At 69.5% G+C, this 40,452-nt stretch carries 37 protein-coding genes (1 of these 37 running past the window's edge); 15 read left to right on the top strand and 22 right to left on the bottom strand.

Annotated elements, in window-relative coordinates:
• The 4 genes from ACZ6O0_RS15040 to ACZ6O0_RS15025 form a co-directional block, all read right to left on the bottom strand.
• Positions 1 to 389 (bottom strand): VOC family protein (locus tag ACZ6O0_RS15040; protein ID WP_465765443.1); only part of this gene is annotated, 389 nt, incomplete at its 3' end.
• Positions 386 to 1,321 (bottom strand): non-homologous end joining protein Ku, encoded by a 936-nt coding sequence (gene ku, locus ACZ6O0_RS15035; protein ID WP_465765442.1) that lies wholly within the window; start codon positions 1,319 to 1,321, stop codon positions 386 to 388. The genes ku and ACZ6O0_RS15040, both read right to left, overlap by 4 nt.
• Before the next feature lie 10 nt (positions 1,322 to 1,331).
• A complete protein-coding gene (locus ACZ6O0_RS15030) occupies positions 1,332 to 1,859 on the bottom strand; it encodes a DUF6912 family protein (RefSeq protein ID WP_465765441.1) in 528 nt (175 codons plus the stop codon).
• A complete protein-coding gene (locus ACZ6O0_RS15025; protein WP_465765440.1) occupies positions 1,856 to 3,322 on the bottom strand; it encodes a WS/DGAT/MGAT family O-acyltransferase in 1,467 nt (488 codons plus the stop codon). Before ACZ6O0_RS15025 ends, ACZ6O0_RS15030 begins: the two co-directional genes overlap by 4 nt.
• 172 nt (positions 3,323 to 3,494) lie before the next feature.
• Here ACZ6O0_RS15025 and ACZ6O0_RS15020 point away from each other — a divergent pair, with 172 nt between their 5' ends.
• Genes ACZ6O0_RS15020 through ACZ6O0_RS15010 form a run of 3 tightly spaced genes read left to right on the top strand, consistent with a single transcriptional unit; the run spans position 3,495 to position 6,066 of the window.
• Entirely contained in the window at positions 3,495 to 3,983 is a 489-nt protein-coding gene (locus tag ACZ6O0_RS15020) for a cupredoxin domain-containing protein (RefSeq protein WP_465765439.1), read from the top strand.
• 2 nt (positions 3,984 to 3,985) lie between these two features.
• Positions 3,986 to 5,311 (top strand): hypothetical protein, encoded by a 1,326-nt coding sequence (locus ACZ6O0_RS15015; RefSeq protein WP_465765438.1) that lies wholly within the window; start codon positions 3,986 to 3,988, stop codon positions 5,309 to 5,311.
• Entirely contained in the window at positions 5,311 to 6,066 is a 756-nt protein-coding gene (locus ACZ6O0_RS15010; protein WP_465765597.1) for a nucleotidyltransferase domain-containing protein, read from the top strand. The genes ACZ6O0_RS15015 and ACZ6O0_RS15010 overlap by 1 nt, the downstream gene beginning before the upstream one ends.
• Here the strand turns inward: ACZ6O0_RS15010 and ACZ6O0_RS15005 are convergent.
• From ACZ6O0_RS15005 to ACZ6O0_RS14985, 5 genes are all read right to left on the bottom strand, one after another.
• A complete protein-coding gene (locus ACZ6O0_RS15005; RefSeq protein WP_465765437.1) occupies positions 6,014 to 7,243 on the bottom strand; it encodes a glycosyltransferase 87 family protein in 1,230 nt (409 codons plus the stop codon). The two genes, ACZ6O0_RS15010 and ACZ6O0_RS15005, sit on opposite strands and share 53 nt — an antisense overlap.
• Positions 7,240 to 7,911 carry an HAD family hydrolase gene (locus ACZ6O0_RS15000; protein ID WP_465765436.1) on the bottom strand — a complete coding sequence of 224 codons (672 nt, stop codon included), beginning with the start codon at positions 7,909 to 7,911 and terminating at the stop codon, positions 7,240 to 7,242. Before ACZ6O0_RS15000 ends, ACZ6O0_RS15005 begins: the two co-directional genes overlap by 4 nt.
• Before the next feature lie 99 nt (positions 7,912 to 8,010).
• Complete coding sequence (locus ACZ6O0_RS14995) at positions 8,011 to 8,799, bottom strand: DUF4097 family beta strand repeat-containing protein (protein WP_465765435.1); 789 nt, start codon at positions 8,797 to 8,799, stop codon at positions 8,011 to 8,013.
• A 106-nt stretch (positions 8,800 to 8,905) separates the two neighbouring features.
• Complete coding sequence (locus tag ACZ6O0_RS14990) at positions 8,906 to 10,171, bottom strand: AAA family ATPase (protein ID WP_465765434.1); 1,266 nt, start codon at positions 10,169 to 10,171, stop codon at positions 8,906 to 8,908.
• Positions 10,171 to 10,830 (bottom strand): SAF domain-containing protein, encoded by a 660-nt coding sequence (locus ACZ6O0_RS14985; RefSeq protein ID WP_465765433.1) that lies wholly within the window; start codon positions 10,828 to 10,830, stop codon positions 10,171 to 10,173. Before ACZ6O0_RS14985 ends, ACZ6O0_RS14990 begins: the two co-directional genes overlap by 1 nt.
• Positions 10,831 to 11,009: 179 nt before the next feature.
• Here ACZ6O0_RS14985 and ACZ6O0_RS14980 point away from each other — a divergent pair, with 179 nt between their 5' ends.
• Positions 11,010 to 11,258: a helix-turn-helix domain-containing protein gene (locus ACZ6O0_RS14980; protein WP_465765432.1), complete on the top strand. Its 249-nt coding sequence runs from the start codon at positions 11,010 to 11,012 to the stop codon at positions 11,256 to 11,258.
• Positions 11,259 to 11,316: 58 nt separating this feature from the next.
• Here ACZ6O0_RS14980 and ACZ6O0_RS14975 read toward each other — a convergent pair whose 3' ends face one another.
• Positions 11,317 to 11,862 carry a hypothetical protein gene (locus ACZ6O0_RS14975; protein ID WP_465765431.1) on the bottom strand — a complete coding sequence of 182 codons (546 nt, stop codon included), beginning with the start codon at positions 11,860 to 11,862 and terminating at the stop codon, positions 11,317 to 11,319.
• A gap of 158 nt (positions 11,863 to 12,020) precedes the next feature.
• Here ACZ6O0_RS14975 and ACZ6O0_RS14970 point away from each other — a divergent pair, with 158 nt between their 5' ends.
• The 5 genes from ACZ6O0_RS14970 (at position 12,021) to ACZ6O0_RS14950 (ending at position 17,895) form a co-directional block, all read left to right on the top strand.
• A complete protein-coding gene (locus ACZ6O0_RS14970; RefSeq protein ID WP_465765430.1) occupies positions 12,021 to 13,496 on the top strand; it encodes a LysM peptidoglycan-binding domain-containing protein in 1,476 nt (491 codons plus the stop codon).
• Position 13,497: 1 nt separating this feature from the next.
• Positions 13,498 to 14,814, top strand: a complete 1,317-nt coding sequence (locus tag ACZ6O0_RS14965; RefSeq protein ID WP_465765429.1) for an Rv3235 family protein — start codon at positions 13,498 to 13,500, stop codon at positions 14,812 to 14,814.
• 266 nt (positions 14,815 to 15,080) lie between these two features.
• The gene (locus ACZ6O0_RS14960) at positions 15,081 to 16,004 is read left to right on the top strand and encodes a VanW family protein (protein ID WP_465765428.1); all 924 of its coding nucleotides are present in this window, start codon (positions 15,081 to 15,083) and stop codon (positions 16,002 to 16,004) included.
• A gap of 124 nt (positions 16,005 to 16,128) precedes the next feature.
• Positions 16,129 to 16,836, top strand: coding sequence for a helix-turn-helix domain-containing protein (locus tag ACZ6O0_RS14955; protein ID WP_465765427.1), 708 nt, complete (start codon positions 16,129 to 16,131; stop codon positions 16,834 to 16,836).
• Positions 16,837 to 16,866: 30 nt separating this feature from the next.
• Positions 16,867 to 17,895 carry an aminoglycoside phosphotransferase family protein gene (locus ACZ6O0_RS14950; RefSeq protein ID WP_465765426.1) on the top strand — a complete coding sequence of 343 codons (1,029 nt, stop codon included), beginning with the start codon at positions 16,867 to 16,869 and terminating at the stop codon, positions 17,893 to 17,895.
• On the opposite strand, the gene ACZ6O0_RS14945 is transcribed toward ACZ6O0_RS14950, so the two are convergent.
• From ACZ6O0_RS14945 to ACZ6O0_RS14900, 10 genes are all read right to left on the bottom strand, one after another.
• A complete protein-coding gene (locus tag ACZ6O0_RS14945) occupies positions 17,876 to 19,801 on the bottom strand; it encodes a hypothetical protein (protein WP_465765425.1) in 1,926 nt (641 codons plus the stop codon). The two genes, ACZ6O0_RS14950 and ACZ6O0_RS14945, sit on opposite strands and share 20 nt — an antisense overlap.
• Positions 19,798 to 20,856, bottom strand: a complete 1,059-nt coding sequence (locus ACZ6O0_RS14940) for a glycoside hydrolase family 130 protein (protein WP_465765424.1) — start codon at positions 20,854 to 20,856, stop codon at positions 19,798 to 19,800. Before ACZ6O0_RS14940 ends, ACZ6O0_RS14945 begins: the two co-directional genes overlap by 4 nt.
• Before the next feature lie 20 nt (positions 20,857 to 20,876).
• Positions 20,877 to 21,695, bottom strand: a complete 819-nt coding sequence (locus ACZ6O0_RS14935; RefSeq protein WP_465765423.1) for a carbohydrate ABC transporter permease — start codon at positions 21,693 to 21,695, stop codon at positions 20,877 to 20,879.
• Positions 21,695 to 22,588 (bottom strand): carbohydrate ABC transporter permease, encoded by an 894-nt coding sequence (locus ACZ6O0_RS14930; RefSeq protein WP_465765422.1) that lies wholly within the window; start codon positions 22,586 to 22,588, stop codon positions 21,695 to 21,697. Before ACZ6O0_RS14930 ends, ACZ6O0_RS14935 begins: the two co-directional genes overlap by 1 nt.
• Positions 22,585 to 23,874 (bottom strand): extracellular solute-binding protein, encoded by a 1,290-nt coding sequence (locus ACZ6O0_RS14925; RefSeq protein WP_465765421.1) that lies wholly within the window; start codon positions 23,872 to 23,874, stop codon positions 22,585 to 22,587. Before ACZ6O0_RS14925 ends, ACZ6O0_RS14930 begins: the two co-directional genes overlap by 4 nt.
• Positions 23,875 to 23,892: 18 nt before the next feature.
• Positions 23,893 to 24,918, bottom strand: a complete 1,026-nt coding sequence (locus ACZ6O0_RS14920; protein WP_465765420.1) for a LacI family DNA-binding transcriptional regulator — start codon at positions 24,916 to 24,918, stop codon at positions 23,893 to 23,895.
• A gap of 74 nt (positions 24,919 to 24,992) precedes the next feature.
• A complete protein-coding gene (locus ACZ6O0_RS14915) occupies positions 24,993 to 28,043 on the bottom strand; it encodes an ATP-binding protein (RefSeq protein WP_465765419.1) in 3,051 nt (1,016 codons plus the stop codon).
• A gap of 33 nt (positions 28,044 to 28,076) precedes the next feature.
• Positions 28,077 to 29,198, bottom strand: a complete 1,122-nt coding sequence (locus tag ACZ6O0_RS14910) for an NAD(P)/FAD-dependent oxidoreductase (RefSeq protein WP_465765418.1) — start codon at positions 29,196 to 29,198, stop codon at positions 28,077 to 28,079.
• Positions 29,195 to 30,391 carry an NAD(P)-binding domain-containing protein gene (locus ACZ6O0_RS14905; RefSeq protein WP_465765417.1) on the bottom strand — a complete coding sequence of 399 codons (1,197 nt, stop codon included), beginning with the start codon at positions 30,389 to 30,391 and terminating at the stop codon, positions 29,195 to 29,197. Before ACZ6O0_RS14905 ends, ACZ6O0_RS14910 begins: the two co-directional genes overlap by 4 nt.
• 31 nt (positions 30,392 to 30,422) lie before the next feature.
• Complete coding sequence (locus tag ACZ6O0_RS14900) at positions 30,423 to 30,995, bottom strand: OsmC family protein (RefSeq protein ID WP_465765416.1); 573 nt, start codon at positions 30,993 to 30,995, stop codon at positions 30,423 to 30,425.
• A 301-nt stretch (positions 30,996 to 31,296) separates the two neighbouring features.
• On the opposite strand from ACZ6O0_RS14900, the gene ACZ6O0_RS14895 reads away from it, so the two are divergent.
• From ACZ6O0_RS14895 to melA, 6 genes are read left to right on the top strand one after another with little or no spacing between them, the layout of a single operon-like run.
• The gene (locus ACZ6O0_RS14895; protein ID WP_465765415.1) at positions 31,297 to 32,106 is read left to right on the top strand and encodes an endo alpha-1,4 polygalactosaminidase; all 810 of its coding nucleotides are present in this window, start codon (positions 31,297 to 31,299) and stop codon (positions 32,104 to 32,106) included.
• Between the two features lie 36 nt (positions 32,107 to 32,142).
• Complete coding sequence (locus ACZ6O0_RS14890; protein WP_465765414.1) at positions 32,143 to 33,441, top strand: ABC transporter substrate-binding protein; 1,299 nt, start codon at positions 32,143 to 32,145, stop codon at positions 33,439 to 33,441.
• Positions 33,441 to 34,367, top strand: coding sequence for a carbohydrate ABC transporter permease (locus tag ACZ6O0_RS14885; RefSeq protein WP_465765413.1), 927 nt, complete (start codon positions 33,441 to 33,443; stop codon positions 34,365 to 34,367). The genes ACZ6O0_RS14890 and ACZ6O0_RS14885 overlap by 1 nt, the downstream gene beginning before the upstream one ends.
• Entirely contained in the window at positions 34,364 to 35,182 is an 819-nt protein-coding gene (locus ACZ6O0_RS14880; protein WP_465765412.1) for a carbohydrate ABC transporter permease, read from the top strand. Before ACZ6O0_RS14885 ends, ACZ6O0_RS14880 begins: the two co-directional genes overlap by 4 nt.
• Position 35,183: 1 nt before the next feature.
• Positions 35,184 to 36,110 carry a carbohydrate kinase family protein gene (locus tag ACZ6O0_RS14875; RefSeq protein WP_465765411.1) on the top strand — a complete coding sequence of 309 codons (927 nt, stop codon included), beginning with the start codon at positions 35,184 to 35,186 and terminating at the stop codon, positions 36,108 to 36,110.
• Complete coding sequence (gene melA, locus ACZ6O0_RS14870) at positions 36,107 to 37,402, top strand: alpha-galactosidase (protein WP_465765410.1); 1,296 nt, start codon at positions 36,107 to 36,109, stop codon at positions 37,400 to 37,402. The genes ACZ6O0_RS14875 and melA overlap by 4 nt, the downstream gene beginning before the upstream one ends.
• Here the strand turns inward: melA and ACZ6O0_RS14865 are convergent.
• Both ACZ6O0_RS14865 and secA read right to left on the bottom strand, forming a co-directional pair.
• Entirely contained in the window at positions 37,366 to 38,271 is a 906-nt protein-coding gene (locus ACZ6O0_RS14865) for an NAD(P)H-dependent flavin oxidoreductase (protein WP_465765409.1), read from the bottom strand. The two genes, melA and ACZ6O0_RS14865, sit on opposite strands and share 37 nt — an antisense overlap.
• Positions 38,272 to 38,330: 59 nt before the next feature.
• Positions 38,331 to 40,452, bottom strand: partial view of a preprotein translocase subunit SecA gene (secA, locus tag ACZ6O0_RS14860; RefSeq protein ID WP_465765408.1) — the 3' portion only. Its footprint extends 806 nt past the window's final position; only the last 2,122 of its 2,928 coding nucleotides appear in the window; the start codon falls outside the window, past its right edge; the stop codon is at positions 38,331 to 38,333.

The raw sequence follows: 40,452 nt of genomic DNA, 5'->3' as shown, positions 1-40,452 counted from the left end.
GTCGCGCTGACCTCGACGCCGCGCTGGATCAGCTCGTCGCGGGCCGCCTCGATGTCCTTCACCACGAGGTGGAGTCCGCGCAGGGTGCCGGGCGGCATGTCGAGCTGGGGCAGGCCGGTGACCAGCGTGATCGAGCAGTACGAGCCGGGCGGCGTGAGCTGGACGATGCGTACGCCGTCGGCCGGCGAGACGTCGACATCGACGTGGAAGCCGGCCTGCTCGGAGTAGAACCGCTTGGCCCGGTCGACGTCGGTCACCGGCACCGGGACGAGCTCCAGCAGGAACGCGCCCGGTTTCACCACCGCGGCGGTCGGATCGACCGGAATCTCCGACGGGTCCTTCGGGATCTCGGTCTGGGTCGGCGGCGGGGTCGGGAGCTGATCCGTCATGCGGACTTCTTCGCGGCCTTCTTGGCCGTCTTCTTCGCCGGGGCCTTCTTCGCGGCCACGGCCTTCTTGGCCGGTGCCTTCTTGGCGGCGGCCGCCTTCTTCGCCGGCGCCTTCTTGGCCGGCTCGGCGTCCGCGGACCCACCGGCCCGGCGTGCCTTGGCGGCCTCGACCGACGCCCGGAGCGCGGCGACCAGGTCGACGACCTCGGCGCCCTCGGTCTCCTCCTCCTCGGCCTCCGGCAGCGGAACCCCGGCCGCCTTCGCCTCGACCACCTTCTCCAGCGCCTGCCGGTACTCGTCGTGGTACTGATCCGGGTCGAACTCACCGCGCAGGGTGTCGATGTACGACGAGGCCATCGCCTTCTCCTGGGACCGGATCTCGACATCCTCCGGCGGAGCGGCGAACGACGCCGCGCGGATCTCGTCCGGCCAGAGCATCACCTGCAGCACCAGCACGTCCTCGAACGTGCGCAGCAGGCCGAGGCTCTCCCGTGACCGCAGGGCCACCTTGACCAGCGCGTACAGCTCGGAGCCGTCGAGCGCGTCACGCAGCAGCACGTACGGCTTGGCACCCGGCCCGCCGTCGGCCTGCAGGTAGTAGGACTTGCCCAGGTAGAGCGGGTCGACCTGGTCCGCGGGCACGAACTCCAGCACGTCGATGACCTTCTTGCTGGACAGCGGCAGGTCGGCGAAGTCGTCCGCCTCCAGCACCACCATCCGGCCGTCCGGCATCTCGTAGCCCTTGCCGATGTCGGAGTACGGCACTTCCTCGCCGTCGACCGAACAGATCCGCTTGTACTTGATCCGGCCACCGTCGGCGACGTGCACCTGACGGAACGAGATGTCCTTCTCCTCGGTCGCCGAGAAGACCTTGATCGGGATCGTCACCATCCCGAAGGAGATGGCACCCTTCCAGATTGCCTGCATCTGCATCAGCCCCCTGTCAGCTCACACCGTTCAGCCCGCGGGGTCCCTCCGCGGCCAGCAGGTCCGGGATCTCTTGTGTCGCGTACCACAGCAGGTCTTCACCCTCGCACGAATCGAGGGCGAACACCGCGTCGTCGTCACCATTCTGGGCCGCCTCCCACAGGTCGGCGGCCTTCGCCACCACCGGGACGGCACCGGCCGCGTCCAGGTGGACGGCGGCCACCTTCGTCCACGGGATCACCACCTGCAGCTCCAGCCGGGCGTCGCCCAGCTCGACCGACCCGTCGGCCGGCGGTACGGCGCTCACCTCGGCCGCGACCACCACCCGCCGCCTCGCCGTCCCCGGATCGGCGGCCAGCAGCCCCACCGAAGCACGGGCCGCCTGCGCCATCGCGGCGTACTCGAGCTCCTCGTCGTCGCCGTCGGCGTACCACTCCCGCAGCGCGGGCGTGACGGCGTACGCGGTCAGCGGGGCCGGGCCGAACTCGCCGGCGTGACACGCGACATCGAGCAGCCGCAGCGTGGATGGGATGTAGACCCTCATGAGCCTGCCTTCTTGGTGGTGCCGCGGGGTTTCTTCCGGCCCCGGGAGGCCCGGTTCCGGCTGCCCTTGGTGGTGTCGAGCAACTCGTCCAGCGCATCCGTCACGCATTGGGCGAAAACAGCCAGGTCCGGCATCGCGGTGCGGTCCGCGTTGAGCCCGTAGTACACCTTCCCGTCGTACGACGTGACGCCGACGGAGAGCCCTTGTCCGGGCATCAACGGCACCACCGGGTACGACGCCAGCATCGGGGCACCCTGCGCGTACAGCGGGAACTGCGGTCCGGGCACGTTGGTGATCACCACGTCGTCGATCGGCCGGACGGTCGTCGTCGCGACCCGGGCGGCCAGCGCGTGCAGGGTCGTCGGGGCGAAACCGGCGATCCCGACCAGCGATCGGGCGCTGACCGCGCGGCCGGTGTCCTTGTGCACCTTGGTCTGGTACGAGATCTGGTGCATCCGCATGACCGGGGAGTTCTCCCCCACCGGGAGGTTCACCGTGGAGGCGATCACCCGGGAGCCGAGCGAGGTCGGCTCCTCGTCCTCGTCGTCGCGGATGCTGACCGGGACCACCGCCCGCACACTCCGGGTCGGCCCGACGCCCTCACCGCGGGTCATCATCCAGGCCCGGAACGCACCGGCGACGACCGCCAGGATCACGTCGTTGACCGTGCCGCCGTGCATCGCCCGGACGGTCCGGTAGTCCTCCAGGGCGGTCTGCACGGTGGTGAACCGGCGCTGGCCGGAGGTCTTCACGTGCAGGGTGCTCTCCTGGACGTGCCGCTGCGCCGCCAGCGATCCGACCACGCCGCCGAGCACCTCACGGACCGAGGTGGAGCCGGTCAGGCTGGCCATCTCCGCCCGGGCCAGCTCAAGGACGGCGGTCGGGTGGCGGGTGGCGTCGGAGAACACACCGGCCAGCAGCTCGAGCGCGGACGGTGGGTGCTGGGGCTCCCAGGTGTCGGTCGGGGTCTCCCGGGGATGCGCGGTCGAGTCCAGCACGACCTGGCCGATGTCAACGGTGCTGTTGCCGTCGACAAGGGCCTGGTGGGACTTGGCGATGATCGCAAACCGGTCACCTTGCAGACCCTCGACCAGGTACATCTCCCACAGCGGCCGGGCCCGGTCCAGGCGGCGGGACATGATCCGGGCGACCAGCTCGAGCAGCTGTGCGTGCGTCCCCGGCCGGGGCAGGGCCGAGCGCCGGACGTGGAAGGTGATGTCGAACTCTTCGTCGTCCACCCAGACCGGGCCGGCGAACCGGCCAGGCACCTGCTGCACCCGCTGCCGGTACCGCGGCACGAAGGCGATCCGGTCCCGGATCAGCGCGACCAGGCTCTCGTAGTCGAACCCCTCGTCCCCGTGCACCGGCGGCTCGAAGATGTCCACGGTGCCGACGTGCATCGGGGTGGCCGGGGACTCCGCTTTCAGGAAGGTGAGATCCAGCGACGTCAGCCGATCGGGCATCCAGTCACCTTCCTCTCGCATCGTTGGCTTGTCTCGTCACCCTAGCGGCCACCTCCGACAGTGGGCTGCGACACTGGCCGTACGGGAACACTGAGCTATTCGTGTTCGTCAGGCAAGAGGGTGTGTCCCGCACCCTGAGAACTTCACAGACCCCTTGAAAGGCCCCTCGACCATGCGTTCGACGCTCGCTCGCGGTACCGCCGCGGCTCTCCTGCCTACCCTCGGCATGCTGGTCCTGGCCGGCTGTGGCGGCGGCGATTCCGACAGCGCCGCGAGTTCGGGCAGTACGCCGAGCGCCCCCGCGAGTACGCCGGCGGACCTGCCGACGAACACCCCGACCCCGGGCAAGCCGAACGCGAGCTCCCCGTCGAACACCGCGGACCCGTCCGGTGAGCAGGCCGACGTGACCATCAACGTCACCGTTGCCAACGGCAAGGTCAACCCGAGCGGCGCGACCATCAAGGTGAAGTCCGGCCAGACCGTCCTGGTCACCGCCGTCAGCGACGCCCCCGACGAGGTGCACGTGCACGGCTACGACAAGGAACTGCCGCTCACCCCGGGCAAGCCGGCCTCGGTCAAGTTCACCGCGAACATGAAGGGCACCTTCGAGATCGAGACCCACGAGAGCGACAAGCTGGTCGCCAAGCTCGTCGTCTCGTGACCGTGCCGCTACTGCTGCCGCTGCACGGGATCGGCGGCCGGCAGGACCTCCCGATCCCGTTCGGCCTCGCGGTCGGCGGCGCCGCCGTCGCGGTCGCCGTCTCGTTCGTCGTGCTCGGGCTGGCCTGGCGAAGTCCGAAGTACCGCGGCAACGCCTCCGGGAAGCCGTTGCCTGCCGCAATCACCCGGACGGTCGACGCGGCCTGGTTCCGCTGGGTCGTCCGGCTGGTCGGACTGGCGACGTTCCTCTACGCCATGGTGTCGCTGTTGTTCGGCGTGGACCGGCTGACCAATCCGATCTTCGGGTTCATCTACATCCTGGTCTGGGTCGGGCTGGTGCCGATCTCGATCGTCTTCGGACCGGTCTGGCGGACGCTGAACCCGCTCCGCACCCTCCACCTGCTGCTCTGCAAGCTGCTCCGGCAGCCGCCGTCGAAGGGCGTCCTCCAGCTCCCCGCCTGGCTCGGTCTCTGGCCGGCCGCGCTGGGCATCTTCGCGTTCACCTGGCTGGAGCTGGTCGCGCCCGACCGGGCCACCATCCCGGTCCTGCAGGCGTGGCTCGCGCTGTACTTCGTGATCACGCTCTTCGGCGCGATCCTGTTCGGCGACCGCTGGTTCTCGACCGGCGACCCGTTCGAGGTCTACGCGACGCTGATGTCCCGGTTGTCGCCGTGGGGCCGCCGTACCGACGGTGAACTGGTGGTCCGCCGCCCGCTGGAGAACCTGGACGGCCTCAAGCCGCTGCCCGGTCTCGTCGGCATGGTCGCGGCCCTGCTCGGCTCCACGGCGTACGACGGTTTCTCGAACTCGTCGGCGTGGATCGGCTGGGCGCAGAACCAGGACATCTCGATGACGTGGCTCGGCACGGCCGCGCTGATCGTGTTCATCCTGTTCGTCCTGGTCACGTACTCCGGCGCCACCCTGCTGGCCGGGCGCTTGTCGGACAGCTCCCGGACGGCGTTACCCGGTCTGTTCGCGCACTCCCTCATCCCGATCGTCGCCGGGTACGTCGTCGCGCACTACCTGACCCTGTTCATCCTGGAGGGGCAGCGGACGCTCATCTACCTGAGCGATCCGCTCAGCGACGGCGCCAACATCTTCGGCACCGGCCTGCTCGCGGTGAACACCGGCATCACCAACCACAGCACGACGATCGCGGTCCTCCAGGTCCTGGCAGTGGTCTGCGGTCACCTGCTCGGTGTCATCTCGGCGCACGACCGTGCTGTCGCGCTGTTCCCCCGCAACAAGGCCCTTGTCGGTCAGATCCCCCTGCTGGTCGTCATGGTCGGCTACACCTGCGGCGGTCTGCTCCTACTGTTCTCTTCGTGATGTACACGGTCGCCGAACGCACACGCGTACGGGAAGAGCTCGTCGCGGCTGCCCGCACGGATCTGCGTGTTGTGGGTGCGGCCCTCACCGGATCGGCTTCGGTCGGGAGCGAGGACGAGTGGTCGGATATCGACCTGGCGTTCGGCCTCGCACCCGGTGCCGATCAAGCCGCCGTACTGAGCGACTGGACAGAGCTCATGTATCGGGACCACTCCGCGGTTCATCACACTGACGTGTGGTCCCGCGGGACCGTGTACCGGGTGTTCCTGCTGGAGTCGACGCTGCAGGTGGACATCGCCTTCGCACCGGCAGGCGAGTTCGGTGCGCTCGGGCCGACGTTCCAGCTGCTCTTCGGAGAAGCTGTAGAACAGCCGGCCTGGAACACGCCATCACCAGTGGACCTTGTGGGCATGGGCTGGCTCTATGCGTTGCATGCGCGGTCGAGCATCGCCCGGGGCAAGGCATGGCAGGCGGAGTACATGATCAGCGGGGTGCGCGACCCCGTGCTCATGCTGATGTGCCTGCGCCACGGCGTGCCGCATTCCCAGGGCCGAGGTCTGCATCTGTTGCCTGCGGCCACCACTGCGGCGGTGGAGCCGACCCTGATGCGGTCACTCGACACTGCTGAGCTGGTACGAGCGTTCTCCGCCAGTGTCGACGTACTGCTGAGCGAAGTGGCGTTCGTGGACGACGACCTGACCGTCATGCTGGCTGGTCCGCTGCGGGCGTTGGCTTCGGCAGACTCCGGCTCGTGAACGCCAGCAGGATGAACGCGATCATCCCGACGATCAAGTGTGAGTTGCCGGGGATGGACTGCCAGAAGGACCAGTTGAGCTCGCGGTCGTCCCGGTACGGCACCCACCAGATCGAGCGCAGTACGAACAAGCCGTAGAAGAGCACTCCGGTCACCACCGCCGGGTTGAGACCCCAGACGCGGTTGATGCCGCGGATCAGGCTCACGCCGAGCGGGATGATCCAGACCCAGTGGTGGCTCCACGAGATCGGCGACGCGTACAGCACGGCCAGCGCCATCACCGAGATGGCGGTGACGCGCTCGTCCGCGAGCCAGTAGCGCCGGGCCAGCCAGAGCACGAGCAGACCGAACACGACCGAGACCACGAACCACGTCGGCTGCACCCAGCTCGCCTCGTCACCGATCCGGTGCAGGAAGCCGTTGAAGGACTGGTTGCCGGTGTAGGCGATCCCGCCGACCCGGTTGGCGTCGAGGATGACGTCGGTCCAGTAGCGCCACGACTGGTGCGGCACGATCGCGAACCCGATCGCCATCGTGGCCAGCAGACCGAGGACGGCGTTGCGCAGCGCGCGCCACTGCTTGGTGACGATGAGCAGCGCGAGGAACGGCAGCGGGGTCAGCTTGACGCCGATCGCGACACCGAGCCAGAACCCGCGCAGCCGCGCGTCGTTCGGCCGGACCAGGTCGAGCAGGATCATTGCCGTCAGCAACAGGTTGATCTGGCCGAACTGGATCGTCTGCCAGACCGGTTCGAGCAGCAGTGAGAGTACGGTCAGCGCGATCAGGACCGCCGTCCGCTTGCGCTGGGTGACGAACGACCAGAAGGTCTTCGGCAGGCTGACCCGCCACAGCGCGGTGATGCTCAGCACCGAGATCGTGGTCCACGCCACCAGCGCGACACCCCACGGCACCGCGGCCAGCGGCACCATCGCGATCGCGGCGAACGGCGGATAGGTGAACGGGAGCCCGGAGCCGGGCAGTTGCGCGTCGTACAGCGCGTCGCCGTGCAGCAGCACCGAGCCGCCCATCCGGTACACGCGCAGGTCGATCATGCCGCCGAACAGGCTGCCGACCCAGGCGCCGAGGGCGACGAGCAGTGCGCAGCCGAGGATCGCGATCAGGACGCGGCGACGGCCGGCCGGGCGGGGTGGGGAGGAGGGCGTGGTGGTCACGGTCACGTCAGGTCGGCTCCGAACAGGGTTTCCAGCGCTTGCCGGGTCTCGTCGTACTCGGTGTGGAGGATCGCGGTCATGCCGACCGCGCGGGCGCCGTCGACGTTCAGCTCGAGATCGTCGATGAACACGCACTCCTCCGGCTTCAGCTCCAGCCGGCGGGCGGCCAGCAGGAAGATCTCCGGCTCGGGCTTGCGCATCCCGACCTCGCCGGAGATCACGACGTCGTCGAACATGCCGTCCCAGGTGTCCCGCGGGTAGGTGTTGCCCCAGGAGTTCGACAGCAGCGCGGTGCGGATCCCGTGCGAGCGGGCGCGGCGGACCAGTGCGGACATCGCCGGCTGGTGCTCGAAGTGCGCGAACATCCGCTCGATCAGTCCCTCGGCCGGCACCGGCGTACCGTCGCGGCGGACCAGGATCGAGGCGAGCTTGCGCTCGAAGTCGGGGACGGCGATCTGGCCGCGCTCGAGGGCGTGGACCGGGTTCAGCTCGGCTTCCGCGGTCGCGTCCTGCGGTGACTCGGCGGGCAGCCAGGCGAGGACCGCCTGCAGGTACGAATCGAAGTCGAAATCGTCGAGTTCGGCCCAGCGCCGCAGCGCGCCTTCCAGGCCGGAGGTGAGCACGCCGCCCCAGTCCACCAACAGGCCGCGCGGCACCACCTCGAGCTCAGACATGCCGGCAAGCCTACTCAGGACATGGCCCCGCTCACGCCGGCGGTCCTGCCGATCACTCGCCGTACACGGCTAGTCAGTGATGACGGCGCCCCACGGGAATCAGTGGTTGTACTCGATGGTGACGTCGCCTGAGGAGGTCTTGGCCTTGAGCGTGCGGGTCGAGGTCGGGTCGATCTTCACGTTCGCCGACTCGTCCCCGGAGGAGGTGTCGGTATCCACCTTGTACGCCTCGTCGCCGGACGGGATCCGGATCGACACGTCCCCGGAGCTCGCCTTGGCGTCCACCGACTGCGGCGCCAGCGCGAAGTCGAGGTCGACGCTCCCGGAGCTGCTCTCGGTCGTCACCGAGGACGCCGTCAGACCCTGCGCGTCGAGGTCACCCGAGCTCGACTCCAGCCGCAGCGACCCACCGACATCGTGCACCTCGATGCTGCCCGAGCTCGACTTCAGGTCCGCGCCACCGGAGAGCCCCGACACCTTGATGTCGCCGCTGCTGCTCTTCAGCGTCACCTGGACATCCTTCGGCACGGTCAGGATGTAGCTGGTCTTGCACCCGAACGACAGGAACCCGCAGCCGCTGTCCCGCAGCTCCAGCGTGCCGTTGTCGTACTTCTCCTTCGGGTCCGACCCGAACACGTTCCGCTCGAACTCCCGCTCGACCTTGACGTCCGTCCCGTCCCCGGCCCGCACCTCGACCTCCGCGGAGCTGCTGTCGATCCGGAACGTGTCGCCCTGGACCGGGTAGCTGTCCTGGCTGGTCTTGGTGCCCTCGGTCAGGCCGGTCAGCGCCCAGTAGATGCCACCCAGGATGAGGGCGACCGAGATCGCGATCCCATACCGCCGCTCGGTGCTCATCGTGCTCGCCGGCCGGCCCTGGACGTCGGACATGCTTCCCCCTGGGGTGCGGTCAATTACCCCAACCCTGACATATCCCCGACCCCCTGTCGGTGGGGTTTTCCCCCGGATCCCCACCGACTCGACCCTGAGTGCGGTGTCAGGCGCCGAGGTCTGTCGCGACGGCGGTGGCGAGTTGCTGCAGGGCTTTGCGGAGCTTGCTCGACTTGGCGGACTCGGCCAGGCTGCGGCCGTGCGACATGGCCGCGTCCACGGCGCTCAGGTCATGCGGCAGCAGGGCAGCCGGTGCGATCCCGGCGTACTGCGTGAGCGCGTCGGTGACGGCGTCGGCTGGGGAGCTGCCGAGCGAGCCGGAGCGGATCCGGTTGACCACGACTCTGACGTTGACCGACGGTACGGCGGCGCTCAGCTCATGGATCGCGCGGATCAAGCGGGTCAGGCCGACCGGGTCCGCCGTACCGACGACGATCACCTCGTCGGCCTCCTCCAGCGTCGCCATGGTCGCGCCGTTGCGGCGCGGGGCCAGTGAGTCGAACGAGATCTCCTCGTCCGCCTCGATGCAGAAGCCGACGTCGACCACGGTGCACGGCGCGAGCGTGCGCGCGGTCGCCCAGATCGACTCGATCGCCGCCGGCCGCAGCTCGGTCCACCGGTCGGCGCGGCTGAGCCCGGTCAGGACGAGCAGATGCGGCTCGACCTGACGCGCGTGCTTCGCCAGCATCACCATGTCGAGCGAACCGTTCGACGCCGACCGGGCCGCGGCCGCCAGCCCGGAGGTCTCGTCGAGCATCCCGATCATCTGTGCGACGGTCCCGCCGTACACATCGGCGTCGGCGAGCAAGGTCGGCACGCCTTTGATCGCGAGCTCGCACGCGAGACCGACGGCGACCGTCGTCCGGCCGGGCGCTCCGGTCGGACCCCAGACTGCGATCAGCCGGCCGCTGCCCTGGGTGTAGGCGGGCGGTGGGTTGCCGGCGGTCTCGGGCGTCAGCGGGACGAATCCGCCCGCGAAGTGCGACACGGACATGGGCGGGCCTGACTCCACCGCGTCGGTCACCGCACGACCGAGGTCCTCCGGGCTGACGTCGGCCGGGAGGATGCGCTCGATCCCCATCCGGCTCAGGCGATCCTCGGCGCCGAAGGGCGCACCGTTCTCGGTCGGGTCGACGAGGGCGAGTACGGCGATGCCGCGCGCGTGCAACGCGGACACCGCGTCGGACGAGAGCCGGGGCAGGTCGTCGGCGAGCAGCACCGCGCGGGCCTGCCCACTGCCGGCTGCCGCCATCACGTCGGCGATATCGACACAGCGCCGTACCACTCGGATCCCGGGCGCGCGCTCGGTCCGGCGTACGACGTCTGCCTCCCAAGGGGCGCCGGTCACGGCCAGGAGGACTGGGACGGACATCAGCTGGCCCGCCGGACGAGAGTGGGCTCGCCGGTGCTCATCGCGGTGAGGGCTGCTGGGAGTCGCTGTAGGTCGTTCGGCGCGAGGCCGATGAGGACCTGCCGGCGGGCCGAACCGCCCGCGACGCCTTTCACCGAATCGATCTGGAGCACGCGGACGTTGCTCCACCACAGCTTGGCGGGCTGGCTTTCGGACTTGGGGACGATCCAGATGTCCACCAAGTCGCCGCCGGCGGTGTCCGACGGCAGGCGGTCGGTCGCGACGGACAGCGGCAGCTCGGTGCGATCGTTCTCCGACTCGGAGACGGCGGCCTCGCGCGGCACGAACTCACCGGCGTCGACCGCGCGAGCGACGACGAGGCCCTTGAGGTCGGCGTCGGCGGCGACGTACTTGTTGGCGTCGTCGCTGCTGGTGAACCGCACCCGAACAGTGGTCAGGTCGTCGCCGGTCAGCTTGGTGCCGGCCGGGAGGTCGTGCTTGGCCGCCCAGATCGTGGTGGTGTCGTCAGCCGACGACAGCAGCTTCGCGCCGACCAGCGCGGTGACCGCGACGAGCAGCACGCCGAGGGCGAGCCGGCCGTCCTTCCACCGCGCTCGCTTGTTGCGCCGGGCCGGGACGGACGGCGCCCCGAACCCGCTCCGCACTGCTGTGTCGACCACGTCGGCTCCCCAGTCAATCGATCGTTGTCCGCCGACATTCTGCCGTGTCCCCGGACCGTGCCGTGAACGGTTGTCCACAGGCTGTGACAGCCTGGCACAGCCTGGGGACAACCGCGATCATCCGGTCGCCAACCGTGGCAAACTGAAGGAACCAGCCACTATGTGAAGGAGTAGGACGGATGCCGGGTCCCCGATTCCTCCAGCTCGCCGACGTCGCCGAGGTCCTCAACATCTCCGCGAACCAGGTCTACGCGCTGGTCCGCCGCGGCGACATCCCCGCCGTCAAGATCGGCGGCCGCGGCCAGTGGCGCGTCGAGTCCAGCGAGCTCGAGAAGTACATCGAGCGCCTCTACACCGAGACCAAGCAGTTCATCGACACCCACCCCTTCGGCGAAGAAGCAGACCAAACCGAAGAAGCCCACCACTAACTCGCCGCATCGTTCGTCGGACCGGCGGGCTGGCGCCGGTCCGACGCGCTTGGCGGGGTCAGCGGCGGCGGAGGGCTCGGAGGGCTTGGGTGGGAACCAGGCGGACGTTGTAGACCTCGGTGCGGCGGCGGGGTGCGTCCAGGGGGTGCTCGGCGAGCTCGAGGAAGTCTGCGCCGACGCGGTCGATCGTGCCGGTGACCGGCGATCCACCGGCGCAGAACAGGGTCACCGGGGAGCGGTCGCGCGCGATTCCACGTAGCAGATGAGCTAGGCCGAGCTTGCCTTCCACGGCGCCGGCCGGCTCCGCCCACGGGCCCAGGCGGTGTACGGCGACCAGGCCGGCCACCGGGATCAGCCACTCCTCGTACCGCTCGTTCTCGATCAGCAGGCAGTCCTTGCCGACCCGGGTCAACGTCCCGCGCACGGGCTCCGCGTCGATCAGCTCGACCCGTACGACGGTGTCCACAGCTCCCCGCAGCCGGTCGAGCACGGTGATCTTCCCGACCTCGGCCCGGATCCGATCCGCGACCTCGCCGTACAGATCGCCCTCCTGGAGCGCCTCGAACTGAGACTCCAGATCCGCGAACAACGCATCCCACCGCATACCCGCGAACCTACCGGCCGCGGGCTGCCACTCGTCACCTTGGGTCAGCTGAGCTGACGCTTCGTGCGTTAAAGACTTGCAAAGTGCGCTTAGATCCGGTCTATAGTGGTCAAGCCAAAGCAAACTAACGCAAACTCATAGGTCGGGAGCGAAGCGGGATGAACGCGATGATCCGAGGTGCGAAGGGCACGCTCGCGGTGGCGGCGCTCATCGGCGTCGGCCTGGGCTTGCGCTGGATGACCGACGGCGCGATCACCGGGATGCGCACGTACGACCTCGAGTCGATGACGGTCCTCGCCTTCGCAACCGTCGCGTGGATGGCCTACGGCTGGTTCGTCCTCGCGGTCCTGATGACCGTCCTGGAACAACTCCCCGGCGCCATCGGCGCCCTGGCCGGCGCCGTAGCCGCCCGAATCACCTCGAAGACGGCTCGCACCCTCCTCCGCTCCGGCCTAGGAGTAGCCGCCGTAACCCCCCTCACAGTCACCGCAGCCCACGCAACCCCGCCCGCCGCCCACGCGTGGACCCACGCAGCCACCACCGAGCCCGGCTCCACGGTCGACATCACCGGACCCGCGTCCGCCGCCAACCCGCAATCCGCCTCAGCTGCTGCAGGCTGGCGCGCCACCGAGCCCGGGTCTCAGGTTCACCTCGGTGCGCCGGCGCCCGGCAGCCGTCCGCAGGTTGCTCCTGCAGGTACGACGGACTGGCGTGCCACCGAGCCTGGTTCGACGGTCGACATCACCGCGCCAGCGCCGCGCACCTTTCCGCAGCCTGATTCCTCAGCCGCCACGGACCGCCGCACCACCGAACCCGGATCGCAGGTCCACCCCGGGTCGTCCGCGCCCAGCGGCCGTCCGCAGGCTGCTCCTGCAGGCACGACGGACTGGCGCGCCACCGAGCCGCCGTCGACCATCCGGCTGACCGAGCAGACGCCGACCCCTCCGACGCAGTCCGCCGGCCGCACCGACGCACCAAACCCGCACACGACCACACCTGCTCCCAAGCAACCGGCCACCAATCCCATCCAGCCGAACAACGGCGTGACGACCCCGGCACCAACCACAGGTGCCGGCCGGCGCGACGGCGTACCGACTCCCGAGCCGACTGCTAGCACTCGCGCGCACGACGCTGTGCCGACTCCGGCGCCGACCACAGGTGCCGGTCGGCGGGACGGCGTACCGACTCCTGAGCCGACCGTTGGCCGTTGCTCGCAGGACGGCGTTGCGAGTCCGGAGCCGACGACTCGCGCTCGTGGGGCCGACGGCGTACCGACTGCTCGACCGACCGGGGAAGGTCGTGGTCCGGCCGCGAAGCCGGCTCGGCGGGTGGGGGTGCCTGATCGGCCGGCTCAGGGGGCGGCTACTCGGTATACGGATCTGCGGTCCGGGGTTCCGGTGCGGGTGCCGGGGACGGTTGTGGTGCGGGCGGGGGATTCGTTGTGGAGTCTTGCGGCGGCTGAGCTCGGGGCGGGGGCGAGTGCTGAGGCGGTCGCGGCTCGGTGGCCGGAGTGGTACGCCGCCAATCGTCAGGTGATCGGGTCCGATCCCGACCTCATTCTTCCCGGTCAGGTGCTGCGCATCCCGGCAGCCGGTACCGGCCATCACGTGCCGCCCACCCAACAGGAGAAGTGACATGAGCCAGCCACAGAACCTCCGTGCGGACGAACTCCAGCACCCCACTCCCCTCTCCCTCGCAGCAGTCCCACCCACATCCGCCTCCGACGACGTCGTCGGGCAGGTCGGCATTGCAACACCCCGACTGCGCGCAATCGGCGGTTCCGCAGGGGCAGGTACCGCACCGGGCTCCACGCTCGACGACGCGACCGCTGGCGCGGCCGGTGCCGTGCATGGGGTCGAGTCGGGCGCCGATCCCGGTGCCGTCCATGGCGTCGGGTCGGGTGCCGCGCCAGGTGCCGTGCATGGCGTCGGGTCGGGTGCCGTGTGCGGTGACGAGCCTGGTGACAAGCCGGGTGCTGCGCCGGGGGGCGAGCCTGGTGTTGAGCACTGTGTGCCGGCGACCGTGCGGTACGCGGAGAGCATGACGGCTGAGGCGTTGGCGATGCGGTTGCGGGCGATCGCTCGGCTCGGGGTGGTGTCTGCGCCGAGCACTCTCACCAGTCTGGCGGCGCTTACCTCGGCGCCTGAGGTGGCGGGCGGGGCGGATGAGAAGGTCGCCGTACAGGCTGTTGTGGGCCAGGCCGCGGCCGAGGTGGTTGCTGAGGCGCGGAGGCTGGCAGCACTGCCGGCCGGCGACCCGCTGGTGGACGGGGCTGGGGCGGTGGCGCCGGGCTCGGATGAGACCGGTGGGTCGGCGAAGTCGGGTGCGATTGGCGTGCCGGTCGCGGCGGCGGGAGCGGGTGCGGGCACGGCGGAGGCCGGTGTGGTCCGTGGTGCGGGTGCGGAGGCCGGCGCGGGTGCGGGTGCGGCGGCTGAGGCTGGTGAGGTCGCGGAGGCTGACGGCGTACGTGGACCGGGGGTTGAGGGGCGGGCGCTTGCTGCGGTGCGGGCTGGTGGAGAGGTTGTGGACGGGGCAGCTGCTCCGGGAGCGGTTGCGAGTGGTGGGTCGGGGGTGGACCGAGCTCCTGCTGGTCGGGGTGGTGTGGGTGGGGTTGGGGTGCCGGAGGTGGGGGTTTGGGCTTCTCGGTTGGTGCAGGCGGTTTCGGAGGTGTTGGCAGGGGATCGGCCGATTTCGCAGTTGGTTCGGTTTACGGATGATGCGGTGTTCTCGGAGTTGAATCGGCGGGTTCGGATGTTGGGGTTGACGACGACGGCTACCAGTCGGGGAGCTAAGGAGCGGAGTGCGGTGCGGTCGGTGCGGGTGTGTGCGCCGGCTGAGCATGTGGCTGAGGTTGCGGCGCATGTGCGGCACGGGGAGCGGTCGCGGGCGATTGCTTTGCGGATGGAGATTCGCCGCAACCGGTGGGTTTGCACGGCGCTCGAGCTCGGGTGATCGTCCGCGCAACCGTTCGGACGGGCTGATGACGGCGGAGACTCGCGGTCGGTGTCGAGGTCGCGGCTCGCTGGAAGGACCCCGTCGGGTCGAACTCCAGGGGAGCTTGGGGCGTCTCAAGGAGCGCAATCGGATCGTGCTGTTGCTGTCATGTGGTTGGGGCAGCGGCGGCGTACCGTGACCGGGTCGGTCGTGGGATCGGCCTTCCTCGTCGGGGGGAACGAATATCTGAGACCACAGTCAGCGGAGCGCTGGAGGCGGGCGGCGTGCGGCCGGAGTTCACTGGGGTGACGCCGGGTGTGCCGTGGCGGATCGGGTTGGCGGACTTGACCGACGCGGAGCGGGCGCGCGTGTTGCCTGCGGTACGGCGACGTCGGTGGGCCGAGCGGATGCCGCTGCTCTATCCGCTGGCAGTGCGGTACCACCGGGTGCTCAAGCGCCTCGAGTGGATGACGTCCACCACGCGGTTCGCATGCACGAAGCAGATGGACGACCTGCCGGTGCGAGTGAAGCAGCACAAGTCGTTGCTGTTGCGGCAGCTCGGTGAGACCGAGATGTGGATGCAGCACAACAAGGTGACCAATCTGAAGCTCGCGTGTGCGCAGGTGGACGGGCTGCTGATCCGGCCGGGTGAGACGTTCTCGTTCAACAAGCTGGTGGGGAACGCGACGCGCCGCAAGGGGTACCGGAAGGGCATGCGGCTCTCGAACGGCCAGGCTCGGCCCGGGATCGGCGGCGGGATCTGCCAGCTCGCCAATCTGCTGCACTGGATGGTGCTGCACTCGCCGATGACGGTGATTGAGCGGTCCACGCACAGCTTCGACCCGTTCCCGGACAACGGGCGGGTGCTGCCGTGGGGCGTGGGCTGCAGCATCGTCTACAACTATGTGGACCTGCAGTTCCGCAACGACACCGACCAGGCGTTCCAGCTCCGGCTCGACGTCGGCGAGCGCTACCTCGAGGGCGAGATCCTCGCCGACACCCCGGCCGAGTCGTCGTACCGGGTGTTCTCCCGGGACGAGCGGTTCCTCCGGGTCGGCGCGGACTACTTCCGCCGCAACGAGATCTGGCGGACCGTGATCGACCGCCGCACCGGCACGGCGACCCGCGACGAACTGATCCGCGAGAACGTTGCCCTGGTCAAATACGTCCCCACCGGCGTCACCATGTACGACGTGATCCCCAGCTGACCGCGCAACCCACACGACACGGCAACCCACACGAGGCGGCAGCCCCCAACGAACCGGCAACCCCCCACGACCCGGCAACCCGCCGCGAGCGGAAACTGTCGGCGGTGCGTTGCAGACTGGGCACGTGACTCTGGTTGTCGAGCCGTACCGGGAGCGACCCGCCATGGTCGGAGGCGCCGCGCTGTGGACGCGGACCGCCGAGGGCGGTGACTACCGGGTCCTGCCCGACGGCTGCATGGACCTGATCCTGATGGACGATGACCTGATCGTGGCCGGCCCGGACAGCAAGGCCTGGACGGGGACCGCCGAGGCAGGCACGAGGTACGCCGGGATCCGGTTCGCCCCCGGAGCGGCACCAGGATTCCTCGGCGTCCCCGCGCGTGACCTGCTGAACGAGCGCGTCCCGCTGAGTGACCTCTGGTCCCCGACAAGGAGCAGACGCCTGCTGGACCGGGTGCGCTCCGCACCGGACCCGGCCTTCGCACTGGATGAAGCAGTCGCCAGATTGGCCGAGGTCCCGCCGGACCGACTGATCTCCCACGTGCTGCGCAGCATCCGATCCGGCATGTTGCGCGGAAGCGCGGGCGTGCTGAGCCTGGCCGGCAGCGTGGGCCTGAGCGAGCGCCAGCTGCACCGGCGCTGCCTGAACGCGTTCGGCTACGGCCCGAAGATGCTCGACCGCGTCCTCCGGATGAACGTCGCGCTCGACCGCGCCCGCACCGGTGAAGCGCTCGCGGACGTCGCCGTCCTCACCGGGTACGCCGACCAGGCCCACTTCACCCGGGACGTGAAAGCCCTGACCGGTCTCCCTCCGCGGATACTCCTGGGCTAAGCCACCCGGTGCGTGTCAGCATTGCTGTTCATGACTGCCGAGATCAGTACGGCGACTCTGCGGCACAACCCCTTGAACGCGGTGACGGCGTCCGTCGAGCGCCTCACGTACGCCGACGGCCGCACCGCGGTACGCAAGCAGCTCCGCAAGCCGGTGGACTCGACCGGCCCGTGGGCCGCCTCGACCGACCCGCGGCACTGGAACTACTGGCGTCGCGAGCTGGAGGTCTACCAGGACGACGAGCTCCGCAAGCAGCTCGCCGACGCCGGCCTCGTGCTCCCCGCGGCGGAGGTCGAGGAGTACGCGGACGGCGCCGTACTACTGCTGGAGCACATCGACGGCACCCCGGGGACCGAGTTCAGTCTGGCCGAGCATGCCGCGCTGGCCCGCGCGTGCGGCCGGTGGCAGGCGCGACCCGCGGCGGCCAGGGCGTGGACGTCGACCGGTTTCCTGCGCGACTACTCCACGACTCGGGACGTCCCCTGGCAGCTGATGACCGACGACGCGGCCTGGCAGCAGCCGCTCGTCGCGGAGAACTGGCCGCCCAAACTGCGGGCGGCCTGGACCTACCTGCTGGCCCACCGCGACGAGCTGCTCGACCTGGTCGCGAGCCTCCCCCGCGCGCGCTGCCACCTCGACTTCTGGGTCTCGAACGTGATCCAGCGACCGACCGGCGAGCTCGCCCTGTTCGACTGGGCGTTCACCGGCGACGGCGCCCTCGGCGAGGACGTGGGCAACCACATCCCGGACGCCGTCTTCGACCTGTTCTGGCCGGCCGAACGTCTGCCGGAGCTGGCCGAGACCTGCATCGCCAACTACCTCGACGGTCTCCACGAGGCCGGGTGGCGCGGCGACCCCGATCAGGTCCGGCTGGCCGTGATGGCGTCCGGCGTCAAGTACGCCTGGCTCCTTCCCGGTCTCCTCGGCCGCGCCTCCGACCCCTCACACAACGCCTACCACCAGCAAACCGACAGCCGGCACCTCTTCCGCCAACGCGGCCAGGCGCTGGCTTTCGTTGCCGACCGGTGTGCTGAGGCGCTCAGCCGAGTACGACGGTGAACCCGCCGGGCTGCACGACCGCACGAGCAGGTTTGCCGCGGGAGTGCAGCACCCCACTGGACGTGTAGGAGTAGGCGACCTTGCCCGGGACGCTGACCGTGCGGGGATGGGTGTCCACACTGGTCAGCAAGGTCGCCGCACCCAGTCGGAGGCTGCTGATCGTCGGGATGAGCAACAGCGCGTCCAGCTGGACCGGACCGGTCGCCACCGCCGTCAGACTTCTAGCGTACGGCGGAAGCGGCACACCCAACGTGATGGGCTGCAAGGCACCGGGCGCCGCGGAGATACCTTGCGGACCGGTGACGTGGTTGATCGCGCCCAGCACCCGCGAGCCCGAGGTCCAGGTGGTGCGGGCGGGTGTCGGGGTGTTGATCAGATTGACGACCGGGAGCACGAGCCGGGGCTGCGGTGATGCCGGGAAGGTCCAGGTCGCGGACGCACCGGCATCGACGGACAGGTAGGAACCGTTGCTCCATTGGGATTCGCCGGTCCAGGCCGACGGTGGGGTGACCACCTGGCCGCCGACGGCGGACTCCGCCTCGACGATCTCGAGGCCGTCGCGACTCGAGGCACCGGTGCCGAGCTCCCGAGCCAACCGGGCAACCTCCGGGGCGGCGTCGAGGGCGAGCATGGAGAGTTGCCCGTGGATGCTGGACTCGGCGCCGGAGTTGCGGTTGATGACGCCGTCGCCGGAGACACCGTCGTACGTGCGGCCGGTGGTTGCGTCGTACGTCGCCTCACCGGCCCGGTTCGCGCCGAAGTACCAGGCGGCGACGAAGGCGGCGACCTGCTTCAGGCCAGGCAGTCCGACCGCCAGCAGACACTGCAGGCGAGCGTCGACGCCGTAGGCGATCTGCGTGCGATCGATCGGGGTCGGGAGCCAACCGTTGTCGGGACCGCCGGCAGTCATCAGCAGCGGTGTGAAGCCGGCAGTGTCGCCGATGGCTGAGGTCAACAGCCGGCGAGAATCCAGCACCGATGATGCGGCGGCAAGTGCTGACGGCATCTGGGCGCCCCAGGCGTGCCAGTCCGAGATCGACTCGCCCCACGGCAGCAGCGCGCGGAACGGCCAGACCTGGCTCGTACCGGCACTCATGGCCGCGATGCCTTCCGCGAACTGCGACAACGCGCGCCGAGCCCGCGACGATCCGCCGGCCCGGACGTACGCCGACAGACCGAGGACCGCCTCGGAGGTCGCGTCGGCGCCGTTGACGATGAGCCATGCGGGCAGACGCCGACCGTCGACGACGTTCCAGGTGCCGCAGCGGATCAGGACCTGCCGTTCCAAAGCGGAGAGCGCAAGCTCGAGGCGAGCCTTCAAGAAACCGGCGAAAGCGTCGTCGGTCCGGCGGAAGGCGGCGTACCCCTCCCCCAGCGCCCACACGGTCCGGGCGAGCCAGTACGACGGCCCGGAGTCGGACGGGTCGGGGAGCTCGACCGGGTCGGCGCTCGGGTTCAGCGTGCCGTCCGGCTGCATCCAGAGCACCACGTTGCCGTTGGCCGACTGCAGATACGTCAACCCACGCAACAGGTCTCGCGCGGCGACCATCGAGGTGCGGTCGCCGAACTGCTGCCAGTGCCGGATGTAGACCACAGCGGCCCGGGCGATGTCGTCGGCGTTGTAGGCGCCCTGCCCGTAGGTGTTGGTCGCCGCGTCGTAGGTGCCGCCGCCGATGCGCTTGTACGAACCGTCGGACTGCCGGTCCGCATAGGTCCAGAGGACTCCCAACGGACCGGAGCCGTGGGTGCTGTGTCCGGCGACCGGCGGCGGTGTGACCGACGTACGCAGGAAGTCGAGATGGGCGAGGTTGGACAGACGTCCGGACGCGGACGCCGGGAGTGTTACCGCTGATGCGGCGGCCAGGGCCACCGCACCGCCGAGGACGGTTCGGCGGGTGGGTTTCATGACAGGCGGTCCAATCTGGCGACGCCGATGGCGGCGTCGGCCATGCCGTAGAAGACGTACCGGACTCCGTCGACCTCTTCGATCGCGGTCGGGAAGACGACGTTGCCGACGGTCCCGACCCGCTCCTCCTCGGTCTCGGGGACGAGGATCGGTTCCGGCGTACGGGCGATCACGCGGGTCACGTCCTCCGGGTCGAGGAGCAGCGCGCCGGCCGCGTAGCAGACCTTCTGCGTGGTCGGGTCGAAGCCTTCCGGCTGCTCACCGGTGACGCCGTGGTGGATCACCAGCCAGCCCTCCGGCACCCGCAGCGGCGCCGGCCCGGCCCCGATCTTCAACTCCTCGAACGGGTACTCCGACATCGCCACCAGCCGGTGATTCCGCAGATGCACGAGGTTCCGCACATCACGCTCGACGTCGGCCACGGGGACGAACGACACCCAGATCCCCGGCCGGTCGTCGGTGACCCCGGCCGGCAGATGCACGCCCTCGCCCTCGCGGAACCAGCCGAGGTCCCACATCGGCCGGTGCAGCATCGCGTACGACGGCTCGCCGTCCGGACCGGGCACCGGCTCGGGGAAGAACACCGTGTCCTTGTTCGGGAACAGGTTCAGGTCGGTGTCGAGGTCGGGCTGGTACTCGAAGTGCAGCGGCCCCAACCGGCGCCAGTCCCGGAGATCCGACGACACCGCGAGCGCCGGCTTGGGGCCGAGCGGGCCGTAGGCGACGTACGTCATCACGTGCAGGCCGAGCGACGGTACGAACGTCACCCGCGGGTCCTCGACCCCGGCGTTGTTCTTCCCGCGCTCCCAGCCTTCGTCCGGGGCCAGGACGACGCCTTCACGCTGCACACCGACCGGGACACCATCGGCGAGCTCGACCCTGGCCAGGCCGACCCGGGAAATGTTGCCGGACGCAACCAGTCGGGGCAGCAGGTACAGCTGCCCGTCCGGGGTGTGCCCGGTGGCCGGGTTGAGCACGCCCTCGGCCTCGAGTTCGTTGCCCGGCTCGGCCGTCATCAGCACGCCGACCCGGGTCAGGGTATAAGGAACAGTCACCACGAAAAGCCCTTCAAGAGTTAGCCCTTCACCCCGGACGAGATGTTCGTCGAGATGAAGCGGCGCTGGAAGATCAGGAACAGGCCGACGGCCGGTGCGGCCAGCACACAGGCCCCCGCGAGGACGGCGCCGAACGGGTTCGCCGCCCGCGCCGACACGGTCGTCAGGTAGTTCGACAACGACACGGCCAGCGGCTGCAGGTCCTGCTGCTTGGTGATCAGGAACGGCCAGAGGAACTCGTTCCACGGCCCGATGAACGTCAGCAGCACACCGGTCAGCAGCGCCGGCCGCACCAGCGGTACGGCGACCCGCCAGAGGATGCTGAGCTCGGACGCGCCGTCGATCCGGGCCGCGTCGAACAGCTCGGCCGGCAACTGCAGGAAGTACTGGCGGAACACGAAGACCGCGGTCGAGTTGATCACGAACGGCAGGATCATCCCGCCGTAGGAGTCGGCCAGTCCGTAGCTGCGCACGATCAGCACGTACAGCGGAATCGTCAGCAACTGGAACGGCACGACCTGGATCAGCAGCATCAGGTTGAACACCAGCCCGCGGCCGCGGAACTGCAGCCGGGCCAGCGCGTAGCCCGCGAGGACACCGAAGACCAGCGTCCCGAGGATCACGCCACCGGTGAAGATGCCGGAGTTGATCAGCGACCGGCCGAGGTTGATCGCCTTGTCGATCTCGCCGTAGTTGTGGAACGTCAGGTTCCCCGGCTCCGGGAACGCGCCCTTCACCGTCGGATCCGGCTCGGCCTGCAGACTGCCGATCAGCATGTAGTAGAAGGGAAAGAGGAACACGAAGGCTCCGACGAGCAACGCGACGAACCGTAACCGCATCAGTCCTCCCTCCCCACGAAGCGCCGTTCGATCAGGGCGATCAGGAGTACGCCGATCACCAGCAGCACACCGATCGCCGCGCCGATGTCCGGCTGGCCCTGCTCGATCCCGCGCTGGTACATGATCAGCACCGGCGAGGCCGACGCACCGTCAGGCCCACCGCCACCGGTCAGCAGGTAGGGCTCGGTGAACAGGTTCGCTCCGGTCACCGTCGCCACCAGGACGACGAGCGTGGTCGCCGGCCGCACTCCCGGCACCGTCACGTTCAGGAACGACTTCCAGCGACCGGCGCCGTCCATCGAGGCCGCCTCGTAGAGGTCCTTGGAGACGTTCTGCAAGGCGGCCAGGTAGAGCAGGATGAAGAACCCGAGCTGTTTCCAGGTCACGTAGATCGCGACCGTCGGCATCGCCAGGTGCGAGTTCACCAGCCAGGACGGGTCCGGCGCGAGCGGGCCGAGGATCGAGTTGACCAGCCCGTTCGAGTTGAACAGGAACAGCCAGACCCCGACCACGGCGACGCTCGCGGTCACGTACGGCACGTAGTACGACACCCGGAAGAACGTCCGCCACCGGATCGCGGCGTTCAGCGCGTTCGCCAGTCCGAGCGACAGGATGACGGTCAGCGGCACGTTGATCACCAGGAAGATGACCACGTTCAGGAAGGACCGCTGGACGGCGGGATCCGTCAGCACCGTCACGTAGTTCTCGAAGCCCACGAACGGCCGGTCCACGACCGCGCCCGGTGCCGCGAAGAAGTAGTCGTGGAACGACATGTACACCGCCAGCCCGAGCGGGTAGGCGAACACGGCGACCAGGAACACGACGTACGGCGCGACGAAGGCGGTCCCGATCGGGTGTTCGCCCAGGATCCGGGTGACCGGACCCCGTCTCATGACTGCTTGGCCAGCTGATCGATCTTCTGCGCCGCGCCGTCGAGGGCCTCACCGGGGTCCTGCTGGCCGAAGATGACCGACTTCGAGTAGGCGTCGCGGAAGGTCTGCCAGATCGTGATCGAGTTCGGCACGTTCGGCACCTCGACCGTCCGGGCCGCCTGGTCCGCGAACGTCTTGTAGTCCGGGTTCTTGGTGAAGTAGTCGGCGTACACCGTCGCGACGTCCTTGCGCAGCGGCATCTGACCGGTCGTCTCGAGGAACTTGCCGTCCTGCTCCTGGCTGGTGGCGAACTTCAGCACGTCCCACGCCGTCCCGCGGTTCTGGCACGCGGAGTACATCGCGACGTTCTTCGCGTCGGAGAAGGTGTGGATCTCGTCGGCCGGCTTGCCCGAGGAGGTCGGCACCGGGACGACACCCCAGTCGACCTTGCCCTTGTACGTCGCGATCGCCCACGGACCGACCACGGCCATCGCGGCGGTGCCGTCGACGAACGCGTCACCGGTGTACTTCTCCTGCGAGGCGAGCTTGTCGGCGTACATCGTCCGCCAGAACTGCGCGACCTTCTTGCCCTCGTCGGACGCGAACGTCGACTTGCCGTCCTCGATCAGCTGCTTGCCACCGGACTCGGCCGCGTACAGCGGGTAGAAGTCGAACCAGGACTGGTAGAACTCGTTGCTCGGCGCCGGGTAGATGGCGAACTTCGCGGCCTTCGCGGCGACCAGTTTGCGGGAGGTGGCGAGGAACTCGTCGTACGTCTTCAGCGGCGGGTTGGCGGTGTCGATCCCGGCCTTCGCGAACGCCTTCTTGTTGTAGAAGATCTCCACCGGGTTCGACTTCCAGGGCAGCTGGTAGTACTTGCCGTCCGACGACTTGTACTGCTGCGCGACGTCGCCGGAGCGGTCCTCGATGTAGGACTTGCCGTCGCTGAAGCTGTCCAGCGCCACCAGGCCGCCCTGCTTCTGGAACTGCGAGACCGAGGCCGGCGAGGTGTTGAAGATCAGGCAGGGCGCGTTGCCCGCGGTGATCGCCGCACCGATGACCTCCTCGGAGCTCTTCCCGGTCGGGATCTCCTGGGCGGTGATCTTCTGGTCCGCGTGGGCCGCGTTCCAGGCCGAGACCATCTGCTTGCCCCAGGCAACTTCTTCGGCGTTGTTGGAGTACCAGATCGTGATCGGGCCGCGCGCCTTGGCCGCGGCGTCGGCGTCACCAGCGCCGCCGCCGCTGTCACCACAGGCGGCGAGTGAGCCGGCCAGAACCAGGGCCAGCAGTCCAGCTTGCAACTTCATGTTTCCTCCAGGGGGGCACTACGCAGGCACGGGGCCGGTGGACCGGCGGACGACGAGCTGCGCGGGGGGAAGCTCGACGTCCGGTACGGCGGACGCACCGTCGACGAGCTGGTTGAGGGTGAGCGCCGCCGCCTCGCCGAAGCGGAACGGGTCGGCGCGGACAGTGGTCAGGCCGGGGTGGACATACTCGGCCAGTTCGCTGTCGTCGAAGCCGGCGATGCTCAGGTCGTCCGGAACGGTCAGTCCGGCGGCCTGCGCCGCGCCGAGACCGGCGATTGCCATCCGGTCGTTGGCGTAGAAGATCGCGGTCGGCGGCTCCGGCAGGGCGAGCAGCTTCCGGGTCGCCTCGATCCCGCCGGCGGCGGTGAAATCGCTGGTCTCGGTCGCCACCGGCTGCAGACCGGCGGCGGCCAGGGTCGCGACGAAGGCGGCGGACCGCGCGGTCGCGTGCACGAACACGGGCGGACCGGCGACGTGCGCGATCCGGGTGTGACCGAGCTCGAGCAGGTGCTCGACCACCGCCCTGGTTCCTGGCCGGTCGTCCAGGGTGACCGCGGGGAACGGCGATGCGCCGTCCGGCCGGTTCAGCGTCACCGCCGGCAGGCCGAGCTCGACGAGCAGGTCGATCCGGGGATCGTCGTGCCGCAGGTCGGACAGGAACACCCCGTCGACGCGTGCGTCCTGCACGAGCCGCCGGTACCCGGCCTCCTCGTCGTGGCCGGCCGTGACGACCTGCAGGACCAGCGCCTGCCCACCGACGGCGAGCACACTCTCGACGCCCGCGATGAAGGCCGGGAAGAACGGGTCCGAGGACAGCACGGCCGGGTCCCGGGTGATCACCAGGCCGAGGGCGAACGCCTTCGACACCGACAGTGACCGGGCCCGCTGGCTCGGCCGCCAGCCGAGCTCGTCGGCGGCCGCGAGGATCTTGTCCACGGTCGCCTGCGCCAGACCCGGCCGCCCGTTCAGGGCGAACGAGACCGAGCCCTTGGACACCCCGGCCCGGCGCGCGACGTCAGCGATCGTCGGTCGCTCTCTGCTCACGCGCACCTCACTTGACGGGGTTTAAACCGGTTTAAACAGTCACTAAACCGGTTAAAAACCCGTTCGTCAAGGGTTCAGACCGCGATGCTCGTCGCCACCGCGCCCAGGTCGCGGAGCAGCTGCAGCCCGGTCGCCCGGGCCGCGCTGTCCGGCGCCCCGGCCAGCACGATCGCCTGTTCGTAGCGCTCGCCAAGGCCGGCCCACGCCGCGGCGGCCTCCTGCCACCGACCGGCGAGAGTCGCAGCCCACGGTCCTGGCGCATCGCTCGGCGCGGGAACGTCGATCCCGGCCCGGTGCAGGTACGCACACAACTCGCCGTGGACCGATCGGTGTCCCCCGGCTTCGGCCGACTCGAGAGCCCGCCGTACGTCGTCGGTCAGCGAACCCAACGAGCCATCCAGCCACCCGAGCTCGACCTGTGCCACGGCCAGCCGACTCGCCACGAAACTGTCATCCGTCCGGTCCGCCAAGGCGACCGCCAGGACCGCGCCGGCTTCCGGATCCCCTCGGCGCGCGAGCAGACGGGCCAGCAGACTCCGGGCCAGTGTCGCCATCACGCCCGGCTCTCCGGGCGCGTCCAGCAGCGCCCGAAGATCGGCGATGGCCAGATCCCACTTCCCCCGGCTCCCCTGCACGGCGGCCATCGTGAGCCGCAGCCGGTACTGTCCCGCGAAGAACTCCCCGTCCGCCGCGGCGCGGAGCCCACCGGCCACGTACTTCTCAGCATCGTCGAGCCGGCCACTGCGATACGCCCCGCCGGCCGCGTTGACGTAGCACCGCACGAGGGTCTCGATCCGGCTGTCGGACCCGGCCAGCGAGATCGCACGCCGCAGGTCCGCGTCGCCGCGCGGATCACCCCGGGCCAGCCGGGCATCACCCAGATAGCAACTGGCCTGCGCCTCCAGATCCGGCCGCCCGAGTCGTTGCCCGATGCTCAACGCCCGCTCGGCAACTGCCTCCGCCCGCGGGCTGGGCTCGGCGACGATCCCGACCGTCGCCAGGTTGCTGTGCGCACGGGCCACCTCGATGAGCGCGGCCGCGAGCCGGGCGTCGTCACCCAGCGGCTCGAGAATCTCGACGGCCTGGTCCGCCGCTTGCCGGGCCCGCATCGGCCCCGGTGCGAACATCGCAACCCGCGTCAGCACGAGCAACGCCTCGGCCTGCAGGACGGGATCGCCCTCGGCGGCCTCGACACCTGACTCGGCCGACTCGCGCCCGGCCTCGAAACGGTTGACGACATAGAGCGAGTAGGCCCGCCGGGTGAACAGCTTGGCAGCGGTCCGCGAGTCGAGCAGCTCACGATGCCGCAGTACGACGTCCAGCACGTCCGCGGCCTGCCGATGCGCACCGAGGCGGGCCGCCTCGAGAGCCGCAGCCGGGCCAAACTCGAGGATGACATCGGTCCGCCCGGCTCGCTCCGCGTGGTGCACCAGCCGGGACGGCTCCACCTCGGGCCGTCCGAGGAGTACGTCGAGCACCGCCTTGTTGGCCTGGATCCGCTCACCCGCGGTCAGCGCGGATTCGATCGCCCGCCTGGCCAGCTCGTGGCGGAAGGAGACCGTTGCCTCGGTGCCGATCACGATGCCGGACCGCTCGACCTCGAGCAGGACCTCCGGATCTGCGAGGCTCTCGGCCAGCCGGCGCTCGGTCCGGGACGGGATGACTGACAGCCGTTCGACCAGCGCCCGGGCGGCGGCGGACAACTTGCCCACCCGCGCGAGGACCGCGTCGCGCACGGTGTGCGGTACGCCGGCCCCGCCGCCGGCGAGCACCTCGGTGACGAAGAACGGGTTCCCCTGCGTCACCCGGTGGATCTCGACGGCGTCCTCCGGGGTCGCCGCGCCAAGTCGTCGTACCGCCTCCACGCTCAAGGGCGGGAGCGCGACGCGCTGGACGGACGGGCCGGCCAGGCTGCCGAGCAACTGCCGGAGCGGGTGCCCGGCGTCGACCCCGGTCTCGCGGAAGGTCAGCAGCAGGACGGCCGGGATGCCCGGGAACCTCCGGGCGAGGAAGCGGATCGCGTCGAGCGTCGCGTCGTCGGCCCAGTGGATGTCCTCCACCACCACGACCGACGGACGCTCGGAGAAGACCCGCAGCAAGGCAGGCAGCACGCTGTCGGGTCGATCGCCCGAGAGTGCCGCGGCGAGCTCCTCATCGTTCTCGGCCATGTCGCGGAACGGCCCGAGACTGCGCGGCGCCAGCAGGTCGTCACACCCGCCCACAGCCACCCTGATCGCAGGGCTCAACCCGTCGAGGAAAGCACGCACCAGAGCCGACTTGCCGGCCCCGGCCTCACCCGACACCAGTGCGACGACACCACGGCCTTGGTCCACCGCCGCATCGGCCGCCGCTGCGAGCTCCGCCAACTCGACGTCGCGCTCCACCAACTCCGTCCGGCCGGGACTGCGCGGTTCCACCGCCACCTGCGGAGGTTGCGCATCGACCGCCAGCAAGCGATCCCGCAGTACGACGGCCTCGGGTCCGGGCGCGAGGCCGAGCTCAGTGTCGAGGACTCTTTCCATCCGTGCGTACCGGCGCAGCCCGCTCGCGCGATCTCCGGCCACTACCGCCTCGCGCAGAAGCTCGACATGTGCCTCCTCGTTCGCGGGATCCATGACGAGCAGGTCTTCCCACCGGCCGGCACAGCGCAGCAGGCGCATGACCCGGAGGCGCAGGCGCTCGCGGGGTTCCTCCAGCCAGGGCTCGGACAAGTCGTCGGGCAGCAGTTCGCCGGCCAGCTTCAACGCCCGGGCGCAGCGTTCGGGCGATACCGGCTCACTGCCTAGCGCATCGTCCGCGGCACCGTCGAAGGTCGTTGCGTCGACCTCGAGCCGCGCGCCGGGGAAGAGCGCGATCACCTCGCCCTTCAGGACGACGGCGTCCCGATCACCGAGGACTGAGCGGGCGTAGTGCGCCGCCTTGTGCAGTCGCGGCAGCGCGACATCCATGGGGACCTCAGGCCACAGGGCATCGACGACGCGGTCCCGGTGGACCCTGCCGTCGGGCGCGAGCGCGAGCAGCTTGACCAGCGCGGCGGCCTGACGCCGACCCCACCGGTTCGCGGTGATCGGCGTGCCGTCCACGAGGACCGTGAACCCGCCCAGGAGCTGCACGCTGACCTGCATACGTCGGATCGTAGGCGCCAGGAGAATCCCCTTCTATACCAGGAAGTGCGCGACCTCGTCGCGCATCGCGGCGCTGACCTGCCGGAGCAGCACCCGAATCTCGTCGAGGCTCCATGCGTACGACGCGACCGATTCGGTGGCCTCGAACAGTGCACTCGACAGGCGGTCGCGCGTGGCCTGATAGCTCTCCGGGTCCGCTTCACCTCCGGTCAGCGCATCACTCAGCAGCTCCGCATCGCGCAGAGCATCGGTGATTCCATGCGTGGTGATCGGGTCCTTGTAGTAGCCCGCGTCGCCGACCAGCGCCCACCCCGGCCCGTAAGACCGCTTGACGAATCCAGCCGCGCCGGCCCAGCCGTGCATCCGGCCCGCCGGCTTCGCCGGAAGCACGCGGCCGGCCAGGTCGGACGAGGTTTCCGCGAGCAGGCTGGCGAAGGCCTGGTCGGTCCCGCTGCGGCGCAGAGCTCGCATCCGGTCCGGGGTGGTGGCGACGAAGACGCAGGTCAACCCGTCGTTCGTGGGGATCAGGCCGGCGCCGCTGCCGGGCGCGTAAGCCCACTCGTACCCGGTGACCTGCACGTCCGCGTAGTACCGATAGAGCACCGCGCTGCACGTCCGGCCTCGCCGGAGGACGGACGCACCGGTTGCGGACGCCACGGTCGACCGGATGCCGTCGGCGCCGACGGTGATCCCGGCCCGGATCTCCTCGGCCCGCCTGGTCCGATCCTGGATCCGGACGCCCGTCACCCGCCCGAGCTCGTCACGCAGTAGTCCCGTGACCGCTGTCTCGTGCCGGACCTGCACACCCGCGGCGGCCGCCGCGTCGACGAGGATGCGGTCGAGGAGTTGACGACGCGGTGCGTACAAGGCGTCCACGCCACCACTGGGCCGGATGGTGACCGGCTCGGGTTCGCGGTCGGTGTAGTGGAACGTCGTACACCGGATCGGCGGCGTGCCGCCCAACTGGTCCAGCAATCCCCAGCGCGCCAACTGCAGGACCCCGGCCCGCATCAGGCCGTGCGTCGAGACGGTGTCAGTCCCGCAGGCAGCCCGCTCGACCAGAGCGACGCGAGCACCCGCCCGGGCCAGCAGCATCGCGGTAGACGCACCCGCCACCCGTCCACCGACGACCACGACGTCGTACTGCGTGCTCATGCGGCCGGCTCCTCGTTGCGGGCGGTCAGATGCCGTACGACGGCTGCCGCGTCGTGACGGGCTCCGTCGATGAACGCGGAGTCACGCCGGTGCTGGAACCGCTGGCCGACGACGTACACCCCGGGTGCGGCGGTGACGCCACGTTCCTGCTGGATGTGGCCGTCCGAACCACGGATGGGTAGCCGCAGCCACGGGTAGTCAGGCTTGAAGCCACTGGCGACGAGGACGGTGGTAATGCCAGCTCGTCGCAGGTCTACGGCACCCGTCGGAGCTGGTGCGACCAGCGCGGGTGGGCGGTGGCCGCGCGGGGCATCGACGTACTGGTCCATGGCGTCGAGCAGGCGGTACATGCGTGCATCGGCTGACGCGGCGTTCTCGGCCAGGTCCGGCCGGAAGTGCGCTCGGGATCCCGCTATGCCGTCGAAGTGGCCGAGCAGTCGGACCCCATCGGCCTGCAGAGTGACCAGGTCGAGCTCTCCGGCCCGGCCCGCCAGTTGCATCGACGGCTCCCGCCGCGCCGCCACCGGGTCACGGACGTCGTCAATGGTCCGCGCCAGTCGCCCGGTGCGCTCCAGCCACCAGAAGATGCCCTTGCCACGGTACGAGCGCGGCAGTCTCGTGTGCCGGCCCACCGAGAGGAACACCTCGCGGCCCGCCCGGTTCAGCTCGTCGGCGATCTGTACGCCGGAAGCCGAGGCGCCGATCACCAGCACGCCGCCAGGCGGGAGCTGTGCCGGGTTGCGATAGCCGGTCGCCGTGGTGATGCCTTCACCGAGCCCGGCCGGAACCCGTGGCACTCCGGGTCCGGTCGCGATGACCACGTGGCGAGGTCGCCACGTGCCGCGATCGGTGACGAGTCGATAGTCGCCGGGGCCAATACCCGACAGCTCCAGCACGGTTGTGCTCGTGATGATGGGGGCGCCGAACGACTCGGCGTACCGCTCGAGGTGGCGGACGAAGCGGGCGGTGGTCATGAATCCGTCCGGATCGGGTCCCTGGTATTCCCAGTCGGGCAGGCGCATCAACCAGTTCGGCGAGAGCAGTCGCAGCGAGTCCCAGCGTTCGCTGCGCCAACTCTCGGCGAGGTGTCCCCGGTCGATGACCACGTGATCCCGGTCCGCCCGGGTGAGCAGCCGGCTGACAGCCAGCCCGGCATGGCCGGCACCGATCACGACGGTGTCGATGGCGATCATCACGTCCCCCTCAGATGCCGGCCGGCGGTGGTCAGTTGCAGACGACGTCGATGGCGACGGGCGTCGGGTTGGCGAGGACGTCGTACACGGCCGAGCGGCGCCGGGACTGCTCGACGACAGCCCGCAGGGTCTCCTCGTCGGCGTCGCCCTCGATCGCGAAGGTGACCCGGATCTGCTCGTACCCGTTGCGGACCGAGCCGTCGGACAGGCCGAGGATCCCGAGCAGGTCGATGTCGCCGGTGACGGTCGAGGTGACCTTGGTGAGCTGCACGCCCCGGGCCGCGGCGACGTTGGCGACGCCGGCGGTCAGACAGGCGGCGATGGCGTGCAGCAGGTACTCCACCGGCGTCGGCCCGTGGTCGGTCCCGACCAGGACCTCGGGGTGGTCGAACTCGAGCACGGTGTCGGTCCTGTGCCGCATCTCCTGCATCGCGCCGAAGAAGTCCGACGCGGTGGAGCGGCTGTGGGTCCCCGAGACCCAGGTGTTGCTCGCGCGGAACTGGAACTTGGCGATCTCGTTCTGGCCCTTGACGGCGTCGATGGTCGCGAACAGCGTCGCCGTGTCCACGCCGTTGCGGCGCGGCTTGTCGGTAGTCGTGGTCATGGGTCCTCCCTGGTTCGCACCGGCCTCCCGCAGGTGTCTGCCGAGGACGCTAGGAGGGCCGCCTTCCCGCGACCTTCCCCCGCACTTCCTCTGCGCAGTGCCGCGCTATCAGGCGGAATTCGCGCACTTGTTTGCAGGTTTGCCTTGACGGACGGACGCCGCGGCGCTTGACTTGGTCGGCAGTGACGCACCCAGCCGGTAGCGGGCCGACGAGGTCCGGAGTCCGGTTTTCAGGCGCCAGGGCCGCTCGATCCACCACAGCCCGAGGCGGGGTCGCGTCCCCGGGACCGATGGAGCAATCGTGTCCAACCTCGCTCGCCGTCTGGCTCTGGCCACGCTGGCCGCAACCACCGCCCTCGCCGCGACCGCCGCCCTGCTGACCCGCACCGCGGCCGACGCGGCCGTCACGCTGCCACCGACCCACGCCAAGTTCGACTACCAGATCGGCGGCGCCTACACCCCGCCCGCCGGCGTCCAGGTGGTCACCCGCGACCGGACCGCGGCACCCGCCGCGGGCCTGTACAACATCTGCTACGTGAACGCCTTCCAGGTCCAGCCCGGCGAACAGGGCCAGTGGGCGTCCGACCTGCTGCTCCGCGACGCCAAGGGCAACCTGGTGATCGACGAGGACTGGGGCGAGCCGCTGCTGGACCTGCGGACGGCGGACAAGCGCACCCGGGTCGCCGCCAAGGTGAACGGCTGGATCGACGGCTGCGCCGCGAAGGGCTACAAGGCGATCGAGCCGGACAACTACGACAGCTATACCCGGTCGAAGAAGCTGCTCACCGCGGCCCAGGCCAAGGCGTACCTGACGCTGCTGGCCACCCACGCACACGCGAAGAGCCTGGCCATCGCGCAGAAGAACACGGTCGAACTGGCCGGCGACCGGCGGGCCGTCGGGCTGGACTTCGCGGTCGCCGAGGAGTGCGGCCAGTACGACGAGTGCGGCGACTACGTCGATGCCTTCGGCAACAACGTGATCGTGATCGAGTACACCGACAAGGGCCGGCGGACCGCCTGCTCGCAGTTCGGCAGCACGCTGACGATCGTCCAGCGCGATGTCGACGTCTCCGTCCCCGGTGATTCCGGGTACGTGCGCAAGACCTGCTGAATCAGCTCCATCCCTTCACCTGCCTTGGAGACCGTCATGTCTCAGCATGCTCGAACTCTGTCCCGTCGTGACCTCCTGCGCGCCGCGGCGGCGACCGCCGCCGTCGGAACGCTCGGCGCCTGCGGCAAGAACGACGACGAAGGCGCCGACCCGAACGGCGTCGTCACCGTCGACCTCTGGCACGGCCAGGTCGACACCGGCAAGGCGGCGATCGATGCCTTGATCAAGGAGTTCAACACGTCGCACCCGAAGATCAAGGTGGTCGGCGGCGGTGGCGGGGTCACCGCGGACAGCATGCTGCAGAAGGTCACTGCCGGCCTGGCGGCTGGGTCCTACCCGGATGTGGCGTACATCTTCGGGTCGGACCTCGCCAGCCTGACCAAGAGCCCGAAGGTCGCCGACCTGACCGGCGCGCTGAAGATCGACGACTACTGGCCGGCCGCGAAGGACGCTGTCAGCGTGAAAGGCAAGGTCCGGGCGGCACCGGCGCTGCTCGACTCGCTCTGCGTGGTCTACAACAAGAAGCTGTTCGCCGCGGCCGGCCTGGGCGAGCCCAAGGCCGGCTGGACCTGGGACGACTTCGTCACCACCGCGCAGAAGCTGACCAACCCCGCGAAGGGCGTCTTCGGCACCGGCTGGCCCGGCGTCGGCGACGAGGACACGGTCTGGCGGATCTGGCCGATGATCTGGGACCTCGGCGGCGACGTGGTCAGCAGCGACGGCAAGAAGGTCGGCTTCGACCAGGTCGGCGAGCAGGCCCTCGGCACCCTCGACCGGCTGCGCACCGACAAGTCACTGTACGTCGACCCGAAGCCGGGCAGCGAGCAGCTCTACCAGGTGTTCCTCGGCGGGCGGATGGGCATGGTCGCCACCGGCCCCTGGCAGCTCCCCGAGCTCATCGACAACGGACTCGAGTACGGCGTGGTGCCGCTGCCGTCGTACTCCGGGAAGCCGGTGACGATCTCGGGTCCGGACACCTGGACCGTGTTCGACAACGGCAAGGCGAAGGTGAAGGCGGCCACCGAGTTCGTCACCTGGATGGCCGAGCCGGCGCAGGACATCCAGTGGGACATGGAGGGCGGCAGCCTCCCGATCACCAAGGCCACGGCCGAGCTCCCGCAGTGGAAGAAGCACTCGACCGAGACGAACGGTCTGGACGTGTTCGTGAAGGCACTCGACACGGCGAAGGTCCGGCCGACGATCACGACGTACCCGCAGATCTCGCAGCACGTCGGTCAGGCGATCGCCGCCGTCCTGCTGGGCAAGCAGAGTCCTGCGGATGCCGTCAAGCAGGCCGTTGACCAGTGCAACCAGGTGCTGGCGGTGCCGAGCTGATGACCAGTGTGGTCGGTACGTTCACGATCGATCCCCGGAGCCGGGCCGCGGCCAAGCGGCGGGCCCGGGGTGAGGGCGCGACGGGCTGGGCGTTCGTCAGCCCGGCGGTGCTGATCATCCTGGGGCTCAGCGTCGTACCCGTGGTGTGGTCGTTGCTGCTGTCGTTCCAGGTGAACGACCTGGTCTCGCCGAGCGAGTGGGTGGGGCTGGCCAACTACAAGGCGCTGATGAAGGACCCGGCCTTCGGTGCGGCCGTCGAGCACACGCTGATCTACACCGCGCTCTACGTGCCGCTGAGCGTGGTCGCCGGGCTGGCGATCGCGATCGCGCTGGATCGGAAGATCGCGTTCATCGGTCTCTACCGGACGCTGGTGTTCGTGCCGTTCGTGGTGTCCGCGGCGGCGCAGGGCGTGCTGTTCTCGTTCGTCCTCGATCCGGAGTTCGGCGTCGCGAACTCGGTGCTGCACAAGCTCGGGCTGCCGGCGCAGGGGTTCTTCAGTGATCCGGGGCAGGCGTTGTACCTGCTGGTCGCGATCTCGTTGTGGAGCGGGATCGGCTTCTGCGTGATCGTCTATCTCGCCGGGCTGCAAGGGGTTTCGAGCGACCTGGTCGAGGCGGCGCGGATCGACGGCGCCGGACGCTGGGGCGTGCTGCGGCATGTCACGCTGCCCGCGTTGGCACCGGTGTCGATCTTCCTGCTGCTGTTCCAGACCATCAACGCATTGCAGGTGTTCGACCTGGTCTTCGTCACCACCAAGGGCGGGCCGCTCGGATCGACGACGGTGATCGTGTACTTCATCTGGGAGAAGGCGTTCAAGGTCTTCACCGCCGGCTACAGCGCGGCCGCGGCGTACACGCTGGCGGTCGCTCTCCTCGTGATCGGCGTCGCCTTGCAGCTCTACCGGCGGAGGGCGGCTGCTCGATGAAGAGATTGCCTTTCAGTGCTTGGCATTTCGTCCTCGCGCCACTCGCGATCCTGTTCGCGTTGCCGCTGGTCTGGTTGCTGGTCAGCTCGGTGATGAGCAACGCCGAGATCAATCGGTTCCCACCGGCGCTGATTCCGAGCGCGATCCGCTTCGACGGGTATCGCTATGTGCTCGGCAACGCGTTGTTCCCGCGCTGGTTCGTCAACTCGTTCATCGTGTCGGCGGTCGCCGTGACGGCCAACCTGGTCCTCGGCTCGCTCGCCGGGTACGCGTTCGCGCGGATCCGGTTCGCCGGGTCGAAGATCGTGCTCGGGCTGATGCTCGCGACCATGGTGATCCCGTTCCAGCTGACGATGATCCCGACGTTCCTGGTGATGAAGGAGCTCGGGCTGATCGACACCCTCGGGGCGCTGATCATCCCGTCGCTGGTGACCCCGTTGTCGGTGTTCCTCTTCCGCCAGTTCTTCGTCTCACTGCCGCGCGAGCTCGAGGAGGCGGCCTGGCTCGACGGCTGCGGGCGGCTGCGGATCCTGATCTCGATCGTGCTGCCGCTGGCCCGGCCGGCGCTGAGCACGGTCGCCGTCCTGACCTTCCTGGCCACCTGGAACGACCTGACCTGGCCGCTGATCGCGATCAACACCGACACCACCTACACGCTCCAGCTCGGCCTGACCACGTTCCAGGGCCAGCACCACACCCAGTGGGCCGCCGTGATGGCCGGCAACGTCATCACGGTCCTCCCGGTCCTCCTGGGCTTCCTCTTCGCCCAGAAGGCCTTCATCCGCTCACTGGCCTCCACCGGACTCAAGGGATGACATGACTTTCGACTTACTGGTGATCGGCGACGCGAACCCGGATGTGGTGATCGGGCCCGTCGACCAACCCATTCTCTTCGGCCAGCGGGAACGCCTGGTTCCGAACGGCTCTCTGGTCCTCGGCGGCTCGGCCTCGATCATGGCGTGCGGCGCGGCCCGGCTGGGCCTCAGCGTCGCCTTCGCCGGGCGCGTCGGTGACGATTCCGCCGGCGACTTCGTGCGTACGGCGCTGGCTGACCGCGGGGTGAATGTCGACGCGCTGATTGTCGACAACACCCTGCCGACGCCGCTGACCACGGTCCTGACCTCCAGTGACGATCGGGCGATCCTCACCTCCCCTGGTTGTCTGCCGGCGATTTCGGCGGACGACGCACCGAAGGCGTTGCTGCGATCGGTGCGGCATGTACACGAGACGTCGTTCTATCTGCTGCCGGCCTTGGCGGCCGGGCTGGCGGCGCTGTTCAAGGAGGCGAAGGCCGCGAAGGCGACGACGTCGCTCGATCCGAACGACGATCCGGCCGGGCGCTGGGACCGGATGATCCTGGATCCGATCCTGCGCGTCACCGACTACTTCCTGCCGAACACCGCCGAGGCGCTGGCGCTGACCGGTCATCACGCGGTCGAGGACGCCGCGGGCATTCTGGCCCGGCGGGGACCGCTGGTCGTGGTGAAGAACGGCGCGGACGGCGCCCTGGCCCACAACGGCAGCAAGGTGACCACCGCCCCGGCGCTCAAGGTCGACGTCGTCGACGCGGTCGGTGCCGGTGACAGCTTCGACGCCGGCTGGGTGGCCGCCGTGCTGAACGGATCCCGCACCGAGCGAGCCCTGGCGATCGCCACGGCCTGCGGATCACTGTCCACCCGAGCCGCCGGAGGCACCGCGGCCCAGCCTGATTGGGACCTGGCCATCGAGAGCGTGACGTCATGAACAAGATCGCCTTCATCGGCGCGGGCAGTGTGGTCTTCACCCAAGGCCTGCTCGCCGACCTGTTCAGCTTCGACCTGGGACCGCTGCACATCGCCTTGCACGACATCGATCCCGAGCGACTCGACACAGCTGCCGCCGCGGCGGCGTACATCGCTCGGGAGCGTGGGGTGACTCCGCGGATCACCGCACACCTGGAGCGCCGGTCCGCGCTGGACGGCGCGGACTTCGTCATCAACATCGTCCAGGTCGGGATGAACGCGGCGACCCGGGCGGACTTCGAGATCCCGGCCCGGTACGGGATCCGGCAGACGATCGGGGACACCCTCGGCGTCGGCGGGGTGTTCCGCGCGCTGCGGACGTTCCCCGTGCTGCGCGGGCTCGCCGAGGACATCGCCGAGGTGTGCCCGGACGCGTGGCTGCTGAACTACACCAATCCGATGGTGATGAACGTTTCGTACTTGGCCGCGCTCGGCGTCCGCAAGGCCGTCGGGCTGTGCCACTCGGTCTACTGGACGATGCAGGGTCTGTCCGAGCTGGTCGGCGTACCGTACGACGAGGTCACCTACCTCGCCGCCGGGGTGAACCACCAGTCGTGGGTGCTCCGATTCGAGCGCGGCGCGGAGAACCTGTACGAGCGCCTGGACGCGGCGATAGCGGCCGATCCCGAGTTGCTGCGACGGGTCCGGGTGGACATGTACCGGCGGCTCGGGTTCTATCCGACCGAGACGAGTGAGCACTCGTCGGAGTACGTGCCGTGGTACCTGTCGCATCCGGCCGAGATCGAGCGGTTACGGCTGCCCGTGGGTGAGTACCTCGGGATCGTCGAGGAGAACCTGGCGACGTACGAACAGACGCGGAGCGCGTTGAAGGCCGGCCAGCCGGTGACGGTCGAGGGCACGATGGAGTACGCGCCGCAGGTCATCCACAGCATCGTCACCGGGACGCCGCGAACCATCTACGGCAACGTGCCGAACACCGGTCTGATCAGCAACCTGCAGGCCGGCGCGGCGGTCGAAGTTCCTTGCCTGGTGGACGGTTCCGGCGTGCAGCCGACCTCGGTGGGCGCGCTGCCGGCGCAGTGCGCCGCGCTCAACCGGTCCTATCTCAACGTGGCCGAGCTGGTGGTCAAGGCAGCAGTCGAAGAGGATCCGCTGGCGATCCGGCAGGCCGTGATGGTCGACCCGGCCACCGCGGGCGCGCTACCGGTCGAGCGGATCTGGGAGCTGTGCAACGAGATGGTGGTTGCTCACAGCAATTACCTGGCGCCGTCGTTGAAGGCGGCGGTCAAGTAGCTGCGGTAGGTCGCGAAGCCGTCGAGGACCTCGGCGGCGGTCGGGGTGCCGGTGAGGGCGCCGACACCCTGGCCCGCGTAGATCGAGGCGCGGGCCGGGTCGGCGGCGCGGATCCCGGCGACGTAGTCGGCGTGGCCGGCGTCGTCGGTCTTCAACTCCTCCTCGCGGCCCTGCCAGGTGTCGAAGTACGCGTTGCGGAGCGCCCGGCCACCGAACTCGTCCGGCCAGCCGGCCCGCGACGCCGCGTCGAAGACCGTGCCGTAGACGGTGTCGGTCTCGTCCGCCTCGATCACCCGCTGCCGGACCGGCTCCGCCGTGAGCGCCTCGGCGCAGGTGAGGAACGCCGTACCGATCCAGCCGCCGGCGGCACCGGCGGCCAGGACGGCGGCCAGCCCGCGCGGTCCCGAGATCCCGCCACCCGCGAGCACCGGGAGATCGGTGAGGTCCAGGATCGCTTGCAGCAAAGGAAGTGTGGCGACCTCGTTTCGGCCGTGCCCACCGGCTTCGGCGCCCCGGGCAACGATCACGTCGACGCCGGCGTCGATCGCCTCCCGCGCGTCGGCGACCGTCCCGGCCTGTGTGGCGACGACGATGCCCGCCTCCTGCAGCGGACCGACGTACGCCGTGTAGTCGCCGAAACTCAGCGAGACCAGCGCGGGCTTCAGCTCCAGCACCGCCTCGAGATGCTCAGGCCGCTCCTTCACCGACCAGGCCATCAGCCCGATCCCGTACGGCTTCCCGCTCGCCGCGGCGACCGCGCCCTCGGTCCGGATCCAGTCGGCCGTCACCGCCGACCCGGCACCGAGCATGCCGAGGCCGCCCGCCGCCGAGATCGCGCCGGTCAGCTTGCCGGCGCTGACGTTGGCCATGGGCGCGCCCACCACGGGCACGCCCAGGCCGAACGTCTCCGTCAGCCACACGGCTCGGCTCAGAACTTGTAGACGTCCGAAGCCGGGTCACCGTGGCAGCGCTTGTACTTCTTGCCCGAGCCACACGGGCAGGCGGCGTTGCGCGGGGTGCCCGCATACTGCAGCGCGCCCTCCTCGACGGCCTCCTGGCGAACCGCGACCTCGTCGTCACCGTCGATGGTCGGGGCCGAGTACGACAGGCGCTGCGGACGGCTGTCGCCGGTCAGCCCCTTGGCCCGCAACCGCGGGGTGTCCCGCGGGCGCACCTCGTCCTGGACCCGGCCCGGGAACTCCGCCACCGGCGCACCGGGGGTCAGGATGTCCTCGATCCGGCGGCCCTCGAGGCCTTCGCCCTCCAGGTCGATGTTCACCGCCGCGTCCGCCTCGGCGGCGAGCTCCATCTCGGCGCGCATCGCCTCGACGTCCACCTCGACGTTGAAGATGAAGGCGACCGACTCCTCCTTGATCGACTCCATCATCGCGGCGAACATGTCGTAGCCCTCGCGCTGGTACTCGACCAGGGGGTCGCGCTGCGCCATCGCGCGCAGGCCGATGCCCTCGCGCAGGTAGTCCATCTCGTACAGGTGCTCGCGCCACTTGCGGTCCAGCACGCTCAGGACGACCCGACGCTCGAGCTCACGCATCGCGTCCTCACCGAGCAGTTCCTCGCGCCGCTCGTACGCCGCCTTGGCGTCCTCGATGAACCGCTCGACCAGGAAGTCCTGGGTCAGGCCGGCCTTCTCGCCGCCGGCCTCCTCGATCAGCTCTTCCTCGGTCAGCTCGGTCGAGTACAGCGTCTTCATCGCGGTGAACAGCGCGTCCAGGTCCCAGTCCTCGGCGAACCCGTCCGCGGTCGCGCCCTGCACGTACCCGGTGACGGTCTCGTCGAGCATGTCCTGCACCTGGTCGCGCAGGTCCGCGCCCTCGAGCACCCGGCGGCGCTCGTCGTACACGACGTGCCGCTGCCGGTTCATCACGTCGTCGTACTTGAGGATGTTCTTCCGGGTCTCGAAGTTCTGCGCCTCGACCTGCGACTGGGCCGACGCGATCGCCTTGGTGACGACCTTGTTCTCCAGCGGCTGGCTGTCGTCGTTGTTGCGCGACATCGCCCAGTCGACCATCTCGCGCTTGAACAGCCGCATCAGGTCGTCCTCGAGCGACAGGTAGAAGCGGGACTTGCCCGGGTCACCCTGCCGGCCGGAGCGGCCACGGAGCTGGTTGTCGATCCGCCGGGACTCGTGCCGCTCGGTGCCGAGCACGTACAGACCGCCGGCCTCGCGGACCTCGACCTGCTCGTCCTTGACCTGCTTCTCGAACTGCTCGAGCGCCTTCGGGTACTCCGCCTCGTACTCGTCCGGGGTCTCCGCCGGGTCCAGGCCACGGGCCCGCAGGTCTTTGTCGGCCAGGTGCTCCGGGTTGCCGCCCAGGATGATGTCGGTACCACGGCCGGCCATGTTGGTGGCCACGGTGACCGCGCCCTTGCGGCCGGCCTCCGCGACGATCGCCGCCTCCCGGGCGTGCTGCTTCGCGTTCAGCACCTCGTGCGCGATGTTCTCCTTGCGCAGCTGGGCCGAGAGCCGCTCGGACTTCTCCACGCTGGTCGTGCCGACCAGGATCGGCTGACCGGTCTGGTGCACCTCGACGATGTCCTTGACCACCGCGTCGAACTTGGCATCCTCGGTGCGGAAGATCAGGTCCCGCTCGTCGCTGCGGACCATCGGCTTGTTGGTCGGGATCGGCACCACGCCGAGGTTGTAGATCTTGGAGAACTCCGCCGCCTCGGTCATCGCCGTACCGGTCATGCCGGCCAGCTTGTCGTAGAGGCGGAAGTAGTTCTGCAGCGTGATCGTCGCGAGGGTCTGGTACTCCTCCTTGATCTCGACGTCTTCCTTGGCCTCGATCGCCTGGTGGAGTCCCTCGTTGTAGCGGCGGCCGTGCAGCGTGCGGCCGGTGTGCTCGTCGACGATCAGCACCTCGTTGTCGACGACCACGTAGTCCTTGTCGCGGCGGAACAGGTCCTTCGCCTTCAGCGCGTTGTTCAGGTAGCTGATCAGCGGGGTGTTGGCCGACTCGTACAGGTTGTCGATGCCGAGCCGGTCCTCGACCTTCTCGATCCCGCGCTCGAGGATCGCGACGGTGCGC

This window comes from Kribbella sp. NPDC048837 (assembly GCF_055586945.1).
This window is presented reverse-complemented; position numbering and strand designations above follow the sequence as displayed.

Bases quoted from the DNA above. Each gene is read 5' to 3' on its own strand.
- ku (WP_465765442.1), bottom strand. From the start codon at position 1,321: ATGCAGATGCAGGCAATCTGGAAGGGTGCCATCTCCTTCGGGATGGTG.
- ACZ6O0_RS15030 (WP_465765441.1), bottom strand. From the start codon at position 1,859: ATGAGGGTCTACATCCCATCCACGCTGCGGCTGCTCGATGTCGCGTGT.
- ACZ6O0_RS15025 (WP_465765440.1), bottom strand. From the start codon at position 3,322: ATGCCCGATCGGCTGACGTCGCTGGATCTCACCTTCCTGAAAGCGGAG.
- ACZ6O0_RS15020 (WP_465765439.1), top strand. From the start codon at position 3,495: ATGCGTTCGACGCTCGCTCGCGGTACCGCCGCGGCTCTCCTGCCTACC.
- ACZ6O0_RS15010 (WP_465765597.1), top strand. From the start codon at position 5,311: ATGTACACGGTCGCCGAACGCACACGCGTACGGGAAGAGCTCGTCGCG.
- ACZ6O0_RS15000 (WP_465765436.1), bottom strand. From the start codon at position 7,911: ATGTCTGAGCTCGAGGTGGTGCCGCGCGGCCTGTTGGTGGACTGGGGC.
- ACZ6O0_RS14995 (WP_465765435.1), bottom strand. From the start codon at position 8,799: ATGTCCGACGTCCAGGGCCGGCCGGCGAGCACGATGAGCACCGAGCGG.
- ACZ6O0_RS14990 (WP_465765434.1), bottom strand. From the start codon at position 10,171: ATGTCCGTCCCAGTCCTCCTGGCCGTGACCGGCGCCCCTTGGGAGGCA.
- ACZ6O0_RS14980 (WP_465765432.1), top strand. From the start codon at position 11,010: ATGCCGGGTCCCCGATTCCTCCAGCTCGCCGACGTCGCCGAGGTCCTC.
- ACZ6O0_RS14975 (WP_465765431.1), bottom strand. From the start codon at position 11,862: ATGCGGTGGGATGCGTTGTTCGCGGATCTGGAGTCTCAGTTCGAGGCG.
- ACZ6O0_RS14970 (WP_465765430.1), top strand. From the start codon at position 12,021: ATGAACGCGATGATCCGAGGTGCGAAGGGCACGCTCGCGGTGGCGGCG.
- ACZ6O0_RS14965 (WP_465765429.1), top strand. From the start codon at position 13,498: ATGAGCCAGCCACAGAACCTCCGTGCGGACGAACTCCAGCACCCCACT.
- ACZ6O0_RS14950 (WP_465765426.1), top strand. From the start codon at position 16,867: ATGACTGCCGAGATCAGTACGGCGACTCTGCGGCACAACCCCTTGAAC.
- ACZ6O0_RS14945 (WP_465765425.1), bottom strand. From the start codon at position 19,801: ATGAAACCCACCCGCCGAACCGTCCTCGGCGGTGCGGTGGCCCTGGCC.
- ACZ6O0_RS14935 (WP_465765423.1), bottom strand. From the start codon at position 21,695: ATGCGGTTACGGTTCGTCGCGTTGCTCGTCGGAGCCTTCGTGTTCCTC.
- ACZ6O0_RS14930 (WP_465765422.1), bottom strand. From the start codon at position 22,588: ATGAGACGGGGTCCGGTCACCCGGATCCTGGGCGAACACCCGATCGGG.
- ACZ6O0_RS14925 (WP_465765421.1), bottom strand. From the start codon at position 23,874: ATGAAGTTGCAAGCTGGACTGCTGGCCCTGGTTCTGGCCGGCTCACTC.
- ACZ6O0_RS14915 (WP_465765419.1), bottom strand. From the start codon at position 28,043: ATGCAGGTCAGCGTGCAGCTCCTGGGCGGGTTCACGGTCCTCGTGGAC.
- ACZ6O0_RS14910 (WP_465765418.1), bottom strand. From the start codon at position 29,198: ATGAGCACGCAGTACGACGTCGTGGTCGTCGGTGGACGGGTGGCGGGT.
- ACZ6O0_RS14905 (WP_465765417.1), bottom strand. From the start codon at position 30,391: ATGATCGCCATCGACACCGTCGTGATCGGTGCCGGCCATGCCGGGCTG.
- ACZ6O0_RS14900 (WP_465765416.1), bottom strand. From the start codon at position 30,995: ATGACCACGACTACCGACAAGCCGCGCCGCAACGGCGTGGACACGGCG.
- ACZ6O0_RS14890 (WP_465765414.1), top strand. From the start codon at position 32,143: ATGTCTCAGCATGCTCGAACTCTGTCCCGTCGTGACCTCCTGCGCGCC.
- ACZ6O0_RS14885 (WP_465765413.1), top strand. From the start codon at position 33,441: ATGACCAGTGTGGTCGGTACGTTCACGATCGATCCCCGGAGCCGGGCC.
- ACZ6O0_RS14880 (WP_465765412.1), top strand. From the start codon at position 34,364: ATGAAGAGATTGCCTTTCAGTGCTTGGCATTTCGTCCTCGCGCCACTC.
- ACZ6O0_RS14875 (WP_465765411.1), top strand. From the start codon at position 35,184: ATGACTTTCGACTTACTGGTGATCGGCGACGCGAACCCGGATGTGGTG.
- melA (WP_465765410.1), top strand. From the start codon at position 36,107: ATGAACAAGATCGCCTTCATCGGCGCGGGCAGTGTGGTCTTCACCCAA.
- ACZ6O0_RS14865 (WP_465765409.1), bottom strand. From the start codon at position 38,271: ATGGCCAACGTCAGCGCCGGCAAGCTGACCGGCGCGATCTCGGCGGCG.